We start from the raw sequence: 57,671 nt of genomic DNA, 5'->3' as shown, positions 1-57,671 counted from the left end.
AGCAACGTCGTCAACGGTCTTGGCGCGCTGGCGCTCGGCAACCGCAACCAGGTGAATGGCGATGGCTCGCTCGCCTTCGGGTCGGACATCGTGACCGGCGGCGTCAACACGCTGGTAGTGGGCAACGCCAGCACCGCCACGGGAGACTTCGCCGCCGCTTTCGGTAACAACTCGGCCGCGAGCGGCCTGAACGCGACGGCGCTCGGCACCGCCGCATCGGCGTCGGCGGACTATACGCTGGCCGTCGGCGAACGCTCAGTCGCCTCCGGCTTCGGTTCGTCCGCGCTTGGTACGCTTTCGTCGGCCACCGCCTTCGCCTCGACCGCGCTCGGCGCAGGGGCGATCGCCAATCTGGAAAACAGCGTCGCGCTGGGCAGCGCCTCGTCGACGTTGCGCGGTGGGGTCGCCAACTACACCGCGTTCGGCCTCACCGGCGCGCAATCCTCGATCGGCGAGATCGCGGTTGCCCGCACCGCCGACTATGTCGATCCGGCCACCGGGACGTTCGCGCCGCTCGGCACACGCCAGATCACCGGCGTGGGCGCTGGCAGCGAGGATACCGACGCGGTCAACGTCGCGCAGTTGCGCGGTGTCTCGAACACGCTGGGCAACGCGTTCGTCGCAAGCCTCGGCGGCGGTGCTGCGTACAACGTCACGACCGGCGCGATCACCGGCCCGAGCTACGTCATCAATGGCACGACCTACACCAATGTCGGCGATGCGCTTGCCGGCGTGGGCGGGCAGATCGGCCAGGTGGCGACGAACAGCGTGAGCTACGACAATGCCGCACAGACCTCGGTGACGCTCGGCGGAGTGGGAGGCACGACGATCAGCAATGTCGCGGCGGGCGCGATCAACGCTACATCGACCGACGCGGTGAACGGCGCGCAGCTTAACGCCATCAACCAGGCGGTCGCTTCGAACACCACGGCGATCACCAATCTCGGCAATACCGTGAGCGACCTGTCGACCACGGTCACCACTCTCGGGGGGACCGTCGCCAATCTCGGCGCCTCGGTGACCAATGTCAGCACTGCGGTCACCAATCTCGGCAACGATATCAACAACGGCGCGATCGGGACGGTGCAATATTCCAACCCCGGCAGCCCCACGACCCCCAATGGCGGCACGCCCACCAACGACCTGACGCTGGTCGGTGCGGCGGCTGGTCCGGTCGGGCTGCACAATGTCGCTGGTGGATCGATCGCCGCGGGATCGACCGATGCGGTCAATGGCGGGCAGGTGTACGCCCTGGCGCTGACCGCCGTGAACGCGGTGTCGTACGGCACTGATGCGAACGGCGTCCGCACCAACACGGTGACGTTGGCGGGAGGCAACGCGGCGGCACCGGTGACGGTCACCAATGTTGCCGCCGCAGTCGTAGCAGCGGGATCGACCGATGCGGTGAATGGTGGTCAGCTCTACACCACCAATCAGGCGGTCGCGACGGCGCAGGGTACCGCGGACAGCGCCTTGGCGCTCGGCAGCAACTCGGTCCAATACGGTGCCGGACGGACCAACGTGACGTTCAACGCAGGCGGCGCGGCAACCGTGCTCAGCAACGTCGCGGCGGGCGTGTCGACCACCGACGCGGTCAATGTCGGGCAGCTGAATTCGAGCATGAATTCGGCGGTGACGCAGGCCAATGCGTATACCGACGGACGGATCGCGGCGCTCGACTTCGACCTCCGCTCGGTGCGACGCGACGGCTATGCGGGCACGTCGGGCGCGCTCGCGGCAGCCGGACTTCCCCAGGCGTATGAAGCAGGCAAGGGCATGGTCGCGATCGGTGGCGGCACCTATGCCGGACAATCGGCAGTCGCGGTCGGCATGTCGAAGGCGTTCAACGACGGGCACACTGTGGTCAAGCTGAGCGGCACCTACGACTCGCAGGGTCGGGCCGGTGGCTCGGGCGGGATCGGGTATCAGTTCTGATCTGCCCAAGACGACGACGGGAACGGGCGGCCTTCGGGTCGCCCGTTTTCGTTTGGCGGCGTTGACAGACGGGTTCGGGTCTCCGAACGGACGCCGACACCATTGCAGGATGAGACCGTGGCGAGCACCCCGAGCGAGACCCAATATTTCGACAGCTTCGACGGCACGCGCCTCGCGTGGCACGAAGTCGGTGAGGGACGCGCGGTGGTGCTGATCCACGGCTATTTCTCCGACGCGAAGACCAACTGGATCCGCTACGGCCATGCCGCGAAGATCGCCGCCAAGGGCTTCCGCGTGATCATGCCGGACCTGCGCGCGCATGGCGCCAGCGACAAGCCGCATGGGCTGGAGGCGTATCCGGCGGATGCGCTGACGCAGGACGGCCATGCGCTGATCGCGCATCTCGCGCTGACCGAGTATGATCTGGGCGGCTATTCGCTCGGCGCGCGGACGACGTCGCGGATGCTGGCAACGGGCGCGGCGCCGCGGCGGGTGATCTTTTCGGGGATGGGGCTGGAGGGGCTGACGCAGACGTCGCGGCGTGCCGGGCATTTCCGCAATATCCTGACGAAGCTGGGCCAGCATGTGCAGGGTACGCCGGAGTGGCTGGCCGAGGCATTCCTGAAGACTACCGGTGGCGATCCGGTGGCGTTGCTGGGCATCCTCGAGACGTTCGTCGACACGCCGCTGGAGAGTGTGAAGGCGATCCAGCAGCCGACGCTCGTGGTGTGCGGCGGGGAGGACCAGGACAACGGCTCGGCGCCGGATCTGGCTGCGGCGCTGCCCCACGGAACGTATGTCGAGACTCCCGGCGGCCATATGAGCGCAGTGGTGAAGCCCGAACTTGGTCAGGCGATCGCCGACTTCCTGGCCGCCTGACTTGGCTCCTCATTGATCCTCCCCCGCCAGGGGGAGGTGGCTGGCCCTTGCCAGACGGAGGGGGAGGAAGGAGAAACCTCTGTTGCGTGCCCTCCCCCTCCGTCACCTTCGGCGCCACCTCCCCCTGGCGGGGGAGGATCACAGGGTTGGCCGGTAGGCGGTTGACCGGGCGGCGGCGGACCATCACTCTGGGCGCATAATCCAGGGGAAGATCATGATCCGTACCGTCTCTCTTATCGCGCTCGCGTGCGCGATTGCCGTGCCCGTGACGGCGCAGGCCCAGACTGCAGCTCCCGCCGCCACTGGCAAGCCGACCGTCGCGCAAGCCGACGCGTTCGTCGCCGAAGCCGAGCGCGTGATGGCCGCTGCGTCGATTGACGCAAACCGCGTCGCGTGGGTCAACGCGACCTACATCACCGACGACACCGATGCGCTGGCAGCGAAGTCGGGCGCGGAGATGACTGATCTCGGGGTGAAATACGCGCTCGGCGCTGCACGGTACGCGTCGCTGCCGGGGCTGTCGTTCGATATCAAGCGCAAGCTCGACCTGTTGCGCGGCGGGCTGACACTGCCGGCCCCGACGCGGCCGGGCGCGTCGGAGGAACTGTCGACGCTCACCACCAAGATGTCGTCGTCCTACGGCAAGGGCATGGGCACGCTCGACGGCAAGCCGATCAACGGCTCGGACATCGAGGCGGCGATGGGCTCGGTCCGCGATCCGGCCAAGCTCACCGAGATGTGGACGAGCTGGAACGACAAGGTCGGCGCACCGATGCGCGGCGACTATGCGAAGATGACGTCGATCTCGAACGAGGGCGCGCGCGAGCTCGGCTACAAGGACGTCGGCGCGCTTTGGCGGTCGGGCTACGACATGACGCCCGAGCAGTTCGCGGCGCTGACCGACACGATCTGGAAGCAGGTCGAGCCGCTCTATATGGCGCTGCATACGTACACGCGGTGGAAGCTCAACGAGAAATACGGCGATGCGGTACAGGCCAAGACCGGGCCGATCCGCAGCGACCTGCTCGGCAACATGTGGGCGCAGGAATGGGGCAACATCTACGACATCGTCGCCCCCAAGGGTGCGGGCGATCTGGGCTTCGACACCGGCGATCTGCTCAAGGCGAAGGGCTATGATCCGCTGAAGATGGTGAAGCAGGGCGAGGGGTTCTATTCGTCGCTCGGCTTCGCACCGCTGCCCGAGACATTCTGGAAGCGGTCGCAGATTACCAAGCCTGCGGATCGCGACGTGATCTGTCATGCGTCGGCGTGGGATCTCGACAACCAGGACGATATCCGGATCAAGATGTGCACGAAGGTGAATGCGGACGACTTCGTCACGATCCATCACGAGCTCGGCCACAATTACTATCAGCGAGCGTACAAGGCGCAGCCGTTCCTCTACAAAAACGGCGCGAACGACGGTTTCCACGAGGCGATCGGCGATACCGTCGCGCTGTCGATCGCGCCGGATTACCTCGTGAAGATCGGCCTGCTCGACCAGGCGAAGGTGCCGAGCGCGGACAAGGATATCGGGCTGCTGCTGCGGCAGGCGATGGACAAGGTCGCGTTTCTGCCGTTCGGGCTGCTGATCGACAAATGGCGCTGGGGCGTGTTCTCGGGGCAGATCCCGGCGACCGGGTATCAGGCGGCATGGGATCAGCTGCGGCTGCAATATCAGGGCATCAAGCCCCCGGTCGCGCGCGACGAGACGAAGTTCGATGCGGGTGCCAAATACCATATCCCGGCGGCGGTGCCGTATACGCGGTACTTCCTGGCGCGGGTGCTGCAGTTCCAGTTCTACAAGGCGGCGTGCGACCAGTCCGGCTGGAAGGGGCCGCTGCATCGCTGTTCGTTCTACGGCAACAAGTCGGTCGGCACGAAGCTGAACGCGATGCTGAGCATGGGGCAGTCGAAGCCGTGGCCGGATGCGTTGCAGGTGTTCACCGGCAGCCGCGAGATGTCGGGAGCCGCGCTGGTCGAGTATTTCGCGCCGTTGAAGGCTTGGCTGGACGTGCAAAACAAGGGCAAGCCGACCGGGTGGTGATGGGACGTTGCCTTATCGCCAGCTGATGTTGGCCCGCTAATTCCTAGTTCCCCCGCGGAGGCGGGGGCCCAGGGTTACGAAGGCTATCGCGGTTTTAGCTGGCCCTCGCTTCCGCGGGGGAACGGGAAAAGTGCTGGGATCGTGGAAGATAACACCACCCCGGCGAAGGCCGGGGCCCAACTGGAATGTCCTGAGTAACGAAGCGAACCGCTCCGTCAGCAGCGTCTCCCAATTGGGCCCCGGCCTTCGCCGGGGTGGCGGCACAATTTGTAGCTTACTCCGGAACCGTCCCCGGGTCGGCGATCCCAGCCTCAAACGACTTCGACGAATCAGCTCCGTCGGCCTGATGCGCGTGCTTGCCCTTAGGCTTGGGCGCCGCCGGAGCCTTGGGCGTGCTCCCGCGCAGCGTCAGGAGCGCGCCAACTGCGGCGCCAGCGACCGCGACACCGCTGAAGATCGCGGCGGCGCCCCATTTGCCACGCGTCTTTTCGGGTGGCTTGGCAATCACGACCGGCGTGGCAGCTTTCCGCACGGAGGCCGGGCGGGGGTGCTGCGCTTGGTCGAGCGCGGCTTTGGCGTTGGTTTCGCGACGGGTTTGGGCGGCGCGGCGGACACCGGCTTGTCCGCGGCCGGCTTGGTCACCGGTACGGGCTTGGGCGCGACCGGCTTTGCAGACGACGTCGCAGCCGGAGCCGCCTTCGGCGCACTGGCCTTGCGCGGCGCGCGCCGGCGGGCGGCGGGCTTCTTTGCTTCCGTATCGGGCGTGTCGGTGTCGGCCACGGCTATGGTCCCTCAACAATGATTGCAGATGCGTAACGCATTCCCGCGCGATCCGCTCCGATTTTTACCGGCCAGGCTTACCGGAACGGAGGCTCGTCGAACGCCCGGAGTTTGCGGCTGTGGAGCTTGGCGCCCTCCAGGCGGAGCTGTTCGCAGGTCTCGATGCCGATCCGTAGATGCTCGCTAATCGCGCGTTCGTAGAAGCGGTTGGCCTGGCCTGGCAGCTTCAGCTCGCCGTGAAGCGGCTTGTCCGAGACGCACAGCAACGTGCCGTAGGGGACGCGGAAGCGATAGCCCTGCGCGGCGATCGTCGCGGATTCCATGTCGATGCCAACCGCGCGGCTGAGCGAGAAGCGCAGCGCCGACTTCGAATAGCGGAGCTCCCAGTTGCGGTCGTCGGTGGTGACGATCGTGCCAGTGCGGAGGCGGCGCTTGAGTTCCTCGCCCGACTGGCCCGATACGATCTCGGCCGCCTTGGCCATCGCCAGCTGGACTTCGGCGATCGCGGGAATGGGGATCTCGGGCGGCAGGACGTCGTCGAGCACATGATCGTCGCGCAGATAGGCGTGCGCGAGAACATAATCCCCGATCCGCTGGCTCGGACGGAGGCCGCCGCAATGGCCGATCATGAGCCACGCCTCGGGGCGGAGCACGGCCAGATGGTCGCAGATCGTCTTCGCGTTGGACGGGCCGACGCCGATGTTGACGAGCGTGATGCCGGTGCGGTCGTCCGCCATCAGGTGATAGGCGGGCATCTGGTGGCGGCGCCACGCGCTGTCGGAGATGATCTTGTCGATGTCGTCGCCCGACGAGATCGTGATCCCGCCCGCGCCCGACAGGCTGGTGAAGCGCGAGCCTTCCCCCAACTGCGTGCCGGCCCAGCGGACGAACTCGTCGACGTAGCGGTGATAGTTGGTGAACAGCACGAAGCGCTGCGCGTGTTCGGCGGGCGTGCCCATGTAATGGCGCAGGCGGGCAAGGCTGAAATCGGTGCGCAGGCCGTCGAACAGCGCGAGCGGGCGCGTCTCGTCATGCGCGATCCAGAGGCCGTCGGCGATCTCGTCGCCGATGTGCGCGAGCTCGGTGGCGGGGAAGTGGCGTGACAATTCGGTCGCGGAGACCTCGTCGAGGCTCAGCGCGTGGCCGGGGTCGATCACGTACGGGAACGGGATTTCCTGGCGACCCTCGACCGCTTCGACGGAGACGTCGTAATCCTCGATCAGCAGCGTGAGCTGTTCGATCAGATATTCGGCGAAGATCGCGGGCTTGGTGACGCTGATCTTGTATTCGCCTGGCGTGACCATGCGACCGAACGAGCGCAGCGGGGTGGGGCGGTCGACGCCGCCCTTATAGATGAGCCGGATCTCGGGGTAGGCGAACGAGCCATCGGTGCGGCTGACCGGATCGGGCGTCGTGCCGTCGGCGATATAGGCGCTCATCGCGGCTTGGAGGCGCTCGACGGAGGCGCGGTAGAGGCGGTCGAGGTCGGCGACGAGGTCGGATGCGATTGTCATCGGGCAGTGTTAGGTGGCGGAGGTTACGGTGGCAAGACCACCTAAATCCTCCCCGTGTCGGGGAGGTGGCAGCCCGCTTCGGCTGATGGAGGGGGCGCTCCACGACCGTAACGCTCGCGGTGAGCCCCTCCACCCTTCGGCAAGGTGCCGAACGGTCCCCCTCCCCGTGCCGGGGAGGATTAGATCTCGCTGAGGAGATGCTCGGCCGAGCTCACCTTGAACTCGCCCGGCGCCTCGACGTTCAGCTGCTCCACCACGCCGTCGTTGACCAGCATCGAGTAACGCTGGCTGCGTGTACCCATGCCGAACCCCGAGCCGTCCATCGTCAGCCCGATCGCTTTGGCGAAATCGCCATTGCCGTCTGCGAGCATGGTAATGTCGCCGGCACCCGCCGACTTGCCCCACGCGCCCATCACAAACGCGTCGTTGACCGAGACGCAGGCGATCTCGTCGACGCCCTTGGCCTTCAGCTCGGCTTCCTTCTCGACGAAGCCGGGCAGGTGTTTGGCGGAGCAGGTCGGCGTGAATGCGCCGGGCACGGCGAAGAGGGCAACCTTGCGGCCCTTAAAGAAGCTGTCGGTATCGACCTGATCGGGGCCATCCGCTGTGGCCTTGACGAGAGTGGTGGTGGGAAGCCGGTCGCCGACGCTGATCGTCATGTGAAATCTCCTGTCGCCGCGAGTTGGTCTCGCGCGAGCCGTACCTTGGACGCGGGCGACGGTATTTCAAGCGTGGCGGGCGATCGTCTGCGCCGCTATGTTCCAACGCATGGACAAGACGGCCTTTCTTTCGGGACAATTCCTGCTCGCGATGCCGGGGATGAGCGACCCGCGCTTCGCCCGCGCGGTGATCGCGATGTGCAGCCATGACGAGAATGGCGCAATCGGGATCGGGATCGGTGCGACGATCGACGGGCTTGGCTTCCACGATTTGCTCGAACAGTTCGGAATCGAACCGGGCGACGCCCCCAACGCGCCCGTGCATTTCGGCGGTCCGGTCGAGCCGCGCCGCGGGTTCGTGGTGCATTCGTCGGATTGGGGCGGACAGGATTCGGTCGATGTCGCCGGGCGGTGGAAGCTGTCGAGCACGGTCGACGTGCTGCGCGCGATCGCTGAAGGGAAGGGGCCGTCGCAGTGGGTGGTGGCGCTTGGCTATGCGGGTTGGGATGGCGGTCAGCTCGAGGGCGAACTGTCGCGACCGGGGTGGTTCAATGTGCTCGGCGACACCGACTTGCTGTTCGACACGGCGGCGGAGGATCGCTGGACGTTCGCCTTCGCGCAGGCCGGTGTGGATCCGCGGTTGCTCGTCGCAGAGACGGGTAGGGCCTAGCCGTTCTCCTGCGAACGCAGGAGCCCAGGATTACACAGGACACCGTTCGTTACCCTGGGCTCCTGCGTTCGCAGGAGAACATGGGTATCAGGGAGTATCATAGTGACCTCCTCCAGGCATCATATAAAGATATCTTTATATTTGATTTGAGCCCCTCGATCCCCTAAGTGGCACGGCATCCGGCACGGGCATGAGGCTCGCCGATCACAGAATTTCCAGGAGACCCATAGTGGCCACCACCCTCGCCCCCGCGAAGACCGACTACGTCGTCGCCGACATCAGCCTTGCCGATTTCGGTCGCGCCGAGATCAACATTGCCGAGACCGAGATGCCCGGCCTGATGTCGCTGCGCACCGAATTCGGCGCAGCGCAGCCGCTCAAGGGCGCGCGGATCACCGGTTCGCTGCACATGACGATCCAGACCGCGGTGCTGATCGAGACGCTGACCGCGCTCGGCGCCGACGTCCGCTGGGCGACCTGCAACATCTTCTCGACTCAGGACCATGCCGCCGCCGCGATCGCCGCGACCGGCGTGCCGGTGTTCGCGATCAAGGGCGAGAGCCTCGCGGACTATTGGAATTATGTCGGCGACATCTTCTCGTGGGATCGCGACGTAGAAGGCCAGACCGCCAACATCATCCTCGACGACGGCGGCGACGCGACGATGTTCGCACTCTGGGGCGCCAAGCTCGAAGCCGGCCACACGATGCCCGAGCCCGAGAACGAGGAAGAGGTCGAGATGCAGCGTGCGCTCAAGGCGTATGTCGCGAAGAACCCCGGCTACCTGACCGAGACCGTCAAGAACCTGAAGGGCGTCTCGGAAGAGACTACGACGGGTGTTCATCGTCTTTACGAGATCGCCAAGAAGGGCGAACTGCCGTTCCCCGCGATCAACGTCAACGACTCGGTCACCAAGTCGAAGTTCGACAACCTCTACGGCTGCAAAGAATCGCTGGTCGACGCGATCCGTCGCGCGACCGACGTCATGCTCGCCGGCAAGGTCGCCTGCGTCGCCGGCTTCGGTGATGTCGGCAAGGGTTCGGCGCAGTCGCTCCGCAACGGCGGCGCGCGCGTGATGGTCACCGAAGTCGATCCGATCTGCGCACTGCAGGCGGCGATGGAGGGCTTCGAGGTCGTGACGATGGAAGAGGCCGTCACCCGCGCCGACATCTTCTGCACCGCGACCGGCAACGCCGACGTCATCACCGCCGATCACATGAAGGCGATGAAGCCGATGTCGATCGTCTGCAACATCGGCCACTTCGACTCGGAGATCCAGATCGCCGCGCTGTCGAACTACGACTGGACCGAAGTGAAGCCCGGCACCGACCTGGTGAAGTTCCCGGACGGCAAGCAGATCATCATCCTGGCGAAGGGTCGCCTGGTGAACCTCGGTTGCGCCACCGGCCACCCGTCGTTCGTGATGTCGGCCTCGTTCACCAACCAGACGCTCGCGCAGATCGAGCTCTGGACCAAGGGCGAGAACTACAAGAACGAAGTCTACGTCCTGCCGAAGCACCTCGACGAGAAGGTCGCGATGCTCCACCTCGAGAAGCTCGGCGTGAAGCTGTCGAAGCTCTCCGACAAGCAGGCCGGATACATCGGCGTGCCGGTCGAAGGCCCGTTCAAGCCGGACCACTACCGCTACTGATCTTTCTGACGATCGCTGCGTAAAAGGCCGCGTCCACCATTAGGTGGGCGCGGCCTTTTCGTTACGGCGCCATACCTATGAGACGACGCGAAAGCGGAAGCGGTACGAGTTGGACTCCGCGCCACCGCCGCTGCCATCGCGCACCTCGCCCAGCAGGACGCTCGCGGTTCCGCTTGATGGCGCGCGAAGTCTGATCAAGGCGACCTGCGGTAAGCCGGGCGCGCCGACAGAACGATCGGGATCGTCGATCGTAGTGATGGGTGCCGCGAGCGTCACCCGCTTCGCCGACAAGATTTGCCACCGATAGCTTGTGCCAATGATAGACGGCAGCGCGATCCTGATTTCGGATCCAGGCGTGACGGGGACCAATCGACCCACGTCCTCCACCCGCAGCACTTTACTAGTGCCAGTAGCCAGTTCAGCGGTCGCCAGGCCCGAAGCCGCCAACGCCATCGTTGCAATTCCCGTCATCCAGTTCATCCGCAGTACTCCATTGGCAGAGATCGCAGTCCATTGGACGCGACAGAGATACTTACCTTCGCCGCAATAAAAAGGGGAGCCGTTTCCGGCCCCCTCTGTAGTTCGCTAATGCAGGTGGCTTAGAACGACATGCGAACGCCCGCATAGTAACGACGGCCGAGCGGATCGTAGACCGACGTATCGGTATCCTGACCGGCCGATGCGCCGATGTCGGCAATAAACGGCGGCTTGTTGTTCAGTAGGTTCGATCCGCCGACATAGAACTCGAAGCCGTCGCTCGTCCGGAAACGAACCTGCGAGTCGAGGTAGAACTGCGGACGGACGCGGTACTGGAGATCGCTGCCCGGGCGGACGAGGGTCAATTGGTCGTCGAGGCTCGACTGGCTCAGCCACGTGCCGGTCATCGTGAAGCCGATGCCCGAGATGTCGTAGCCCGAAGTGATGCTGAACTTGTCGCGCGGCGCGCCGATTTCGCCAGCGAAATAATCCCGTGCGGAGTCAGGCAACGGTACGTTGTAGCCGCTGATCAGGTGCGTGTAGGCGCCGTGCAGCGTCAGATCGCCAGCCAGACCGAGCGACGACAGGTTCGATCGCCAGTCAACTGCAACGTCAATACCCGACGTCTTTGCGCCGCCGCTGTTGCTTGGCGACGTGTTGACCTCGTCAAGCGAACCGGCGCTGTTCGGGCCCGTAATGGCCGGACGGCGAACGATCAGGTCGCAATATTGCTGGATCGCCGAGTTGTAGCACTGGTTCAGGATGAACTGGAGCGGCGTCGTGACGATCGCGTCGTCGATCTTGATGTTGAAGTAATCGACGCTGACGACAAGGTTACGCAGGCCCGCGACCGAGCGCGGGTTGATGACCACGCCTGCGGTGAACGAATTGCCCTTCTCTTCCTGCAGTGCGGGGTTGCCGCCACCGAAGCTGGTGACGCCCTGGAGATCCGCCTGGTTGACCGCGAACGCACCGTTCGCTGCGATGTTGGCGGCAACGCCTGCCGCGCCGCGGCACTGCGTGCCGAGCGTGCCGGCGGTCGTCGCGGTCACACCGGCGCAGGGATCCTGAAGACCGGTCGGGAAATCCTGCTGGGCAGGCTGGAACAGTTCGTTGACGTTCGGTGCGCGTACCGAGCGTGCCTGCATGACCCGGAAGCGGACGTCCTGGATCGGCGCCCATTCACCGCCATAATTGTAGCTGACCGTGGTGCCGACGGTCGAATAGTTCGACACCCGGACCGCGCCGCGTACCGACAGCGAGTGGAAGAACGGACGGTCCTGAAGCAGCGGAACGATCGTCTCGGCAAAGCCTTCGATCAGGTCGAAATGACCGCTGGTCGACGGCAGCGCGTTGTTACCGTTCAAGCCCTGCTGGGTGAGCAGATCGAACGTGTTGCTGCTGCTCTCGCGGCGATATTCGGTACCGACGCTGAAGCCGACCGGATCGGCACCGAACAGCGAGAACAGCTTGCCCGAGACGTTCGCCCCAGCGACCGTCTGCGTGATCTTCGAACGCAACGAAGTCGGCACCGCAAGATAATCGGCGGCCGGCGCAAGTGCGTTGATGCCGTAGATGTTCGCAGGGACGCAGCCGGCTGCGCGTGCTGCGGGATCGGCGCAGACGATCTGGCCGGTTGCCGGATCGCGGTACGAATTCAGCGCTTGGGTGAACTTGGTGCTGTCATACTGCCCGTTGCCGGTCTGGTTCTCGATGGTCTGGCCATAAATGCCATAGGCTTCGTAGTTGAAGCGATCCTCGAGAAACTTGCCGTTCACGCCGCCGGCGATGCGGAACATGTCGCGCGTCGCGCTGCTCGTGCGGGGACCAAAATCGGTCAGGCGACGATCGAAGTAAATGTCCTTAAGGCCATCTCCGTCGGTGTCGGTCGCCGCGTTGAAGATCGCATCGGGCACATATGGATTGCGGAAAGTCGCCCCGCCGACGATTGTCTGGATCGGCACCTGGCCGCCGGACGCGATGTTGACGAGATCCGAACTGAGCGGGAACGCCTCGATATTGGTGCGCGCCTTGGTCTTGGCGTAGTTGCCCTCGACGAAGAAGTTGGCGGCCGGCGAGACCTCATAGTTCGCGCGACCGGCAGCGAGATAGCGCTCGACCGGCACGGCGAGATAGCGCGAGTCGGAGCGGTTGAAGCCGCCGCAGCTGACCGTGGTGCAGTCCCGCAACGTGTTGTCGGTGCCGTAGCTGAACGTCTGATCGCCGGCGTAGAAGCGGCCGCCCGGGATGAACCCCGACAGCAGGACTTCAGGATCGTTCGGGGTCAGCGACGCACTGGTGCGGTCGATCGCGCTCGAACCGGCCTCGGTCGAGCGGTCCTTCTTCAGGACGGTGCCCTGCTTCGAATAACCGCCGAACAGCATGATGTTGCCGCGACCGTCGGCGAAGTTCTTGCCGGCTAGCAGGTTGATCTGGCGATCTGCGCCGTCGCCATATTGCGAGATGCCCTGCTGTGCGTCGATGTTCAGGCCGTCGAACTTGGTCTTGTAGACGAAGTTGACCACGCCTGCGACCGCGTCCGAACCGTACACGGCCGAAGCGCCGCCGGTCAGGATGTCGGTGCGCTCGAGGAACTGTGCGGGGATGACGTTAAGATCGACCGCGCTGCTGCCGGGAACGCCCGAAACGAATCGACGACCGTTGACGAGAACGAGCGTGCGGTCTTCACCCAGGTTGCGCAGGTTGACGGTGGCGACGCCCGCCGACTGGGTTGCGAAGCTCGAGTTGGTACGGCTGATGCCGGGCGCGCCGAACGTCGGGTTCTGGAGCAACACGTCCTGTACGTTGACCGCGCCGGACTGTCGAGATCAGGTCGGCGCTGATCGACTGCAACGGCGAGGCGGCAGTGGCGGATGGCGACGAGATGCGCGACCCGGTTACGACGATATCGCCAGCGGGTTCGTCACCCTGCGCGGCCCGACCGGTCGCCTGAGCGGCGGGATCGGCGGCGGATTGCGCGGTGGGCTGATCGGGAGCCGGCTGCGACGCGGCGGGATCGGTGACGGGCGCTTCCGTCGGCGCGGTCTGGGCGACGGCGGGGGCGGCAATGGTGACAGCGCCGACGAACAGCGTCGTGGCGAGCAGGCGGCGGCGATATGTCTGCATTCTTGAACGTCCTGACTAACGGTTCGGGCGAAACGACAACGTGCCTGTCCTTCGCCAATGAGGCGCGCCTAGGCCCGCGAAAGCAGCACTGCCATTGTCTTGCGATGAGCCGCGACCGATTATTGCGCAGTGTTTCTTCCTTGCAACACCGCGACCTAGCTGGGACACGGCCACTGGCCTATCTAATCCGGCGACGCCTCGGTCACAGCGGCGTGCTGCCAGATAACCGGTCGATCGATCGGGCAAGTCGACCGACTTGCGCGCGTGAATTTGGCGGCTGCCGGCTTCCCCATCGGCACCGTCGCGCTTAGACGTCTGGCGATGGCTAATCCCCGCACCTTGCCGCTTTCGCGATGATCACGCTTGGCTATGGCGCTGCACTGCTGACGGGGGCGCTGCTGCTGGTGTTCGTCGTCGCTGGCGGCGCGGCGCTGTTCTATGGGCTGCGCGCGAAAAACGGTGCCGCGGACATCGTCGCGGCGAACGCGCAGTTGCGGACGATCCTCGACGGATCGCCGGCGATCGTCACGGTGATACGCTCGGGTGGGCGGATCGAGATGACGCAGCGGATGGCGGACTGGCTTGGGCTGGACGTACCGCCGCGGTCGCTGGCGGAGCTGGCCACCGGCGGCACGAGCCTGTCCCCGGACGATGCCGCGCGGTTGATCGCGGATGTCACTGCGGCGCAGCGGTCGGGGCGGGCCTTCGTTCGCTCGGTCCGGCTGCAGGGTTCGACGCGCGCGATCACGTTTCGCGGGGCCGAGCCCCCGGCAAGATGGGCGCCACGGGTGCGGTGCTGCTCTGGGCATTCGATGCGACCGACAGCGAGGCGGAGATCGCCCGGCTTGGGGCGGAAACCGCGCGGCTGGGTGAAGCATATGAGTCGTTGACCGGGCTGATCGAGGCCGCGCCGATGCCGATGTGGTACCGCGCGACAGATCTGCGGCTGGCGATGGTCAACTCGGCCTATGTCGATGCGGTCGAGGGGCGTGACGCTGCCGATGTCGTCGCGCGCGGGCTGGAACTGGTCGAGGGATCGGGGCGCGGCGGGCCACTCGCCGGCGCGGCGGTTGCGCGCGAGCAGGGGCGGCCGCATCAGCAGGTTCTGCCCGCGACGATCGACGGCGCGCGCCGGTCGTTGCAGATCTACGACGTGCCGCTGCCGAGCGGCGGCGTGGCCGGGTTCGCGATCGATATCGAGGAACTGGAGCAGGCGCGGTCGGGGGCGAAGCGGTTCGCCGAAGCCCAGCGCGCGATGCTCGACCGGTTGTCGGCGGGTGTGGCGCAGTTCGGCGGCGATCGATCGCTCGTGTTCTGCAACCAGCCGTTCCGGCGGATGTTCGCGATGCGCAGCGAATGGCTTGCCGATCGCCCCGAATTCGACCGCGTGCTCGAGCGCATGCGCGAAGCCAACCGGCTGCCCGAGGTCCGCGACTTCCCGAGCTGGAAGGCGGAACGGCGCGACTGGTTCATGCAGACGGGCGCGGCGCAGGGTGGCTCGGTCGGCGGGGGGCGATGGAGGAGAATTGGCACCTCCGGGGCGGCACGCATCTTCGCGTCGTCGCGCAGCCTCTGCCGGACGGCGGCCTGCTGCTGATCTTCGAGGATCGCACCGAGCAGGTCCAACTCGCCAGCGCGCGCGATACCTTGCTGCGCGTGCGGACCGCGACGTTCGACAATCTGTTCGAGGCACTCGGTGTGTTCGCGGCGGATGGCCGGTTGCAGCTGTGGAACAACCGGTTCCGCGCATTGTGGGGGCTGGAGGAGGAGTTCCTCGCCTCGCATCCGCGTGTCGATGCGTTTGCCGAGGCGGCTGGCGCCAAGCTCGCGACGCCGGGGCGGTCCGCGTTGATCCCCGATCTCGTCCGCTCGGCGACAGTCGGACGCCAGCAGCGCGGCGGACGCGTGGCGTTCGCGGATGGGCGGCATTTCGAGTTCGCCGGCGTGCCGCTGCCCGACGGGAATGCGCTGTTCACAATGCTCGACATCACCGACAGCCGGCGCGCGGAGCAGGCTTTGCGGGATCGGGCGGACGCGCTTGAAGCGACTGACAAGGTGAAGACTGCGTTCGTCGCGAACATGAGCTACGAACTGCGCACGCCGCTGACGTCGATCAGTGGGTTCGCGGAGATGCTGCACGGCGGCTATGCCGGCGCGATGACGCCGCAGGCCGAGGGCTATGTCGGGGCTATCCTCGAGTCCGTCGAGCGGCTTGGGTTGCTGGTCGACGACGTGCTCGATCTGACGCGGGCGGAAAGCGATCGAGCGGAGACCGACCGGACAGATGTCGACCTCGCGACCACTGTTCGCGCGGCGGCGGAGACGATCCTGCCGTCTGCCAAGCGGCGGAAGCTCGACTTCGCGGTCGAGGTGGCGCGTTCTACCGGGCGCGTGAACGGCAATCCGAAGCGGTTGAAGGAGGTCGTCGAGCATCTCCTGCGCCACGCGGTCGCGGCAACGCCCGATGGCGGGCGGATGTTGCTGCACACCGACGGCAATGCGACGTCGGCGCGGATTGTTGTTTCAGACGACGGGATCGGGATGGATGCCGAGGCGGTCGCGCATGCGTTCGACCGATTTGCGGAGTCGAAACCGATGGGGGATCGCGCGCTTGGTCTGGGGTTGCCCTTGGCCAAGCAGTTCGTGGAGGCGCATGGCGGGACGATCGAGCTGGTCTCCGAACCCGGAGCCGGCACGTTGATCACCGTAGAATTGCCGCGGCGATGATTACTGCCACGCCGTCATGCCGGGCTTGTTCCGGCATCCACCGTTCCGCGTGTTCGCCGACCGTAGAGAGTGCTGACGGGTGGACCCCGGAACAGGTCCGGGGTGACGGAGGGTGGTGAGGCTCCTCGATCCGCAAGCGACCGAGGCATTCGGAGCGATGCTCGCAGGACGTGTCCGCCCCGGCGATGTGATCACCCTCGAAGGCACACTCGGCGCCGGCAAGACCAGCGTCGCGCGAGGACTGCTCGCAGCACTCGGCCTCGCTGGCGAGGCGCCATCGCCCAGCTTCGCGATCGTCCAGCCCTACGAGCCGCCCGAAGTCCGCTTCCCCGTCCTCCATGTCGACCTCTACCGGATCGACGACCCCGCCGAGATCGAGGAACTGGCTCTCGACGACGCGCGCTATGATTCGCTGTTGCTGGTCGAATGGCCCGAGCGTGCCGGTCCTGATTATTGGCCGGATGCGCTTCGCTTGAGCCTGACGATCGAGCCGGACGGCACGCGCGGCTTGACAGTAGGAGTCCCGGAAGCTTGGAGGTCGCGATGGCCGACATGACCCCGCCGCCCGGCGCCGCCGCTTTTCTCGACGCTCATGGCTGGGGTGAGGCGCAGATCCTCCCAGTCGCCGGCGACGCGTCGTTCCGGCGCTATTTCCGCGCGGTCGAGGTTGGGCGTCAGGCGATTTTAATGGACGCGCCGCCCCTCACGAAGACCCGCGGCCGTTCATTGCCATCGCGGAATGGCTGGCCGAGCGCGACTTCGCGGCGCCAGCGATCTTGGCGTGCGATCTCGACCAAGGGCTCGTGTTGATCGAGGATTTTGGCGATATCCGTTTGCGCGAGACCGTCGATGCCGCGCCGGACGAGGAACTGTCGCTCTATGCGCCGGCAATCGATCTGCTGGTGCGGTTGCGCGCCGAGCCGGCGGGACCGGTACCTCCCTATGATCGCGCGGTGCTGAAGCGTGAGGCAGGGCTGTTCGTCGAATGGTATTGCCCGGCGGTCGGGATCGAGCCCGATCTGGCGGGCTGGGACGCGGCCTGGGAGTCGGTGTTCGATCATGCAATCGCCGAGACGCCGGTCACGGTACTCCGCGACTATCACGCCGAGAATTTGATGCTGGTTGGGCCCGAGCGTTCGCTCGGCCTGCTTGATTTTCAGGACGCGCTGGCGGGGCATCCGGCCTATGACCTGGTATCGCTGTTGCAGGATGCGCGGCGGACGGTCGATCCGGCAATCGAGGCGGCAATGCTAGAGCGATATCGCGCGGCGGCGGACGCGGGGGAAGACTTCATGAACGCGTATCATGTGCTCGGCGCGCAGCGGAACGCCAAGATCCTCGGCATCTTCACCCGGTTGTGGAAGCGCGACGGCAAGCCGCATTATGCGACGATGTGCCCGCGCGTCTGGGCGTATCTGGAGCGCGACCTGGCGCAACCGGTGATGGCGCCGGTCGCGGCATGGTTCGAGGCCAATGTACCGGCGGCGTTGCGTGGCGATCCGCTGGTCCTGAGCGCGTGAGCCGCCAGCAGACGATCCGCCCTGTCCCGCGCGGGATCGTGCCTGAGACGGCGATGGTGATGGCCGCGGGCTTGGGCAAGCGGATGCGCCCGCTGACCGCGACGCGCCCCAAGCCGCTGGTGCAGGTCGCCGGCAAGCCGTTGATCGACCACGTCTTCGAGCGGTTGCAGGCCGCCGGGATCAAGCGCGCGGTCGTCAACGTACATTACCTGGCCGATACGCTGGAGGCGCACGTCACCGACCGGTTCGCGGGGATCGACGTCGTCATCTCCGATGAACGGAAAATGCTGATGGAGACGGGTGGTGGCCTCGTCCAGGCGCGGCACCTGCTCGGCGATGCGCCGGTGCTGGTGGTGAACAGCGACAATCTGTGGATCGACGGACCGGTCGATGCGATCAAGCTGCTCGCCTCGCGCTGGGACGATACCAAGATGGACGCGCTGCTGTTGATGGTGCCGCTCGCGCGTGCGCATAATCACCGCGGGTCGGGCGATTTCTACCTCGCCGCGGATGGCCGGATCAGCGGGCGGCGCAAGTCCGGCCGGCTCGCGCCGTTCGCCTATACCGGTATCCAGATTCTCCACCCGCGGCTGATCGCGGACTGGCCGGAGGGGCCGTTCTCGACCAACATCTTCTGGGATCGCGCGATCGAGGCGGGCCGCGCTTACGGTCAGGTCCACCAGGGGCTGTGGTTCGACGTCGGGACCCCCGCCGCGATACCCAGGACCGAGGCGATCCTCGCGGATGGCTGATGTCGCCACGGCGGGTCGTCCGACACTGTACACGATCCCCGCGCACCGGGCGTTTGCGGATGCGCTGGTCGCCGGGCTGATGCGGCAGGCGGGACGCGATTCGCTGGCGCTAGCGCGCGCGCGGGTCGTGTTGCCGAACAACCGAGCGGTGAAGGCGGTGACCGAAGCTTTCGTGCGCGCGAGCGGCGGCGGGCTCGTGTTGCCGCGGCTGGTGGCGCTGGGCGATCCGGAGATGGGCGAGGCGGTCGGCGCCGCGCTCGATCCGGCGGACGATGTCGATCTACCGCTGCCTGCGGTGCCGCCATATCAGCGGCGCATGATCTTGGCGCGACTGGTGTCGGAAGAGCGGGCGCGGGAAGGCCATCCCGTCGACGCGGCCGAGGCGGTACGGCTTGCCGGCGAACTTGCGCGGACGCTCGATCAGCTGTTGGTCGAGGAGGTGCCGCCAACCAAGTTGCGCGATATCGAGCTCGGCCCCGAACTCACCGAGCATTGGCGGCGTGCGCTGGCGACGTTCGAGATCGTGCTGCAACGCTGGCCCGGCGAACTCGCGCGGCTCGAGCGGATCGATGCAGCGACGCGGCGCTCGGCGTTGCTCGACCGGCTCGCTCAGCGCTGGCGGAATGCACCAGCCGCCGGGATCGTCTGCGCGGCGGGCGTGACCGATTCCGCGCCAGCGGTCGCGCGTCTGCTTCGCTGCATCGCCGACATGCCGCAGGGCATGGTGGTGTTCGCAGGGCTCGACCTCGCGCTGCCGGACGAGGAATGGGACGCGCTCGGCCCGCACGATCCGAACCCGGTCACCGGCCTCACGCGTCGTTCGATCGAAACGCATCCGCAGTTCGATGCGAAGCTGATGCTCCTGCGCATGGGCGTCGCCCGAGGCGAGGTGCAGACATGGCGCGAGGGCGGCGGGCACGATGCCGATCCCGCACGCGGCCGGGCGATCGCCAACGCGCTGGCACCCGCGGACTTCACCGGCAAATGGACGCAGATCGCGGCCGAGGACCGCCGCCTGAAGGGCGTGACCGCCGCCGAACTCGCAACCCCGGCCGAGGAAGCGCAGGCGATCGCGCTTGTCCTGCGCGAGGCGTTGGAGGTGCCGGAGCGGACCGCCGCGCTGGTCACGCCGGATCGTGCCTTGGCGCGGCGGGTAGCTGCGCATCTCGGCCGCTGGAACATCGGCATCGACGACAGCGCAGGTCGACCCTTGTCGATTCTGCCGCCCGGCACGTTGCTGCTCGCACTTGCCGAGGCGGCGGCGCAGCGCTTCTCCCCCTCGCGCTGCTGGCATTGCTGAAGCACCCGCTGGTCCGTGCAGGCGAGGATCGCTTGCTCTGGCTCGACGGCGCACGCGCGCTCGACCGACGGTTGCGCGGGCCAAGGCCGGCAGCGGGGCTCGACGGGATCGCCGGGCATCTTGAGGAGCGCAAGGGGACGGCAGCGACATGGTGGGCAGACGTTCAGCCACTCCTAACACCGCTGGCGAACGCGTTCGACCAGGGGCCGCAACCCTTGGCATCGGTGCTCGCCTGCCTGCGCGAGACGTCGCAGACCCTGTGCGGCGACAATCTTTGGTCCGGCCTCGCAGGGCGTGCGGCCGCGGAGTTCCTCGCCGATTTGGAAGCCGAAGCCCCAGCCGGACCGCCGCGGATCGATCCGCGCGAGCTGCCGCAATTGTTGCGGACGCTGCTCGACGAAGTCGCGGTGCGGCCGGCACCGGGTGGGCATCCGCGGCTGGCGATCTACGGCCTGATCGAAGCGCGGTTGCAGACCGCCGACGTCATGGTGCTCGGCGGACTGAACGAAGGCGTGTGGCCAGGGCGACCTGCGCCGGACCCTTGGCTGGCGCCGCGTATCCGGATGGAGCTTGGCCTGCCGGGCCTCGAGCGACGCGTCGGTACGGCCGCACACGACTTCGCGCAGGCGCTCGGCGCACCTCGTGCGGTTGTCACGCGAGCGCGCCGGGATGCGAAGTCACCCGCGCTGGCGTCGCGGCTCTGGTTGCGGTTGCAGGCGCTCGTGGGCGATCGGTTCGAACGCGCGTCGGCACTGGAAGGCTGGACGCGTGCGCTAGACGATCCGGGCGAACATCTCCCGGGCGACCGGCCTGCGCCTTCGCCGCCCGCTTCGTTACGTCCGAAAGCGATCTCCGTCACCGAGGTCGATCGCCTCAAGGCCGATCCCTACGCCTTTTACGCGCGCCGCGTGCTCGGGCTGATGCCGCTCGATCCGGTCGATGCCGATCCCAGTGCGGCTTGGCGCGGGACGGCGGTGCACGATATCCTCGAGCAATGGTGGAAGCAGGACAACTGCACCGTCGACATGCTCCGGCAGCGCGCGAAGGCGATGCTCGACGACGAGCGCACGCATCCGATGATGCGCGCGCTGTGGCAGCCGCGCCTGCTGGAGGCGATCGACTGGATCGCCGGCGCGATCGTCGCGCAAGGCGAGGATGGGCGGACCGTCGCCAGCGCCGAGGGCAAGGGCAAGATCGAGATCGCCGGCGTGACCCTGTCTGGCCGCTATGACCGGATCGACAAGCTCCCCGACGGACGCCTCGCGGTGATCGACTACAAGACCGGCAAGCCCCTTCGCCGACCGCGGTCCGCGCCGGCTACAGTCTCCAACTCGGCCTGCTGGGCCTGATCGCCGAACGCGGCGGGTTCCCAGACGTCTCCGGCACCGCGGGCGCGTTCGAATATTGGTCGCTCGGCAAGAAGCGCGACGCGTTCGGCTATATCGAGAGCCCGGTCGACCCCGAGGGCAAGCGCGACAAGATCCCGACCGCCGAATTCACGGCAATCGCCGCGCACAACTTCACCGAAGTCGTCGGCGAATGGCTCACAGGCAGCGCCGCGTTCACCGCGAAGCTCGTCCCCGAATACGCCCCCTATGCCGAGTATGACCAGTTGATGCGACGCGACGAATGGTATGGCCGTGAGCGGTGATGCGCTCGCCACGCTGCCCCGGCTGAGGGGCGCGCAGGCCGATGCGAGCAACCCCGCCTCGCACGTCTGGCTTTCGGCGTCGGCCGGTACCGGCAAGACGCAAGTGCTGGCGGCCCGCGTGTTCCGCCTCCTCCTGCGCGGCGTCGATCCCGGCGCGATCCTGTGCCTCACCTTCACCAAGGCGGGCGCGGCCGAGATGGCGCAGCGGATCAGCGGCCGCCTCGCCGCATGGGTGCGGATGCCCGCGCCGGCACTGGCAGCGGACCTGATCGCGCTCGGCGAAAGCCCGGTCCAGGCATTGCAGGATCGCGCGCGCACGCTGTTCGCCAAAGTGCTCGACGCGCCGGGCGGGGGGCTGCGCATCCAGACGATCCACGGCTTCTGCCAGGGGTTGCTGGCCGCGTTTCCGGTCGAGGCCGGGCTGACACCGGGCTTCCGACCGTTGGAAGCGCGTGAAGAAGCCGGGCTTGCACGCGAGGCGCTGGCGTCGATGCTGTCCGACGCCGAGCGCGAAGGCCGCGAACGCCCGGTCGAGATCGTCGGCCGGCTGTCACTGCGGATGGGCGAGGGCGGGGCGGAGGCGTTCCTGCTCGCCTGCGCGCGCGCACTGCCCGCGTTGGAGGCCCTCCCAGTCGGGATCCAGCCTTGGCTCCGACGCGAACTCGGGTTGCCGTCCGGAGACATAGACGAGGCGATCGCCGAATGGTGCGACGCGCTCGACCTCGACGCCATCGCGCGGATCGCTGCCGCCAATCGCGCGTGGGGCACCGCCACCGGGCAGGCCGCGGCGGCGACCGTCCAGCGCTGGCTCGACACCGAGGATCGCGCGGCGACGTTGGACGAGCTCGCCAGCGTCGTGCTGACCGGCACGGGCACGCAGCGCAAAGCCTCGAAGAAACTGATCGATGCCGAGCCGGATTACGAAATCCTCGCGCGGGACCTGGGCGAGGCGTGCACCGACGTGCTGTCGATGGTCCAGCGCGCGACCTATTGCGACCTGCTCGCCGACGGGCTGGAGGTCGGGCGCGACTATGCGCGCGGCTATGCGCTGGCCAAGCGACGCGCAGGCGCGGTCGATTTCGACGACCTGATCGCGACGACCGTGGCGCTGCTCGACCAGCCGGGGATCGGCGAATGGGTCCGCTACAAGCTCGACCAGGCGACCGAACACCTGCTGATCGACGAGGCGCAGGATACCAACGGCCACCAGTGGCGGATCGTCCGCGCGCTGGCGGACGAGTTCTTCGTCGGCCGCGGCATCTATGCGCCATCGACGCGGACGCTGTTCACGGTCGGTGATTACAAGCAGGCGATCTTCGGCTTCCAGGGCACTGACCCGCAACAGTTCGAAGCCGCGCAGATATCTTTCTCCCGGCGCGCCGAAGAGGCGTTTGGTGACGACGACTGGCCGGAGAACGAGCGTGGTTTGCCTTTATCGGCACTGTCGCTGACGCATTCGTTTCGGTCGACGCTGCCCGTTCTAGAGTTTGTTGACGCAGCTATTGAAGCAATCGGCGAACCGGGGCTTGGTATCGAGACCACGGAACCACACGCAAGCGAGGTCGCCGGGCCGGGCACCGTGACCTTGTGGCCGCCGGTGTCGGCGGGCGGCAGCGAGGACGATGAAGAAGGCTGGATCGACGACGCGGTGCGCAAACTCGCGAGCGATATCGCGCGCGCGGTGAAGGGCTGGCTCGCGCCCGATACCGGCCTGATGCTGGAGAGCAAGGGCCGGCGGTTGCGGCCCGAGGACGTCATGATCCTGGTCAAGCGTCGCGGCGATCTCGCCTCGCTGATCGTCGCGCGGCTCTATGCCGAGGGCGTGCCGGTGGCGGGCGTCGATCGCCTGCGACTGAACGCCCCGCTCGCGGTGCAGGATCTGCTCGCGACAATCCGCTTCGTGTTGCAGCCCGAGGACGATCTAAGCGTCGCCGCGCTGCTCGTGTCGCCGCTGATCGGCTGGACGCAGGACGAACTGATGGCCGCCGCACCGCGCGAGGCCGGGCCGCTCTGGCGTCACCTGCAACGCACGCAACCCGCGACGCGGCTCGCGCCTCTGCTGGCGATGCTGGCGCGCGCCGATATCGCTACGCCCTACCAGTTCCTGGAGGAACTGCTGTCGGGCCCGCTCGATGGACGCCGGAAACTGATCCGCCGGCTGGGGACCGAGGCGCGCGATCCGATCGAGGAACTGCTCAACGCCGCGCTGACGTTCGAGAGCACGACGACGCCGTCGTTGCAGCGCTTCCTTGACTGGTTCGATCGCGGCGATGTGGAGATCGTCCGCGATCCGTCAGCGCCGCTCGACGCGGTGCGGGTGATGACCGCTCACGGCGCAAAGGGGCTGCAGGCGCCGCTGGTGATTCTGGCGGATGCGACCGCGGACCCGTCGGCGGCACCGCGCTCCATCCTGAAATGGGCACCCGAGCCTGGCGCGGCGCCGATACCGGTGTTCCGGCCGCGGTCGAGCGAGCGTGGCGGGCCGCTGGATGCCGTCGTGTCGGCCGCCGAGCAACGCGAACTGGAAGAGCATTGGCGGCTGTTCTACGTCGCCGCCACGCGCGCCGAAGAGCGGCTGGTGATCGCCGGTGCGCTCGGGCCGCGCGCGAAGGGCGTGCCGCCGGAGAACAGCTGGTACGCGGCATCTGATCGCGCACTGACGGCGCTCGAAGCGCCGATGGGTGAGGGCGTGCGGACGTTCGCCGGGGTCGAGCCCCAGCCTGCGGTGATCGCCAAGGCTTCGGCTTCGGTAGAGATCGCGGCTAACGCCCAGCTGCCGGGCTGGGCGCATGAACCCGCACCGCAAGAAGCGCGTCCGCCTCGTCCGCTGTCACCGTCTGCACTGGGTGACGACGCGGTGTCCGATCCACCGCCGACGCCGGCGATGCGCGTCGCGGCGGAGCGGGGGCGGCTCATCCATGCGCTGTTCGAGCGTCTGCCGGCGGTTGCTGCCACCGACCGCGCGACGGCAGCGGACCGCTGGCTGGCAAAAGCAGGCGGCGTCGACGATGCCGCAGCACGCTCCGAAATCGTGCAGAGCGTGGTTGCAGTGCTCGACGACCCTCGGTTCACCGAACTGTTCGGCGCGGATACGTTGGCCGAAGCGCCGATCGCCGCCACCCTGGCGAACGGCATGGTCGTGTCGGGAACGGTCGATCGCCTGTTGATTGAGCCCGACCGCATCCGCGTCGTCGACTTCAAGACCGGTCGGCGCGCACCGCGCGGCCTCGACGACGTGCCGGAATACCATCTGAAGCAGATGGCGGCCTATGCCGAAGCCTTGAGCGTGATCTTTCCGGGGCGGTCGGTCGAGGCGGCCTTGCTGTACACGGCCGGACCGCGGTTGATCGTACTGAACGACGAGACGCTGGCCGCGAACAAGCCGCACTATCGGCCCACGGAGCAAAGCTAGCGCCCCGGTGGTTGAGCGCACACGCGAGCGACCTTAGATACGACTCAACCAAGGAGAATTCACGATGGCGACCAAGCAGATCACCGATGCCAGCTTCGATGCGGACGTACTGAACGCCGACGGCCCCGTGCTCGTCGATTTCTGGGCGGAATGGTGCGGCCCGTGCAAGATGATCGGGCCGTCGCTCGAGGAGATTTCGGAAGAGCTAGGCGAGAAGGTGACGATCGCCAAGCTCAACATCGACGAGAACCCCGACGCGCCGGGCAAGTACGGCGTCCGCGGTATCCCCACGATGATCCTGTTCAAGGGCGGCGCACCGGCAGCGACCAAGGTCGGCGCCGAGCCCAAGGGCCGGCTGAAGGCCTGGCTCGAAGGCGAATTGGCCTAAGGACCACCTACCTCTCCGTCATCCCAGCGAAAGCTGGGATCTCCCGGTTCGAGCCACCCCGCTTACCAACCGGGATACCCCAGCTTTCGCTGGGGTGACGGCAATAGGGGTTAGCTCCGATAGTCGGCGTTGATCGAGATGTAGCCATGCGTGAGGTCACAGGTCCATACAGTGGCCCGCCCTTCGCCTAGTGCGAGGTCGACGCCGATTTCTATTTCCTGGCCCTTGAGATGCGCCGCCACCGGCGCCTCGTCGTAACCGCTCAGCGCCAAGCCGCCCTCGGCAACCTGTGTATTCCCGAACCGAATCGACAACGTGTCGCGATCGGCAGGCTCACCGGCCTTGCCGACCGCCATCACGACGCGGCCCCAGTTGGCGTCCTCCCCGGCGATCGCTGTCTTTACCAGGGGCGAGTTGGCAATACTCATTGCGATGCGGTGCGCGCTGCGATCGCTCTCCGCGCCGGTCACCTGGATCTCGATCAGCTTCTGCGCCCCCTCGCCGTCGCGAACCACGAGCATGGCGAGTTGATGACACAGGTCTGCCAGTGCAGCGCGGAAGGCGTCCGCCCCCACGCTGTCATCGTCTGCCAACACTGCATTACCAGCTTTGCCGGTCGCGAACGCCAGCACCGTGTCGCTAGTCGATGTATCGCTGTCGACGGTGATGCACGAGAAGCTCGGTGCGTTCGCCTTTGACAGCGCGGCTTGGAGGAACTCGGGCTCGACCGCGGCGTCGGTGAAGATGAAGCCGAGCATCGTCGCCATGTCCGGTGCGATCATCCCCGAACCCTTGATGATCCCCACCAGCGAGACAGTGCGATCCCCGATCACCGCGGTCGTCACCGCGCCCTTGGTGAAGGTGTCGGTCGTCATGATCGTCGCGGCGGCGTCTTCCCAGCCGCACGGCGCGGCGGCGAACGCGGCGTCGAGCCCGGCCTCGGCCTTGTCGATCGGCAACGGCACGCCGATCACGCCGGTCGAGGACACGAACACGTCCGAAGGCTGGCAGCCTAGATGCGCCGCGGTCCGCGCCGCGATCGCCTCGACTGCCGCACGCCCGCGCGACCCGGTGAAGGCGTTCGAATTGCCGGCATTCACGACCAGCGCCCGAGCCTGCCCGAGTGTCAGCGCCGCACGGCACCACTCCACCTCGGGCGAGGGACACTTGCTCTGCGTCAGCACACCGGCGACCACGGTCCCCGGTTCCAGCGTCACGAACGTCAGGTCGCACCGATCCCAGCTTTTATACTGCGCACGCGCGACATGCAGCGCGATTCCGTCGATCGAAGGGGCGGCGGGGAAGGGCAAGGCGAGCGGCGAGGTCTGCATCCCGCCTTCATAGTCGCTGCAATCCGGGCGGCAAGATCGCCGATCGCGCTTGACCGTCCATGGTCCGCCAGTGTCCAAGATGGCGCGAGGGGCTCGACGATGACGGACGCGAACGCAAGCGAACCATATTCCAGCCGCTTGGATGCTCGGTTCGACGGCAGCAGCAGGGTCGTGATGGTCACCGTCCTCGCGCTGATCGCCGCGTGCAGCCTCGCCTTCGCCGCCTGCATCATGTTCATCGCGCAGGACAGTTATCGATCGTGGCGGTCTCCGTACCCGACGATTCTCCCCGTGATCTTCCCGTTGCCGTAACCCCCGCGCGCCCGGTCGGCAGCTATGCGGAATGGTTCGGTCCCGATGACTATCCCCTGGCTGCAATCCGGGCCGAGCAGGAGGGTGCGGTCCGGGTCGCGCTACTCGTCGGCATCGATGGCCGCGTCGAGGCCTGCGAGATTCTTACCGGAAGCGGTATCAGGAGGCTTGATCGCGGTACGTGCCGCGCGGCGGTCCGTCACGGTCGCTTCAGGCCGGCGCGCGATGCACGTGGCGCAGCGATCGTCTCGCGCTTCGAGCTTCCCCGCGTTCGATGGGCGCTGCCACGAGACGAACGGTAGATTTATCGCGCCGGCTCGCATACAGCCGGTGCTGCATGAACCTGCTGCTGCTCCTTTCCGCCCTCCTGTCCGCGCTGACCGGCGCGGTGCCGGGCGTGCGTGGTCAGTCGGCACAGGCTGTCGCGCAGGGTAGCGTTTGCTCGCAGTCGGTGGCGGCAGCGCCGGTCAAGGTTGCGATACGGCCGGCCGCGGTTCTGGCGTCGCTGGAAGACGTTTGCGTCTCCGCGGCGTTGCGAGTCATCGCCTTGAGCAAGGCTTCGATCTGGGCGGACCGCAGGCGCGAATAGCGTCGGGCGTCTGACCTCTCGGCTTACAGGCCGCCCTATCTCTCCCCGCGTGCGAGCCCTTAGCGTGCCGCCGCGTCTCAAATTCAGGAAATCAGCCCATGTTCGGTGGCCTCGCCAAATCCTTGTTCGGTTCGTCCAACGACCGGTACGTCAAGTCGCTCAATCCGATCCTCGCCAAGATCGCCTCGTTCGAGCCGTCGCTCCAGGCGATGTCCGACGAGGAGCTCTCCGCGCAGACCGTCAAGTTCCGCGCGCGGCTCGCCGAGGGCGAGAAGCTCGACGACTTGCTCCCGGAGGCGTTCGCGACGGTCCGTGAAGCGGCGCACCGCGTGCTCGGCCAGCGTCACTACGACGTGCAGATGGTCGGCGGCATCGTCCTCCACCGTGGCGAGATCGCCGAGATGCGGACCGGCGAGGGCAAGACGCTCGTCGCCACGCTCGCGACCTATCTCAACGCACTCCCCGGCGACGGCGTCCACGTCGTCACCGTCAACGATTACCTCGCGGCGCGCGACGCGGAGTGGATGGGGCAGGTCTATACCTTCCTCGGCATGACGATCGGCGTCATCATCCCCAACCTGTCCGACGAGGAACGCCGCGCCGCGTACGCAGCCGACATCACCTACGGCACGAACAACGAGTTCGGGTTCGACTATCTGCGCGACAACATGAAGTACGAGCGCAGCGCGATGACGCAGCGCGCGTTCAACTTCGCGGTGGTCGACGAGGTCGATTCGGTGCTGATCGACGAAGCGCGGACGCCGCTGATCATCTCCGGCCCGACCGACGACAAGTCCGAGCTGTACATGCAGGTCGACGCGGTCGTGAAGCAGCTCGATCCCGCCGACTACGACAAGGACGAGAAGCAGAAGACGATCATCCTGACCGAGGACGGCACCGAGAAGGTCGAGCGGATGCTCGAGGCGGCGGGGCTGCTCGAAGGGCAGAACCTGTACGACTTCGAGAACACGCAGGTCGTGCACCACCTCAACCAGGCGCTGCGTGCGATCGTGATGTTCAAGTCCGACATCGACTACATCGTCAAGGACGGCAAGGTCATCATCATCGACGAGTTCACCGGTCGCATGATGGACGGCCGGCGCTGGTCGGACGGCCTGCACCAGGCGGTCGAGGCGAAGGAGGGCGTCCAGATCGAGCCCGAGAACCAGACGATGGCCTCGATCACGTTCCAGAACTATTTCCGCATGTACCCCAAGATCGGCGGCATGACCGGCACCGCGGCGACCGAGGCGGCCGAGTTTTACGACATCTACAAGATCAACGTCGTCAGCATCCCGACCAACGTCGAGGTCAAGCGCGTCGACGAGGAAGACGAGTTCTACAAGGACACCAAGGACAAGTTCGCGGCGATCGCCAAGAAGATCAAGCATCACGCCGAGCTCGGCCAGCCGGTGCTGGTCGGCACCGTGTCGATCGAGAAGTCCGAGATGCTGAGCGAGTTCCTGGTCGGCGAGAACGTCGATCACAAGGTGCTCAACGCGCGCTTCCACGAGATGGAGGCGCACATCGTCGCGCAAGCCGGGCGCAAGTCCGCGGTGACGATCGCGACCAACATGGCGGGCCGCGGCACCGACATCAAACTCGGCGGCAACCTCGAATTCCGCATGCTCGACGAGCATCCGGAGCTGGTCGAGGGCACGCCCGAGTATGACGAGGCGGCGGCGCGGATCACGATCGAGATCGAGGCGGAGAAGCAGGCGGTGCTCGCGGCGGGCGGTCTGTTCGTGCTTGGCACCGAGCGGCACGAGAGCCGGCGTATCGACAACCAGCTGCGCGGGCGCTCGGGTCGTCAGGGTGATCCGGGGCTGTCGCGCTTCTATCTCAGCCTCGACGACGACCTGCTACGCATCTTCGGGCCGGACACGCTGTTCGCCAAGATGATGCGCAACAACATCGAGGACGGCGAGGCGATCGGCAGCAAGTGGCTGTCGAAGGCGATCGAGACCGCGCAGAAGAAGGTCGAGGCGCGCAACTACGACATCCGCAAGCAGGTCGTCGAATATGATGACGTGATGAACGAGCAGCGCAAGGTCATCTACGAGCAGCGCGCGGACATCATGGATGCGGACACTGTCGGCGACGTGGTGACCGACATGCGCGCGGAGACGGTCAACGTGATCGTCGGCGATGCGTGCCCGCCGAACTCGTATCCCGAGCAGTGGGATGTCGCGGGGATGAAGACGCGGCTTGCCGAGGTGATGAACCTCGAGCCGCCGATCGACGCATGGTTGCTGGAAGAGTCGGTCGACCCCGAGGTGATCGAGGAGCGCGTCCGCGCGATGGCGGACGAGGCGATCGCGCAGAAGTCGGCCGATCTCGATACGGAGACGTGGACGTCGGTCGAGAAGTCGATCCTGTTGCAGAATCTCGACCATCACTGGAAGGAGCATCTCGCGACGCTCGACGCATTGCGCCAGGTCGTCCACCTGCGCGCGTACGCCCAGAAGACGCCGATCAACGAGTATAAGCAGGAGGCGTTCTCGCTGTTCCAGCGGATGCTCGAAACGATCCGGGAGGACGTGACCAAGACGATCGCGCATGCCCAGTTCCAGATGCAGGCGCCGGTCGGGCTGCCGGAGCTGCCGGACTTCATCACGACGCATTTCGACCCGTTCACGGGCGAGGACAACTCGAACGATTTCGATGCGGGGACGCGCGGCCACATCACCTCGACGATGCCGCCGTTGCAGATCCCTCAGCCGCAGGAAGCGGATATCGGCGAGGATCCGGCGAACTGGGAAGGCGTCGTCAGCCGCAACGCACCATGCCCCTGCGGGTCGGGACGCAAGTACAAGCAGTGTCACGGCGCCGTTTGATCGATTGACCACGGCTTGCGCGGAAGTTTGGCTGCTCCGCGCAAGCTGTGATCGCTCGTCGCAAGGTTAGCGAAGATGGTCGGCCGCCGACCGCAATCGGCGTTTGGCGACGATGGGAACATGAACGAAATCTCACGGAACATCGGCGTATTGCCGCGAGTATTTCCGGTCCTAACCCTGTTCTTCAAGGACCTGAGGCATGCGTTACATTTCCCTGATCGCACTTCCGTTGCTGGCCATGACGGCATCGCCAGTCTTGGCCAAAGGTTGTATTCGCGGTGCGGCAGCCGGTGGCGTCGGTGGCCATTTCGTTGGCAAGGGCCACGCGGTGATGGGCGCCGCGGTCGGTTGTGCCGTAGCGCATCATCACTATGCGAAGCAGGCAAGGGCCGAAAAGGCTCGCGCCCGGGCCCATGGCTGAGGTCTGCCAAAGACTGGAATGTCCAAGCCGATAGCTAGCCCGGCCTAGTCGTTTCGGTTAGGGCACCAGATAACGACGCACTGTCCGGTGACAGGTACGGTGCGTCGTTTGACTTTATGCCTGCCCGTCGTGGCATGCCGGTCTCAGCCCGCTGCACGATTGATGCTCTGGGTTGGATCCGTGTGCTTGCCGATGCACACAGCGCGATGACGGCAACGTTAAGCGATCCGAGCCTTTAACAGCGCGACGAAACGGTCGAGCCGACACGGCGCCGCACAGCCCGGAACCGCGAGCGGTGTCGCGATGACCTCTGGGCGCAGCGCACGGATCGCCGCGAGCGACTGTACGCGGTAGTACAGGCGGACGAACCGTTCGCCTGATCGTGGATCGCGCAACCGTTCGATCACCATCGCACCGCCCGGAGCGACGTCGTTGCGTGCAAAGCCGGGGGCATCGAGCGCGACGTGCAGCGCGGCGGCGAGCGCAGTGACGTTGGTATCGTGACCGATCATCACATCGAGACGCGGCGCGCGGGCGGCGGTCAGCGTATCGATGATCCGATGGCCGAGCGGCGAAGCCTGGTGCGCCGCCATATAGGGTGAGCGTGTGAACACGTCGAACAGCGCGGCATGCAGGGCGCCGAGCCGCGCGATCGTCACGGGATCGGCGCGTCCCCATCCAACCGCACGACGCGGCATGCCCTCGGCGTCTTCCAGCAGGAGGACCTGCGCGATGCCCGACGCCGCCCGGATCGGCCCGGATAGTTCGATCCCACGGCGATCGGTCGACGCGACCAGCGACGGCGGGTCGACCGGGCTGCATGCGCCATGACCGCATCCCAGCACGGTGTCGAGCAACACAAGGGCTGGGCGGTGACGCGCGACGAGCGCGGCCATCCCACCGGTGAAGCGGTCGATCGAAGCAATTGCCTGGCTGGGGTTAAAGGCGGTCGCGCCGGCGGCCAGCGGTTCGAAGATCGGATCAGTCCGATCTTCGGCAAGGTGGCCCACGGTCAATCGACAATCGGGCGCGAACCCCTGCGCATACGCCTCTCCACTGGCGATCGTCCGGCTGGCCGTGTTGGTCCAGATCCGAACCGTAGCTGCGGCCGGACACCGCGTGAGCGCGAGCGACGCGAGCCAGCGACGATCATGGCGCGCGAGCAACTCGATTGCGGAAGCGCCGTGCGGTGTCAGCTGGCCTTCGGGAACGGGCCAGTTCGGCCAGGGCTGGGCGGTGCGCGTCGTCACCGGCACTTCGCCCGAGAGCGGCGCGCGGACGCCGTGCCGCATCACCATCACGACTCGTTCGAGGCGCAAGCCGCTGGGAACCGGGTGTGCCTGGGTCATGGTCGGTATGGCCGACAGCAGGGCGAGCGCCGTACAAAAACTGGACAACGAGGGACGAATAGCGCGCATCGAGGAGTCCTGGTTTGACATGAGACGGCAGCCGCCGATCGCGCTGTACGCGCACCCCTTTTCACTGGCGTGACACCATCCTCGTCTCTTTCAGGGCCGATCCCGATACGGCGAGCCGCACCCGATGACGATCGGATGGGAACATACCCCGGCCGCTGGGCGCATACCGCGATAGCGCTTTCCAACACGCGCCCAACCACCTAAGCGACAGACATCCCCGGGGGCCGCTGATGCGCGGCTGAGAGGTGGGCTGCAGCCCATGACCCGCTGAACCTGATCCGGCTTATACCGGCGTAGGGAGGGTCTGCGGCTGGCCCGTCGTCCCTCCGATTGGAGTGGACGTGACGTTTTTCAGTGCTGGTTTTGTTGTGACTTCCGCCGGGCGAGAGTGCCGCCTTTTGGGGCGGGTCGCGTTGACCCTGTCGGTAACCCTCGCGGCATCGTCGGCCGGGGCGCAAGTCGCACCCGATCCAGTCGAACCCGCCGAGATTCGCGTCGTCGGCAAACAGGATCCTGCCGGTCTGCTCCCTGACCAGAGCGTGCCGCGCGCGCAGAGCGCGATCTCCGCCGACTTCATCGTCAAGCAGGCGCCGACGCTCAACGCGTTCCAGCTTGTGACGCTGCTGCCCGGCGCGAACGTCGCGTCGAGCGATCCGTATGGCCTGTCGACGAGCTCCAGCCTGACGCTGCGTGGTCTCGGCCAGGACGAGATCGGCGTGCTGATGGAAGGCGCGCCGCAGAACGACATCGGCTATTATTATGCCTATCCGTCGCAGTTTGCGGACCCCGAGAATTTGAGGCGCATCTCGCTCGCGCAAGGGTCGGTCGATATCGATTCCCCGACGCTTGGCGGGGCCGGCGGGCTATTGTCGCTCGCGCTCGACGATCCGAAAGCGCGTCCCGGTGCGCTCGTCGACCTGTCGCTCGGCAGCTACGCGGCGCGGCGGGGGTTCTTCCGTGTCGATAGCGGTACGATCGGCAATACCGGGCTGAAGGCGTTCCTGTCCTATTCGAACACGCGCGCGGACAATTGGCGGGGTGCGGGCTACGACACGCGCCAGCACATCGACGCGAAGATCCTGAACGAATGGGGTGCCGGCAACCGTGCCAGCCTCGCGCTGTCGTATAATGACGCGAACTCGTCGAGCTATCCGAGCCCGACGCTGGCCGAGTGGAACGCGCAGGGCCGCAGCTTCAACTACGACAAGCGCTACACGGCGGGGAACACCAACTATTGGCGCCTGTACCGCGCGCCGTTCCGCAACCTCTACGCCTCCGCGCCGGTGCATCTGGCGCTGACCGATCGGCTTGCGCTCGATACCACTACCTATCTCCAGTTCGGCTATGGCAACTCGCCCTACGGGACGCAGCTGACCACCGAAGGCAATTTCCTCGGCACCGAAGAACTGGCCCAGCCGATCGTGTTGCCTAGCGCGGTCGACGGCGTGGCGACCGTGCTCGGCAATTACACCGGCGACCAGATGCGGGTCGGCAACGTCAGCAAGCTGACCTTCAAGACCGGCGCGCACACGCTCACCGCTGGGCTCTGGTTCGATTACGGGACCGACCGCGTCACGCAGTCGTACACGTCGATCGACGCGGACGGGCAGCCGTTCGACCGCTGGGGATACCGTGCAAAGGCGATCCGTACCGCCGATGGCCGCCTGCTCGCCTATGAGAACCAGCGGACCGTGACGGTAACGAAGGGCTTCTTCCTCGCCGACAGCATCGCGCTGGCGCCGCGGCTGACGATCGACGCCGGGTTCAAGGGCGTGAACGTGCTGCGCAACGGCCGCAATTACCTCCCCGGACCGCAGGACAAGATCCGCAACGACAGTTTCGCCGCATTGCCCCGCGCCGCGATCCACTACCGGATCGACGATCGCCAGCAGCTGTTCGCCAACATCACCACCAACTTCCGCACGCCCAACGAGTTCACGCTCTACAACAGCTATTACGGTGGCGAAGTCGTCGTGCAGGGCACCAACGCGCTGAAGAACGAATATTCGGTCTCGGAGGAGATCGGCTATCGCTTCATCGGCGAACAGCTCTCCGCCTCGGTGACGGGCTTCCACTACAAGTTCCGCAACCGTCAACTCGCCACCGTAATCGACCAGGGCGGTGCACAGGTGAATGCGACGCTCAACGCCGGCGGCCAGACCTCGTACGGGGTGGATGCAGAGATCGACTACCGCCCGGTCGCAGGCGTTAGCCTCTACCTTTCGGGCGAATATTTGCGCGCGCGGATCGACGACGATCTGCCGGTCGGGGCGGACTTCCTGCCGACCAGGGGCAAGCATGCGGTCTCCAGTCCGACCGTCCAGTTCGGCGCAGGCGGGATCTATGACGATGGCCGGTTCTTCGGCAGCGTCGCGTCGAAATATATCGGCCGGCAATATGCGAGCTTCATGAACGACGAGGCGATCAAGGGCTATGCGACGCTCGACCTGTCGGTCGGCATGCACCTTGCCGACTGGCTCGACGGCAAGCGCACCGACCTGCGCGTCAACGCGATCAACGTCACCGATCCGCACGTCCTCGCCGGCGTCCAGTCGGTCAGCACCAACGCGCAGGACACGATCGGCCGCAACGGCACCGTCATCGCCGGCTCGCCGCCCGCTTATTATGTCGGGAGCGGTGCGGCGGTCATGGCGACGATCTCGCGGGCGTTCTGAGGTGGCGACGCAGTCTGCGCATCTGGTCCACGGCATGGGGACCGCGATGGAGCCGCCGACCTGGCCCGCCATCACCGCCGACGAGGCCGAGGCGGTGATCGCACGCTTTCCGGCAGCGAGGCAGATGACCGGGCTGCACTGGCATTCGCCACGGCCGTTCTCCGCCGCGACGCTGGTGCACACCATCACCGGCGCGTTCCTGTTGAAGCGCCACCATCACCGCGTTCGCACGGTCGATGGGCTCGCAGAGGAACACGCGTTCATCGCGCACCTCGCAGGTGCTGGCGTATCGGTGCCTGAGGTGATGGCGACCGCGGACGGTGCGACGGCGGTGGCGAGCGGCGCCTGGTCGTACGAACTGCACCGCGCGGCGCCGGGTGTGGACCTGTACCGCGACAGCCTGTCCTGGACGCCGTTCGCCTCGCGCGCGCATGCCCATGCGGCGGGGGTGGCGCTCGCGACGCTGCACGAGGCGGCGCGCGGTTTCGCTGCCCCGGCGCGTCGCCGTCAGCCGTTGGTTGCAAGCTTTACGATCCTGCCCGCCGCCGATCCGATCGCCGCGGCCGAAGCCTATGTTGCGGCTCGCCCCGCTCTGGCCGCGTTCTTGAACGCCAAGCCGTGGCGACGCGAACTCGGGCGGCTCTTCGAAAGCTTGGGGCAAGGACTCGCGCCGTTACTTGCCGACCAAATGCCGCTGTGGACGCACAACGACTGGCACCCGTCCAACCTGCTATGGGCGAGCGACGGTAGTGTCGAAACCGTGTTCGACTTCGGACTCGCCGATCGCACCTGCGCGGTCCACGACATCGCCACCGCGATCGAGCGCACCGCGGTTCGCTGGCTCGAGCTGGGGCAGGGGACGGACGACATCGGCGATCCGGCGGCAGCACTCGCGCTGCTCGCCGGCTATGCCACGATCGCGCCGCTGGGCGGTACCGACGTCGCGGCGATCGTCCGCCTGTTGCCGCTTGTGCATCTTGAGTTCGCGCTGTCGGAAATCGAGTATTTCGCCGCGGTCGTCGAAGACCCCGCGTCCGCGGCACTGGCCTGGGACGAGTATCTCATCGGTCACGCCGCGTGGTTCCAGTCCGCTCCGGGCCGGGACTTGCTCCGCGCGATCGAAGCCGGAGCGCTTCCTCAATGACCGCGTTCGAGATCGTCGCGGTCGTGGTCAGTGCCGCGGGAATCTGGCTGACCGCCACGCGTCGCATGCTGTGCTGGCCAGTCAACCTCATCGCCTGCGCGCTGTATTTCAAGCTGTTCCTCGACGTCCGGCTGTATGCGGACATGGTGCTGCAAGCGCTGTTCGGACTCGCGATCCTGTACGGCTGGGTCGCCTGGAGCCGCGGCAAGGACATTGCTGGCGATGTGGTCGTGGTGCCGCTACGCCCTGCGCAGGCGCTCGCCGGTCTCGTTGCGGGCGCGGTCGGCGCTGTCGCGATCGGCTGGTTCACGAGCCGCTATACCAACGCCGCGCTGCCGTGGATGGACGCCGCGCTCAGCAGCTTCAGCCTGGTCGCGCAATATTGGACCGCGCGCCGCCACGCCGCGAGCTGGCTGCTCTGGATCGGCGTGGACGGTTTGTACGTCGGAATGTTTCTCGTCAAAGGGCTGGTGCCGACTGCAGGGCTCTATGCAGCGATGATCGTGCTTGCCGTCATCGGGTACAGGCAATGGCAACGGGCCGAAACCATAGGGCCGGCTGCCGCTTGATGGCCCCCACTTGATAGCGGTTGCCGCCGAGGTTGCCTGACGACCTCGTGCATGCTCTACCTACTCCTACAAATAGGATAGTCTGGAGAGGATGTCGCGATGATCGACCCATGTCACGCCGGGTATGCGCGTCGCCAAGTCCTGACCGGCGTCGGCAAGGCGGCGTTAGTAGCGGGATTGTCGGCAGGCCACGTGTCGGTTCTGAACGCTGCCAAGCCGTCCTCGTTGGCCACGACGCTCCCGTTGCCGATGGCGCATCTCGTGCCGTTCGACATGGCCGACGTGACGCTCGGCGACGGACCGTTCCTACATGCACAGCAGAAGACGTTGGCCTATCTGCTGACGCTCCAGCCCGACCGCATGCTCCACAATTTCCGCGTGAATGCCGGGCTGCCGCCCAAGGCCCCGGTCTATGGCGGGTGGGAGTCGGATCCAATTTGGGCGGATATCAACTGTCATGGCCATACGCTCGGCCATTATCTGTCGGCGTGTGCGCTGGCCTATCGATCGACCGGGGACTCGCGGTTCAAGACGAGGATCGACCATATCGCGCGCGAACTTGGCGCGTGTCAGGTGGCATCGGGCACCGGGCTGGTCTGTGCCTTTCCCGACGGTCCCGCCGTCGTGGCAGCGCATTTGCGCGGCGAGGCGATTACCGGTGTGCCCTGGTACGCTCTGCATAAGGTCTATGCGGGGCTGCGCGACGCAGCGTGTCTGGCCGACAGCGACACCGCACGTACCGTCCTGGTGCGGCTCGCGGACTGGGCCGTGGTCGCGAGCCGGCCATTGAGCCCGGCGCAGTTCGAGACGATGCTCGACACCGAGCATGGCGGCATGAACGAAGTGTTCGCCGACCTTTACGCGATGACCGGCACGCCCGACTATCTCCTGATGGCGGAGCGGTTTTCGCATAAGGCGATCCTCACGCCACTAAGCCAGCACCGCGATCATCTCGACGGACTGCACGCCAACACGCAGGTCCCCAAGATCATCGGCTTTCACCGTGTCTGGGAGATCACGGGCAAGCCCGAATATCGCGACGCCGCGGCGTTTTTCTGGAAGACGGTAGCGCTGACCCGGTCGTTTGCTACCGGTGGGCACGGCGACAACGAGCATTTCTTTCCGGTGGCGGATTTCGCCAAACACGTGTTTTCCGCAAAGGGATCGGAGACGTGCTGCCAGCATAATATGCTGAAACTGACACGTGCGCTGTTCCTGCAAGATCCGCAGGCGGGCTACGCCGATTACTATGAGCGCACGCTCTATAACGGCATCCTTGCGTCGCAGGATCCGGATAGCGGCATGGCGACGTATTTCCAGGGTGCGCGGCCCGGTTACATGAAGCTGTATCACGCGCCCGAAACCGCATTCTGGTGCTGCACCGGCACGGGAATGGAGAACCACGTCAAATATCGCGACTCGATCTATTTCCACGACGATCACGCGCTGTACGTGAATTTGTTCGTGCCGTCGGCGGTCCGGTGGAGGGATCGGGACGCGGTGCTGACGCAGACGACCGCGTTCCCGGAGTCTTCGACGACGATCCTCCGCTGGACGGTAAAACGCCCGACCGAGGTCGCGCTCAAACTACGTCATCCAGGCTGGAGCCGCGCGGCGGTCGTTCTGGTCAACGGCGTCGAGGCACTGCGCTCCACCATCCCCGGTCGCTACCTCGAGATCGTCCGCGTCTGGCGGAACGACGATACGGTGGAATTGCGTCTGGACATGCATCCGGTCGCCGAGCGCTCGCCGGCCGCCCCGGATATCGTCGCATTCACCGTCGGTCCGCTGGTACTGGCCGGTGCGTTCGGGCGAGACGGGCTTGCGCCGGGCGCGGACATCATCGTCAACGAGCGTAAATATGGCGATTACAATGCAGCGCCGTTCACGCCACCGACGCTCGCCGGCGATCCCGCGACGCTGGCGAACGCGATCCGCGCTAGCCATCGTCCACTCGAGTTCACGATCCCCTCCGCCGACGGTCAACCGGTTCGCCTGATCCCGTATCACCGCATCGCCCACGAGCGCTACGCAACCTATTGGCAAGTCCAGCCGGCGCCGGCCTGACCCGAGGCCAGTTTCACAGTTTTCGACAGCGGTTGAAGCGATGCCGGCACGGCGCGTAACAAGATTACCGTACGTAACGTTACTGTCGCGAAACGTTCGCTCAAATGACGCAGACGATACCTAGTGGCGCCGGGGGTGGCAGCGTCGCCACGGGGAAAAATCAACGATGCATATGGTCAAAGGTCTGTTGCTGGCCTCGGTTCCGCTTATCCTGACGTCCGGTGTTGCCACCGCGCAGGCACAAGAGCGCGCGGACGCCGCCTCACAAACATCTCCCTCAACGGATGCAACGACCGGCGACAATGGCGAGATCGTCGTCACCGGCAGCTACGCGCGCAGCCTGCGCGCCGCGACCGAGACGAAGCGTCGCGCGGATTACGGCGTCGACTCGATCAATTCGACCGACATCGGCAAGTTCCCGGCGCAGAACGTCGCCGAGGCGCTGCAAGTGATCCCCGGCGTGACGATCACCCGTCCGCGCGGCGAGGGGCTATACGTCAGCGTCCGCGGGCTCGGGCCACAGTTCCAGAGCACATTGCTCAACGGCAGCACGGTCGCGCTGAACGACCTGATCGAGAATGGTGGCGCGAACGGCCGCCAGTTCCGGTTCGAGATGCTGCCCGCCGAATTCACCTCCAGCATCGACGTCGTCAAGACGCCCACCGCCAACATGACCGAAGGCGCGCTGGGCGGGAACATCGACGTCAAGACGTTCCACCCGCTCGACGTCGGCAACAAGACCACGGTCAATCTGCGCGGCACCTATACGAGCCAGACCGACAAGGTGAAGCCGAATGCGACGGTCATCACCAGCGCGACCAACGCCAGCGGCACGTTCGGCATCCTGGCCGGCGCGCAATATTGGCAAAAGGCCGTGCGCAACGATCGCTTCCTGAACTTCGGCTGGAATCTGGACAAGTTCACCGCGCCTGCCTCGGGGGGCTCGCGACCGGACTCTACACGCCGACCCGCACGCGGCCGACAATCGAGACTGAGGATCGTAAGCGGATCTCGGGCATGGTCTCCGCGCAGTGGAAGCCGAATGCCGAGTTCGAGACGACGCTCGATATCCTCGCGACCCGGCTCGACGTCGCCTATGACGAATTCGGCCTCGACATCTATCCCGACGACGCGAGCGTTGCGGGGCATCGCCCGGTAATCGTCCCCGGCAGCGTCAAGCTCGACGGCGATACCGTTATCTCCGCGACGATCAACGACGTGCGCTTCATGGCGTCGCGCGAATATAGCCTTAATCGCCACGACCTGCTCAATATCGGCCTGCGCCAGACCTGGGATTCGGATGCCTGGCACGCGTCGGGTGCGGTGAACTGGTCGAGTGCGCACAGCTATCATCCGAACTATAACGAAGGCACGGTACGCAGCCGCGCGATCTTCTTCGCGCCACTGACCTATGACGCGTCGGCCGGCTACAAGACGATCCCGACCTTCACGACCACGACCGATGCGATCAACCCGGCCAATTACCAGCTGTACCAGTTCAACATCGCGCCCAAGGACAGCAAGGACTGGGATTTCTACACCCGCGCCGATCTGTCGCATGATTTCGACGGGTTCATCACGAAGCTCGCGGCGGGTGGCGAGTATCACTGGCGCAAGCGCGATTATTTCCGCCGCGACTTCAACGTCAATCCGGCCGCCAACACGCCGCTGTCGAGCCTCGGGTCGGGCGCCTACGAGCAATTGCCGTACGACGATTTCCTGAAGGGCGTCTCGGGCAACACGCTGCGCCAGTTCCTGGTGCCCGTCACGCAGGCCTATCTCGACGCGTTCTTCACCCCCACGGTGCAAGCGTCGGCGTTGACCGCAGGCGATCTGCGCTCGTCGTTCGTCGTGAAAGAGAAGATCTGGGGTGCGTATGCGCGAGCCGATTACGGCTTCGACGTCGGTGCGGTGCCGGTCACCGGCAATGTCGGCGTGCGCTATGTCCACACCGATCAGGTCGCGAGCGGTACGCTGACGACGGGTAGCGTCGCGACGCCGGCGAGCTTCCCCAAGACGTTCAACAACTGGCTGCCGAGCTTCAACCTGCGCGCCGAACTGACGCATGACCTGATCGGGCGCCTTGCCGCGAGCCGCGTGCTGACCCGCCCGAACGTGACGGACAGCGCACCGCGGATCACCGTGTCGACCGACGCGCCGACCGCGAGCGGCGGCAACCCGCAACTCGTGCCGTTCCTCGCGACGCAGTTCGACGGCTCGCTCGAATGGTATTTCAACCGCGCAGGGTCGCTGACGGGCGCGGTGTTCTACAAGGCGATGGACGACTATATCACGCAGCAGAACGTCAACATCGACATCCCCGGTCGCGGCACGGTGCTGCTGTCGACGCAGGTCAACGGCGGCGACGCGAAGGTGTATGGCGTCGAGGCGGCCTACAACCAGGTCTTCACCTTCCTGCCGGCGCCGTTCGACGGTCTCGGCGTGCAGGCGTCCTATACGCACACCTCGGTCAAGGCGAGCTACACCGCCGGCGCGCGGCCGATCCGCGACGAACTGATCGGGCTGTCGAAGAACAGCGCCAACATCACAGGTTTCTACGAGAAGGGGCCGATCTCGACACGACTGTCGTACGTCTGGCGCGACCGGTATCTGTCGGGCACCGGCAGCACCACGCAGGCGCCGGTCTATACCGCGCCGTTCGGATCGCTCGACGGTAACATCTCGGTCAAGGCGAGCGACCGGGTGACGTTCAGCCTGGAAGGCATCAACCTGTCGGGCGCGCATCTCTACACGTATAACGACGACGAGAACCGCTTCGGTGAGATCAACTATTGGGGCCGGACCGTGTTGTTCGGCGTGCGGGCTGAATTCTGATGCGGACCTTCGTACTCGCAACGCTGTTGGTTGGTCTGTCGATCGGTGGCTCGACCCAGGCTGCCGCGCCCGTCCGTGCATCGGGCCAGGGGCCGGCGCGGATGAACGATATCCAGGTCGTCGGCTCGCACAACAGCTTCAAGGCGACGATTCCGGATGCGGTGATGGCCGAGCTGCGGCGGCGGGATCCGAAGACTGCGGCGGCGCTCGATTATTATCATCTGCCGCTGGCCGCACAGCTCGATCGCGGCGTGCGGCAGCTGGAGATCGACATCTTCGCGGATCCGCAAGGCGGTCGCTATGCCGATCCGAAGGGCGAGCGGCTCGCACGGGCGGCGGGGGAAAAGACCGCGTTCGATCGCGCGGCCATGCTGCGCCCGGGGTACAAGGTGTTCCACGTTCCCGACATCGACTATATCTCGACCTGCGTGACGTTGCAGCGTTGCCTCGGCGAAGTGAATGCCTGGTCGCGCGCGCACCCGCGCCATCTGCCGATTATGATCACGATCAACGCCGCCGATACGCAAGCGTCGCCGCAGGTCGCGGCACCGCTGCCGCTAGACGATGCCGCGCTGCTCGACTCGCTCGACCGTGAAATCCGCCAGGCGATACCGGGACGGCGGCTGATCGTGCCGGACGAGGTACGGGGCAATGCTGCGACGCTGGCGGCGGCCGTGCATAACATGGGCTGGCCCACGCTGGATGCTGCGCGCGGTCGGATCTACGTCCTGCTCGACGTCCGTCCGGCGGTCTCGAACGCGTATCGCGCGGGGCATCCGTCGCTGCAGGGGCGGGCGATGTTCGGCTGGTATCCCGACGGTGAACCCGAAAGCGCGATCCAGATCGTCCAGGATCCGTTGGTCGACGGCGCCCGCATCCGCGACTGGGTGAAGGCCGGCGTGATCGTCCGGACGCGGACCGACGCCAACACCGTCGAAGCGCGCACGCACGACATGACCAAGGCAAAGGCGGCGGCGGACAGCGGTGCGCAGGCGGTCAGTACCGACTATTATCCAGGCGCTCCCGACCCGCAGGGGTTCGGTTTCGCGGTGACACTGCCCGGTGGAGCGATGGCACGGTGCAATCCGGTGCTCGTCGCGGCGCCGTGCACGGTTGCGCCTTGAGGACCGCCGCTGCCGCGCTCTCGCCACCCTTTCGATGACCGTCTAAACGTCGGCTATCATGGAGGATAGACGCGTGACGGTCGAACTATACGGAATTCCGAACTGCGACACGATGAAGAAGGCGCGGACCTGGCTCGACGCGCGCGGTGTCGCGTACGCCTTTCACGACTACAAGAAAGAGGGCGTCGCGGAGGACCGGCTAAGGCGTTGGATTGGTATCGCGGGCTGGGAGGTGGTGCTCAACCGCAGCGGCACGACGTTCCGCAAGCTGCCCGAATCCGAGCGCACAGATCTGGACGCAGATCGTGCGGTCGCGCTGATGCTCGCGCAGCCTGCGATGATCAAGCGCCCCGTGCTCGAAGCGGGGGAGACGCTGCTGGTAGGGTTCACGCCCGAGCGGTATGACGCGGCGGGGCTGGGTCACGCTTGAAGGAGTTTATAATGCCTGTTGCAACCTGGAATGGCCACGAGATTGCCCGGTCGGACGATACGGTCGTGGTCGAGGGCAATCATTATTTTCCCGCGGACAGCATCGACGCGGCGCTGCTGGAGGATAGCGCAACGCACTCGAACTGCCCGTGGAAGGGCGTCGCGAGCTACAAGACGCTGGTCGTCGACGGAAAACGCAACGTCGATGCGGTCTGGTATTATCCGACCCCGAAATCGGCCGCGGCGGAGATCGAGGGCCGCTACGCGTTCTGGAAGGGCGTGACGGTCGCCTGAGGCGCAATAGGACCGACGATCCTCCCCTTGCGAGGGGATGATCGTCGGGTCCAATCATATCGCGCCGGAGAACGTATCGCACTGCGCTGGGTCGCCGCTGTCCAGCCCGCGCTTCAACCACGTCTGGCGCTGTGCCGACGTTCCATGCGTGAAGCTGTCGGGCACCACGCGGCCTTGCGATTGCTTCTGCAGCGTATCGTCGCCGATCGCCTGCGCCGCGGTCATGCCTTCCTCGATATCGCCTGCCTCGAGCCGCGACCGGTTCGCCGCCGCCCAGACGCCCGCATAGCAATCCGCCTGGAGTTCGAGCTTCACCGACAGCGCATTGCCTTCGGTTTCGCTGGCCTGACGCTGCGCCTGCTGGACCTGCGCATTGGTGCCGAGGAGCTTCTGGATGTGATGGCCGAACTCGTGCGCGATCACATAGTCCTGCGCGAAGTCGCCATTCGCCTTGAAGCGAGTCGAGAGCTCGTTGAAGAAGCTCGTGTCGAGATAGATGCCCTGGTCGGTCGGGCAATAAAACGGCCCCATCGCCGATTGTGCCGCACCGCAGCCCGAGCGGCCGTTGCCGTCGAAGAAGACGAGCTTGGGGGCTTCAAAACGCTGGCCGTTCTTCTGGAAGATCGCTTCCCAGGTGTTGTCCGCCGAACTGAACGCGTTGCACGCGGCCTTGCTCTCGGGCGTCAGGTTGCAACTCGATGTCGTGTCCGTGCCCGCACGGGGCGGTCCGCTCTGGGTGGTCGGGGCGGAGGACTGGCCGCCACCAAGCAGGCCGCCGAGACCGCCCATGCCACCGAACACGGCCATCAGGATCAGCACGACGACGATCCCGCCACAGCCGAAGCGGCTGCCGATCATCGGCAGCAGGCCCATCAGCAGCCCGCCACCGCCGCCGCCAAAGCCGCCGCCTCCGCCGCCCGACCCACGTTGGTCCTCGACGTTGATGTTCGGATCGTAATCGTCGAGCCGCATGAATATGCCCCTTTTCGTTTCTGCTTGGGAACGAAATGCGCAAGGTGGCGCTAGAGTTGCACGGCGGTCGAATCCGCTGCGCAAAGCGATTGGGGAGTGTGCATGTTCCTAAAGGGCAAGACCGCGGTCATCACCGGATCCACCTCGGGGATCGGGCTCGCTTATGCCAAGGCGTTTGCCGCCGAGGGCGCAGCAGTGGTGCTCAACGGCTTCGGCGATGCGGACGCGATCGAGCGGGAGCGCGCGGCGTTGGCGGAGATCAGCGGTGCGCTCGCGCTGTACGATCCGGCTGACATGACCAAGCCCGACGAGATCGCGGCGATGGTCGAGCGGTCAGCGACCGAGACCGGCAGCGTCGACATTGTCGTCAACAACGCGGGCATCCAGCATGTCGCCGGGATCGCCGACTTTCCGATCGACAAGTTCGACGCGATCATCGCGATCAACCTGTCCTCGGCATGGCACATGATGCGCGCCGCGGTGCCGCACATGCGCGCGAAGGGCTGGGGCCGGATCATCTCGACCGCGTCGGCGCACTCGCTCGTCGCGAGCCCCAACAAGTCCGCCTATGTCATGGCCAAGCACGCAATCGCAGGGCTGACCAAGACGATCGCGCTGGAGACGGCGACCGACGGCATCACCGTCAACTGCATCTCGCCGGGCTATGTCTGGACCCCGCTGGTCGAGAACCAGATCCCCGATACGATGGCGGCGCGGGGACTGACGCGCGATCAGGTGATGAACGACGTCCTGCTCGCCGCGCAGCCGACCAAGGAATTCGTCACGCCCGAACAGGTGGCGGCGTTCGCGCTGTTCCTCTGCCGCGACGAAGCCAAGGCGATCACCGGCGCAAACCTGTCGATGGATGGTGGCTGGACCGCGGCCTGAGCGATCTGGCGGCACGGGATAAATGCCGTTGCGGTCGGGTATGCCAAAAGCATAGCATCTGTGTTGTGTAGAGGAACGATGACGATGCGGACTTGGCTAAAGACGACCGCATGCAAGACGATCGTGACCTGCGGGTCGATCGTCGTCAGCGTCGCGCAGGTCGGCGCTGTGCCGCTGCCCGATCGTCAGGATCGTGACATGGACTGGCGCCGGGTCGCGACCGAGGCCGATCGCGGGCGGTTGAGGGGTGGCGCGGTGCGTGGATCGACGCGCTGGCGCAAGTCGACCCCAAAGAGGTCGCGGGCGATCCGATATTGTTCAACCCGGATCGCTCGCTCGTCGATCCGTTGCCGCCCGAAGGCGCGTATCGGTGCCGCACCTACAAGCTGGGCGCGCGTGCCGGGATCGGTCCGACCTTCACCATGTCGGGATGGTTCGCCTGCCGGATCGGTACGGGCGACGACGACGGCGAGAAAGTGGTCAGCCTCGTCAAGCTCGACGGATCGCAGCGCCCGGTCGGTACGATCTTCGCCGACACCAACGCGCGGGCCGTCTTTCTCGGGACGATGGAGCTGGGCGACGAGAAGCGGCCGATGCGCTATGGCCGTGATGCCAACCGCGACATGGCGGGGCTGATCGAACGGATCGGCGCCAAGCGCTGGCGCGTCGTGCTGCCCTATCCCAGGTTCGAATCGGTGCTGGACGTGGTCGAACTGGTGCCCGCAAACTAGCGTGGCGAGGCGGACGTCGGTTGAGTGAGCGCTGCCGTCGCGGACTGATACGCGGCCACGGCCGACGCCGACGTTGCGGGTACGGCGCCGACCGGCACGATTGGCGCAAGGCTCGCGAGATACGCCTTGCCGTGCATCCCGACCGGGATGACCCGACCGATGTTCGCCGCGCCGACCGCCTTCAGATACGAGCGCGGCTTCTTCATCAGCTTGGGCTGGTCGAGCCCCGACAGTCCGACGATCCGCGCCGCTTCCTTGACGAAGTGGACGCAATTGTGATCGCCGAGACGGTACACGCTGTCCGGCTTGCCCTCGCTCCACGCGTCGACCAGCTTCAGCACCTGCGTATATTGGACGTCGGTCATCACCACCGAGAACTGCGCGTCGCTGCCTGCGACATAGGTAGGCTTTGCGATGTCGAGCTTGCCCGAGACCGGGCCCATCAGCAGCGCCGGGGATACCGATTTCGCGGTAAAGCCGAAGTTCGCGTCGACCGGCGCGCTACCAGCGTCGGGTACGCCGCGCAACGTGAAGAACGCATGCGGGAAGCTGTTGCCGAGCTCGTGGCTCCAGAAGGTGATGGTAACGGCAGCCTGTGCGGGGAGCGCATATCCCAAGCACAGGCAGAGCAGGGCGATCAGCCGAAATAGCGGTCTCATTCCCCAATATTATTTGAGAATGTCGAGCCTTGCCAGTAGGATGAGTCTGATTTTCATCAGTGTGGCGTGGTAGCCACATCAGCGGTGTCCGGCGTTACAGGGGTATGGGCGAGCGTCGCGTTCTCACGCTTCTCGGGTCGGATGTAGATCGACGACAGCGTCGGGACGGCGGCGCGAAGTTCAGTCTCCATCGCCTCGATCATCGTCTCGCCATCGCCCATCGTCACTGAATCGTCGAAGTCGGCACTGATCGCCGCGAAGATGCTCTCGGGCGCCGTGTGGATCGTGCGAACGTGATTGACCGAGACGACCGCGGGATGCGCCGCGACGATTTTGCGGATCGTGGCGATCACCGCGGGGTCGGCGCGCTCGCCGATCAGCAAGCCCTTTGATTCGCGGGCGAGCAGGACCGCGACCATCGCGAGGATCACGCCGATCGCGATCGACGCGGCCCCGTCGATCCAAGGCTGGTTGAACGCATGGCTCGCCCAGATGCCGATCCCGGCGATCACGAGGCCGGCCAGTGCCGCCGAATCCTCGAACAGCACGATGAACCCGGCGGGATCCTTCGACCGGTGAATCGCGTCCCACCATCCCAGATCGCCCTTGGCCTTGGCGAACTCGCGCATCGCGATCGTCCAGCTGCTGCCCTCGAGCGCGAACGAGATCGCCAGCACGACATAGGCGACCGTAGGGCTGGTTAGCGGCTCGGGCTCGCGGATGTGGCGCCAGCCCTCGAAGATCGAAACGCCCGCACCGATCGCGAAGATCAGGATCGCGACGACGAACGCCCAGAAATACAGCTCGCGACCATAGCCGAACGGATGCGCCTCGTCGGCGGGGCGCTTGGCCTTGCGCTGGCCGTAGAGCAGCAGCACCTGGTTGCCGCTGTCGACCACCGAATGGACGCCTTCGGTGAGCATCGACGACGATCCGGTCATCCCGGCCGCGACGAATTTCGCCACGCCGATCCCAAGATTAGCGGCGAGGGCGCCATAAAGGACGATGTCGTCCTTGATGCGAGCAGTCAGTGTCTTGGCCATGCTGCCGTCCTACACGAGGGAGGAGCGTTGGAAAGGGCCCGCTTCGCAACGGGTTGCAAAGCCGCTGCGATCCTCACCCGCAAGGGGAGGTGGCTGGCGCTTGCCAGACGGAGGGGAGGAAAGCGCGACGGATGTTGCGTAGCCTCCCCTCCGTCGCCTACGGCGCCACGTCCCCCTGGCGGGGGAGGATCAAAATAAACGGGAATACCCGCCGATGGACGAGCCATCGGCGGGTACCTTTCCTCCCCAGGAAACTGTGTGAAGCGCGTCAGCCAAGCCGGCCGAGGCGGTGGTACAGCGCACTCATCCGCGTCAGGCGTTCGTCGTCGATCGAGGTCTTGCTGATCATTTCGCCGAGCACTTCTTTCATCAGCGCGAAGTCATTGGTCGAGAAGACGGCGCGGGCACGGGGTTGTTCGGTGGTCGTCTGCATGGCTTGCCTCCTTCGATGGATCGTTTTGTCTCTCTCTTTACAGGCTGCGCGTTCGGAGAGAGGCGATGCACATGCAATACCGCGCAATGCCGGTCGGTTGGAACGTAGTACCGGACCGTCTCAGCGTCGTGGTGTCCGTTCCACTTGTGTTGCTCCTGTCGATCTGTAAATATCGTGACAGGAGGGTTTGCGATGGCGGAACGGAAATTGCTGGCGGGGCATGCGATCCGTCGCTTGCGGCGCGGGGCGGGGCTTACGCAGGCGGCGATGGCCGACATGCTCGCGATCAGTCCGAGCTATCTCAACCTCGTCGAGCGTAACCAGCGGCCGGTATCGGCGACGCTGCTGATCAAACTGGCGGAGAGTTTCGACTTCGATCCCCGGTCGCTTACCGCAGCCGAGCCCGGCGGCGGCGCGGACGCGATCCGGCGCCGGCTGGCGGACCCGATGTTCGCCGACCTTGAGATCGACCGCAACGAAGTCGAGGAATGGCTCGCCAGCGCGCCCGGCGGCGCGGCGGCGTTCGCGCGCGTGTTCGACCGGATCGGCGATGGCGCGGTAACCGAAGCCGGCGACGATCCGGTGACTTTGGTGCGCCGCGAGATCGAACGCTGGCGCAACCACTTCGCCGATCTCGACGCGGCGGCGGAGGCATTGGCGGATGAACTGCGGCTTGGTGCGGGCGATCTGTATGGCGCGATCGCCGAACGATTGCGCGCGAAGCACGGCCTGACGATTAGGGTGCTGCCCGCCGACGTGTTGCCGGACATGCTCCGCCGGCTCGACCTGCATGCGCGCCAGTTGCAGCTGAGCGAGATGCTCGACCCTGCCTCACGTACGTTCGCGGTCGCTTTCCAGCTCGGCCAGATCGAGGCAAAGGCGGAGATCGATGCTCTGGCCAAGGGGGCGGGTTTCACCGATCGCGCTGCCGAGAGGCTTTATCGTCGCCATTTGCTCGGGTATTTCGCCGCCGCGCTGATGATGCCGTATGCGCGGTTCCTGCGTGGCTGTGAGGCCACCGGGTATGACATCGAGCTTTTGCAACGGCGTTTCGGCGCGGGTTTCGAACAGGTCGCGCACCGGCTGACGACGTTGCAGCGCGTCGGTGCACGCGGCTTGCCCTTTTTCATGATCCGGATCGACCGCGCGGGGCAGGCATCGAAGCGCTACCCCGGCGCAAGCGGTGCTGCATTGGTCGAGGCGGATGGGCGTTGTCCGTTGTGGCGCCTGCACCACGCGTTCGACCGGCCCGGCAGCCTGATGGTGCAATTGGTCGAGCTGGAAGACGGTGCACGCTGGCTGACGATGGCGCGGACGGTGACGCCGCAAGGCAGTCGCTTCGGTGCGGTGCATGCCGAGTTCGCGATCGGTCTCGGCGTTGCCGCGTCGCAGGCCGGCGTGCTGGCGGCGGCAAGCGGCTTCGACTTGGCGGGGAGGGCGATGCCGATCGGTCTCGGTTGCCGCGCCTGCTTTCGTAATGATTGTCCGCAACGCTCAATCGCGCCGGCAGGGCGGGCGCTGCTGATCAACGAACGCGAGCGGCGTACGTCGGCACTGACGTTTGCGGGCGACTGACGCGGTGGCAACGCAACCGGATCATTGCACGCTGTGCAAAGCTTCTAGCTGGCGATTTGGTGTCATTCCGCTATATCTTCCGTTCGCGCCACAGGAAATGGTAAGCAAAAAACATGCGGTTGATTAACATAGACTGGACATCGGACGCGGTTATATTCCTCGTCACGGTATTCGCCTTGGTCGTTGTTACAGTCGTCATGCTGGAAAGACTTTTTCCAAAAGGACGAGACAAGCGGCGGCGATCGGCGGAAAAATCGAATGAAATCATAGACTAGATATTTTGAGATGACGTGATCATCTCTGGGTGAAGAAAAATCATCAAACTCCCGTTTTTCCACCAGTCCGCAGAGTATTCCCCCGAACCTATAGACCAAGCAGCGACGTGCCAACGCTGAGGACATTCACACGGGTACCCAAGGGACAGCCCGTGCGCTAACCGTGATTTGCGTCCTCTGGTGATTTGGGGCGCATGGGGGAAGTGTAATGGCGCGTGTTCTGATATTCGGTTTCAGCGTCACGGAAGAAACCGCCGGCTTCGTTCCCTTGGTCAGACGCGCCTTGTCGGGCGAGATCGCGGTCGAAAGAAAGGCGCTCGGCGGCGCGGCCATTCCTGTCGTGCCCTATCTCGGGCGGCTGCTGCGCTACGATCGGTACGACTACGTGCTGTTCGAGATTGCCACTTGTCTGCGCTATGCCGAGGCTGATCCGGATCGCTATGACCGTGAACTGGCGGAGATCGTCGCGCAGGTGCGGCGGGCCGGTGCGATGCCGTGTTTCGTCAACCTGTTCCGCGGCCCGGTCGATTATCGGACCGATCGGCTGATCCGAGCGATCCGCACCCTGGCGGAAAAGGACGACCTGCCACTGCTCGACCTCACCGATACTATGGTCGAAGCGAAGGCGGAGGGGCGCCTCGCGGACCTGTTGCGCGACGGTACGCATACTACACCGCTGGGGGCCGCGTATTATGCCGATGCGATCACCGCGTTCCTGCGTCGCATCGTCCGGGATCGACCCTGGGCCAATCATACCGATACGGTTTGCGAAAGCCGTTTCCGGTATATTCCTGCAACCAGCTTCGGTCCGGTGGCCGGTGTGATGGAACGCAAGGGTATCAAACTGCCGTATGTCGAGCTTGCGGCGGGCGCCGTGCTCCGCGGCACTCTGCCCGAGGGATTGACGTTCCGCGGGTTGCTGTTCGCCATGGGGCCGACGACGGGAATTTTCGAAGTCGCGTCCGGGGGGATGGCGCACAAGGCGACCGCCTATGATGAATTCAGCTATTATCGACGCTTTTCCTATTGGCTTCGTAGCCTGCCGCAATCGCGCAACTTCATCGTCCGGCAACTCGATCTCGAACCGAAGGCCGTGCTGCGCAAGGGCGAGCGCCATGACGGTCCCCGCGTTGGACAGATTGCCGGCATTCTCGCCGAAGAGATCGGCGAGCCGGGCGTGACCGACCAGACCGACTGACGCGCAGCAGGTCGGCGGACACAGCCATCGTCCGGGTCCCGGCGCGCGCAACGCTGCTGTAATGGGGGCGGGTGCTCCCGATGCGTTGACGTCCGCGAGGCTTGCCAATAGCCAGCCTGCATGTCTTCCGTCGCTCCCCCGCCCGCGGATGCGCGACCCCGCGCGCCACGCCACCTGATATTTCTGCGAGGATCGATCATGCCGTTTCCTGATCGCTACGACGTCCTGATCGTCGGTGCAGGCCATGCCGGGTCGCAGGCGGCGATCGCGCTGCGCCAACGCGGGTTCGACGGAACGATCGCGCTGCTCGGCGATGAGCCCTCGCTGCCCTATGAGCGACCACCTTTGTCGAAGGAGTATCTCGCGGGCGACAAGCCGTTCGAGCGCATCCTGCTTCGGCCGGCAAGTTTCTGGGACGATCGCAGGATTACGCTCCTGCCCGGGCAGACGGTCGTCGAGGTCGATCCCGACGCACACACCGTGACCACCGCCGAGGGCGTCGCGGTCGGATACGGAACGTTGATCTGGGCGACCGGCGGGGTGCCACGGCGTCTGCCGTGCGCGACGCATGATCTGGTCGGCGTTCACAGCGTACGGACGCGCGCGGATGTCGATCGAATGATCGCGGAGCTGCCGGCCGTCGATCGCGTCGTCGTGATCGGTGGCGGGTATATCGGGCTCGAGGCGGCCGCGGTGCTTACCAAGCTCGGCAAGCGGGTAACCGTCCTGGAGGCCCAGGACCGCGTGCTCGCGCGCGTCACGGGTGCGGCCGTGTCGCAATTCTACGAAACTGAACACCGCGCGCACGGTGTCGACGTTCGCACGAGTGTCGGCGTCTCGGGTATCGAAGGTGCCGCGGGGGTGGTCAGCGGCGTTCGCCTCGTCGACGGCGATGTCGTGCCCTGCCAGATGGTCATCGTCGGGATCGGCATTATACCCGCAGTCGGTCCGCTGTTGGACGCCGGCGCCGATGGCGGCGCGAATGGCAGCGATGGCGTGCGCGTCGACGATCATTGTCGCACCACGGTGCCGGATATCTTCGCGATCGGCGATTGTGCCGCGCATGCCAATGCGTTCGCGGAGGGACAGGTGATCCGTCTGGAATCGGTACAGAATGCCAATGACCAGGCGACCATTGTCGCAAAGACGCTGACGGGCACGCCAGAGCCGTATCACGCGGTGCCGTGGTTCTGGTCGAATCAATACGACCTGAAGCTCCAGACGGTCGGTCTCTCGTCGGGGTACGACCAGACGGTGCTGCGCGGCGATCCGGCTACTCGGAGCTTCTCGCTAATTTATCTGAGGGGTGGACGGGTAATCGCACTGGACTGCATCAACCGCGTCCGAGACTACGTGCAGGGCCGCGCACTGGTCACCGGCTCGGTCGAGGTGGATGCAGCCGTGCTGGCGGATACGTCGATCGAGCTCAAGACACTGGGTGTTGCCGCTATCGAGCGCTGAACGATCCGCGAGCCTAGGTTGCACGTGGTGCGGGACACCGTACAGGCGGCAGCGATCAGGCCAGCCACCCGCCGGTGAAGCCGGCGCGCTGCAGCCCGCGGCGGATGTGTGGGTTGCGCTGCATCGTCAACCACACCAGCCCGGTCCGCCAATTCTCCATCATCACGACGATCGCACCCTGGTCGATCCCGAGATAATCGCCATCGACCCAGCCCATCTTCGGATCGATGCTGCCATGCTTGAGCGGTGCCGACGCAGCGGTCAGCGTCGGGTTGAACGAGTCGAGAAACCCGTATTTGCCGTAGATCTGCGTGCCGTAGCGACCATGCATCGTCTCGATCGCGCGGCGTGCCAGTTCGGGCTCGAACGCGATCGACGCCGCCGCCGCGGTGGGTGCGAGCGTGCCGTCGTCGCGATCGTCCGGCCCGCGCGCGGAATAGCTGAAGAACTCACGCTTGCGCCCGCCGAGGTCGATCGTGAAGTCGCCTGGCCCGTCGCACGCGGTCAGTCCCCAGACGTCGGGGCCGTAACCGCTCCACCCACCCGGATTGGCGATTGCATACGCCCGCTGCGCGCGCACCGCTCTGCGGCTGTTCTCGAAATAATCGATGCCCTTTTTCGCCATGTAGCGGTCGCGGATGCCGCGGAAGTCGATCCAGCAATGGCTGTATTGATGCACGAACAGCGGTGCGAAATGGATATGCGGTTCGCCGCCCCATTTGTCGGTCCACTGCGCGTCGAAGCGATCGGTCCACGCGTCCCAGGTTTCCGCCGGCAAAGCGTGCGTCGGCGAGCCGAGTGCCAATACGTACAGCAGCATCGCCTCGTTAAAGATGTTCCAGTCGTGCGGAATAAAGCCGCTTTCGGGGTGCCAGCCCATCGACATAAACGGCGGCCGCGGCACGATCCAGCTCCAGTCAATCGCCGCATATAGCTGATCCGCAAGCGCCCGGATCCGGATCTCGCCGGGATGATCCGAGTCGAACCAGCTCTGCGCGAACAGCACGCCGCCGATCAGGAGCGCGGTGTCGATCGTCGACAGTTCCGCACGCGCGAACCGGTGCCCCTTGGTGGTACCGAGGAAGTGGTAGAACAGCCCCTTGTAGCCGCTATCGTCGCTCTTGCTGTCGCCCTGCGGCGCGGCGGCAAAGAATTCCAGCGTAGCGAGCGTGCGAGTCCGCGCCTCGTCGCGCGTGATCCAGCCGTTGACGACCCCGATCGGGTACGCGGTCAGCGCGAACCCGACCGCCGCGATCGACGCGAACGACGGTGTCGGCCAGCGATCCGGTGCAAGCCCGGTCGCCGGATCCGTCGTCTCCCAGAAGAACCGAAAGCTGCGCTGATGCAGATCGGCGAGCAGCGCGGTCGGCATCGCCGTGCCGCTAGCCGTACCGGTCGTGGCGCCGGTCCCGCTGCCGAGCCGAGTAGCGGACGGCATCGCGCAGCCGGCCATAAGTCCCGCCAGGCCCAACGTCGTGTGGCCCAGCAACTGCCTGCGATCGATCATGGCGTCCTTCGGTTACTGATAAGCGAGTAGAAACGGGACGCGGTGTAACCGCGTCCCGCTGGTGTGTCTTAGAACGAGAAGCCCGCCGACAGCTTGACGGTACGCGGTGCGTTGCCACCGATGCTGTAGGACGACCGCTGACCAAAGGCCGGATCGCTCGCATTGGCGTTGAAGTCGACATAGTTGCGATCGTTCATCACGTTCAGGATATCGAGCCGCATCCGGACCCGCGCCTGATCGTTCACGAAGCCGATCGGAACATATTTGGTGAAGGCGAAATCGAGCTGACGGCGACCCCAGGCATCGCCGAGGCCGGCCGTCTGCCGTCCGACCAGGACACGCCCGAACGGATCCGCATTGTCGATGAAGCCCTTCACAAAGCTCGGCGATTCGATCTGGAACTTGCTCGAGAACGTGACGCCGATCGGGGTGTCGACGCTGCCCGCGATCACGAACCGGTGACGCGGCACGCCGGACGAGCGCAGCGTCGGATAGTCCGAGATCTGCGCATAATCGAGCGAATAGGTCTCGCCGAACTGCCGGTTCTCTTCCGCTCGGGTATAGGTGTAGGTGGCGTCGATGCTCCACGGCGAAGATGCCGAATACACCTTGGTCAGCTTGAAATAGGCGGCGTCCGAATTGGTCTTCAACCCATTGCTGCCGAGGATGATCGAGCCGTAGCCGCTCGGCGTGAAGGTGAAGGGCGATTGCGGGATATCGGTCGCCGAGGTCGGATCGTTGAAGAAGAACGAGCCGTCCGGACGGCGGTTGCCGAGCAGGAAGACGAACCCGTCGTTGCTTTCGATATGCGTGACGCCGACCTCCAGCTCGACCGGTGAGAAGCGACCGCGCACGCCAAGGCTGAACTGGTCCGAATAGGGCACCTTCAGGTCGTTCTTCATGAAGCGGAACTCGCTGCCGCCGCCGGTCGCGGCGCCGAGCAGTTGCTGGCGCCCGGCATCAGTCAGGTAGATCGGATTCCAGGCTATGCAGGTCTGGCTCGGCGTGCAGGGATTGACCGAGTCGTTGCCGATGAAGTTAAAGCTGCGGACCTGGAACCGGCCCTGGCTGACTTCCTGCTGGAGGAAGTCGAACTGGTTGCGGTCGTAGGACCGGCCATAGCCGCCGAACATCGAGAAGCGGCCCGCCTCGTCGAAGCGATAAGTGAAGCCGAGACGCGGCTGCCACGCACCCTTGAACGCCTTCCGCTTGCTGCCGTCCGTGATGAAGTCGTTGATGTTATAATCGGCGCCGATGAGGTTCGGATAGTTTTCGGGCGACACCGCAGCCACATTGACCGCGGGCGTGACGTAATCGAGATAGGCGGGGGTCCGCTCATAGTCCCAGCGCAGGCCGAGATTCAGCGTGAGGTGGCTGGTGACGTCCCAATCGTCCTGCGCGTAGAAGCCGATCTGGAAGTTCTTGGACCGGACCGTCGCGTTACCCGAGGCATCCGTCGTCGCACCGAACTGGAGCCGATAGGGCAGCGTGTCGTTGAAGGCGACGCCGGGGATCGCGTTGACGTCATAGGTGTATAGCGGGTTGGTCAGGTTCTGCTCGAGCGAATTGAGCTTTACCCATTTGGCCTTGCCGCCCACCTTGATCGTATGGCCCTGGAAGCCAGTGAAGGTGAAATCGTCCTGGAACGTCCAGCCTTTCTGGCCCTTCGACTGGAAGTTGCTGCCCGCGCCGAACCGCAAGAGGTCAGTCCGCGAGACGGCCGTTCCGAACCGCTGGGTCGCCTGGAAGAATTGCGTGATGCCGTCGCTGGCGGGCGTCGGCGAAAAGACCGCATCCTCATAGGACAGGCGCACATCGTTGATCCACTGGTTGCCGGTATGCTGCCAGCGCAGCAGCCCGCGCTTTTCGTCGACCTTGTTGAGCGTGGACGTGCTCGCCGCGTCGATCCCGGTCGTGTTCTGGAGGCCCGATTCCTTGCGGTACTTGCCGGACAGTTCGATCAGGTCGTTGTCGGTCGGCACGATGTCGATCTTGCCGAAATACAGGTCTTCCTTGAATGTCTGCGCGAAGGTGCCGAAATTGTCGCGATACTGCTCGGGGACGGACGAAATCGGGAAGTCGTTGTTCGGGCGGACGTCATACGGGCTGGAGATGCGCTTGCCTTCGTAGGTGCCGAAGAAGTGCATCTTGTCCTTGATGATCGGGCCACCCAGCGCGGCGCCGAACTGTTTGTTGCTGGTGTCCGCCTTGGGGATGTTGGTCGGGAAGATTTCGCTCGGGCGGCGGTCGCGCAGATCCTGATTGGTGAAGTCGAAAAACGCCTCGCCGTGAAACTCGTTGGTGCCCGACTTGGTGCCCGCGGTGATCGCGACCGAACTCACCTGGTCGAACTCGGCCTTGTAGTTGGACGACAGCACCTGATATTCGCCGATCGCGAGCTGCGGAAAGGGGTTGCCCGAGCTGGTGTCCTGGCCAGTGATGCCGTTCTTGAGAACATAATCCTTCTGGCTGACGCCATCGATGAAGACGTTGACCGTGCGGCTGTCCTGCGCGCCACCCTGGATGCGCGACGTGCCGCTCGAATCCTCGAGGAAGCGGACGCCCGGTGCGAGATCGGCGAAGGCGAGGAAGTTGCGGTTGTTCTGCGGCAACTGCTCGATCAGGCGCGACGAGATGACGCTGCCGACCTGGCCACCCGACAGCGAACGGATGCGGTTGCCGGTGACGACGATCTCGTCACCGCCGGTGGCTGCACCAGCGGCGGGCGCATCGGCGCCGGGGGTGCCGGCGGGTTCGGCGCCAGCGGTCGCAGCGGGCGCGGTAGGGGCTGACAAGTCAAGATCGAGCCCGGCGACCTGGCCGACACGCAGCGTGAGGGCGTCCGAATTGCGCGTGCCGTTGCGCTGCTTGATCTCGAGCCGATAGGTGCCCGCACGCAATGAGGCGAAGTTGTACGCGCCGCGAGCATCCGCTGGCACGGTGCGCCGCAAGCCCGTGGAAATCTCGATCGCGGTGACCTCGACGACCGGATTGTCGGCGGGTGCGGTGATCGTGCCGCGCAGCGAAGCCTGGCCGACCTGCGCAGCCGCCGGGGCAGGCGCATACAGCAGCCCGCCGGACAGCGCAGTCAGCGAGACGACCGCCGCACGCAACATCATCTTGTTCATGGTAGTTCCCCTATTCCCGATTATTCGGGTTTCTCGTTGTGGACGTTGGAAAGATTCTGATTGGGCTGGGCACTCAGCCTCGGCCCGGTGGACTCGCGCACGATCACGATCGGTACGCGCTGCTCGACACCGCCATCGTCGTCGCCCGCGATCGCCTTCACGAGCCGGGCGACCGCGCTGGCGCCGAAGCTGGCGATGTCGATGCTCGCCGAGGTGAGCGACGGCGAGATGAGACGGGTGAGGGGGATGTCGTCGAAGCCGCAGATCG

The 57,671-nt window shown here is 65.6% G+C and carries 43 protein-coding genes, 4 pseudogenes and 1 riboswitch (2 of these 48 only partly in view); of the genes and pseudogenes, 31 read left to right on the top strand and 16 right to left on the bottom strand.

Translation table 11 applies throughout. The annotated features are described in order from the left end of the window. The 3 genes from QP164_RS07520 to QP164_RS07510 all read left to right on the top strand — a co-directional run. Positions 1-1,935, top strand: the end of a protein-coding gene (locus QP164_RS07520; protein ID WP_333922746.1) for a YadA-like family protein. Its footprint begins 3,021 nt before the window's first position; the window shows 1,935 of its 4,956 coding nt (coding positions 3,022-4,956); the start codon falls outside the window, past its left edge; its stop codon occupies positions 1,933-1,935. A 117-nt stretch (positions 1,936-2,052) separates the two neighbouring features. Then, positions 2,053-2,814 (top strand): alpha/beta fold hydrolase, encoded by a 762-nt coding sequence (locus tag QP164_RS07515; RefSeq protein ID WP_333922745.1) that lies wholly within the window; start codon positions 2,053-2,055, stop codon positions 2,812-2,814. Between the two features lie 214 nt (positions 2,815-3,028). After that, the gene (locus tag QP164_RS07510) at positions 3,029-4,861 is read left to right on the top strand and encodes a M2 family metallopeptidase (RefSeq protein ID WP_333922744.1); all 1,833 of its coding nucleotides are present in this window, start codon (positions 3,029-3,031) and stop codon (positions 4,859-4,861) included. A 274-nt stretch (positions 4,862-5,135) separates the two neighbouring features. Here QP164_RS07510 and QP164_RS07505 read toward each other — a convergent pair whose 3' ends face one another. The 4 genes from QP164_RS07505 to QP164_RS07490 form a co-directional block, all read right to left on the bottom strand. Further along, positions 5,136-5,369, bottom strand: a complete 234-nt coding sequence (locus tag QP164_RS07505) for a hypothetical protein (protein ID WP_333922743.1) — start codon at positions 5,367-5,369, stop codon at positions 5,136-5,138. Continuing rightward, positions 5,366-5,641 carry a hypothetical protein gene (locus tag QP164_RS07500; protein WP_333922742.1) on the bottom strand — a complete coding sequence of 92 codons (276 nt, stop codon included), beginning with the start codon at positions 5,639-5,641 and terminating at the stop codon, positions 5,366-5,368. Before QP164_RS07500 ends, QP164_RS07505 begins: the two co-directional genes overlap by 4 nt. A 77-nt stretch (positions 5,642-5,718) precedes the next feature. Beyond that, positions 5,719-7,155, bottom strand: a complete 1,437-nt coding sequence (locus QP164_RS07495) for an AMP nucleosidase (protein WP_333922741.1) — start codon at positions 7,153-7,155, stop codon at positions 5,719-5,721. 179 nt (positions 7,156-7,334) lie between these two features. Further along, positions 7,335-7,814, bottom strand: a complete 480-nt coding sequence (locus QP164_RS07490) for a peroxiredoxin (protein ID WP_332754166.1) — start codon at positions 7,812-7,814, stop codon at positions 7,335-7,337. 109 nt (positions 7,815-7,923) lie between these two features. Here QP164_RS07490 and QP164_RS07485 point away from each other — a divergent pair, with 109 nt between their 5' ends. After that, positions 7,924-8,484 (top strand): YqgE/AlgH family protein, encoded by a 561-nt coding sequence (locus QP164_RS07485; protein WP_333922740.1) that lies wholly within the window; start codon positions 7,924-7,926, stop codon positions 8,482-8,484. Positions 8,485-8,674: 190 nt separating this feature from the next. After that, complete coding sequence (gene ahcY, locus QP164_RS07480) at positions 8,675-10,135, top strand: adenosylhomocysteinase (RefSeq protein WP_431358258.1); 1,461 nt, start codon at positions 8,675-8,677, stop codon at positions 10,133-10,135. A 75-nt stretch (positions 10,136-10,210) separates the two neighbouring features. On the opposite strand, the gene QP164_RS07475 is transcribed toward ahcY, so the two are convergent. From QP164_RS07475 to QP164_RS07465, 3 genes are all read right to left on the bottom strand, one after another. Beyond that, complete coding sequence (locus tag QP164_RS07475; RefSeq protein WP_333922739.1) at positions 10,211-10,615, bottom strand: protease inhibitor I42 family protein; 405 nt, start codon at positions 10,613-10,615, stop codon at positions 10,211-10,213. Between the two features lie 119 nt (positions 10,616-10,734). After that, positions 10,735-13,407 (bottom strand): TonB-dependent receptor domain-containing protein, encoded by a 2,673-nt coding sequence (locus tag QP164_RS07470; protein WP_333922738.1) that lies wholly within the window; start codon positions 13,405-13,407, stop codon positions 10,735-10,737. Then, complete coding sequence (locus tag QP164_RS07465) at positions 13,298-13,738, bottom strand: hypothetical protein (protein ID WP_333922737.1); 441 nt, start codon at positions 13,736-13,738, stop codon at positions 13,298-13,300. The genes QP164_RS07470 and QP164_RS07465 overlap by 110 nt, the downstream gene beginning before the upstream one ends. Positions 13,739-14,091: 353 nt before the next feature. Here QP164_RS07465 and QP164_RS07460 point away from each other — a divergent pair. From QP164_RS07460 to trxA, 7 genes and pseudogenes are all read left to right on the top strand, one after another. Then, a pseudogene (locus QP164_RS07460) lies at positions 14,092-16,465 on the top strand (PAS-domain containing protein). A 115-nt stretch (positions 16,466-16,580) separates the two neighbouring features. Beyond that, on the top strand, positions 16,581-17,021 hold the full coding sequence (gene tsaE / locus QP164_RS07455; RefSeq protein ID WP_132739821.1) for a tRNA (adenosine(37)-N6)-threonylcarbamoyltransferase complex ATPase subunit type 1 TsaE: 441 nt from the start codon (positions 16,581-16,583) through the stop codon (positions 17,019-17,021). Beyond that, positions 17,018-17,985, top strand: a pseudogene (locus QP164_RS07450) (aminoglycoside phosphotransferase family protein). The gene tsaE and the pseudogene QP164_RS07450 overlap by 4 nt, the downstream one beginning before the upstream one ends. Positions 17,986-18,038: 53 nt before the next feature. Continuing rightward, the gene (locus QP164_RS07445; protein WP_443027481.1) at positions 18,039-18,737 is read left to right on the top strand and encodes a nucleotidyltransferase family protein; all 699 of its coding nucleotides are present in this window, start codon (positions 18,039-18,041) and stop codon (positions 18,735-18,737) included. Next, positions 18,730-21,688, top strand: a pseudogene (gene addB / locus QP164_RS07440) (double-strand break repair protein AddB). The gene QP164_RS07445 and the pseudogene addB overlap by 8 nt, the downstream one beginning before the upstream one ends. Then, complete coding sequence (gene addA, locus QP164_RS07435) at positions 21,672-25,100, top strand: double-strand break repair helicase AddA (protein ID WP_443027429.1); 3,429 nt, start codon at positions 21,672-21,674, stop codon at positions 25,098-25,100. Before addB ends, addA begins: the two are co-directional and overlap by 17 nt. 64 nt (positions 25,101-25,164) lie before the next feature. Continuing rightward, positions 25,165-25,488, top strand: coding sequence for a thioredoxin TrxA (gene trxA / locus QP164_RS07430; protein ID WP_055877560.1), 324 nt, complete (start codon positions 25,165-25,167; stop codon positions 25,486-25,488). A 110-nt stretch (positions 25,489-25,598) separates the two neighbouring features. On the opposite strand, the gene argJ is transcribed toward trxA, so the two are convergent. Then, on the bottom strand, positions 25,599-26,819 hold the full coding sequence (gene argJ, locus QP164_RS07425) for a bifunctional glutamate N-acetyltransferase/amino-acid acetyltransferase ArgJ (RefSeq protein ID WP_333922734.1): 1,221 nt from the start codon (positions 26,817-26,819) through the stop codon (positions 25,599-25,601). A gap of 99 nt (positions 26,820-26,918) precedes the next feature. On the opposite strand from argJ, the gene QP164_RS07420 reads away from it, so the two are divergent. The 5 genes from QP164_RS07420 to QP164_RS07405 all read left to right on the top strand — a co-directional run bounded on the left by QP164_RS07420 (position 26,919) and on the right by QP164_RS07405 (position 30,978). Continuing rightward, positions 26,919-27,131 (top strand): hypothetical protein, encoded by a 213-nt coding sequence (locus QP164_RS07420; RefSeq protein ID WP_333922733.1) that lies wholly within the window; start codon positions 26,919-26,921, stop codon positions 27,129-27,131. Continuing rightward, positions 27,080-27,433, top strand: coding sequence for an energy transducer TonB (locus QP164_RS19830; RefSeq protein ID WP_443027428.1), 354 nt, complete (start codon positions 27,080-27,082; stop codon positions 27,431-27,433). The genes QP164_RS07420 and QP164_RS19830 overlap by 52 nt, the downstream gene beginning before the upstream one ends. A 35-nt stretch (positions 27,434-27,468) precedes the next feature. Further along, a complete protein-coding gene (locus QP164_RS07415) occupies positions 27,469-27,720 on the top strand; it encodes a hypothetical protein (protein ID WP_333922732.1) in 252 nt (83 codons plus the stop codon). A 98-nt stretch (positions 27,721-27,818) separates the two neighbouring features. Next, entirely contained in the window at positions 27,819-30,557 is a 2,739-nt protein-coding gene (secA, locus tag QP164_RS07410; protein ID WP_277982758.1) for a preprotein translocase subunit SecA, read from the top strand. 199 nt (positions 30,558-30,756) lie between these two features. Beyond that, positions 30,757-30,978: a hypothetical protein gene (locus tag QP164_RS07405; RefSeq protein ID WP_333922731.1), complete on the top strand. Its 222-nt coding sequence runs from the start codon at positions 30,757-30,759 to the stop codon at positions 30,976-30,978. Between the two features lie 218 nt (positions 30,979-31,196). Here QP164_RS07405 and QP164_RS07400 read toward each other — a convergent pair whose 3' ends face one another. Continuing rightward, positions 31,197-32,327 carry a histidine-type phosphatase gene (locus QP164_RS07400; protein ID WP_333922730.1) on the bottom strand — a complete coding sequence of 377 codons (1,131 nt, stop codon included), beginning with the start codon at positions 32,325-32,327 and terminating at the stop codon, positions 31,197-31,199. 276 nt (positions 32,328-32,603) lie between these two features. Further along, a riboswitch (TPP riboswitch) is annotated at positions 32,604-32,713 on the top strand. A 96-nt stretch (positions 32,714-32,809) separates the two neighbouring features. On the opposite strand from QP164_RS07400, the gene QP164_RS07395 reads away from it, so the two are divergent. The 9 genes and pseudogenes from QP164_RS07395 to QP164_RS07355 all read left to right on the top strand — a co-directional run bounded on the left by QP164_RS07395 (position 32,810) and on the right by QP164_RS07355 (position 43,533). Further along, on the top strand, positions 32,810-35,071 hold the full coding sequence (locus QP164_RS07395; protein WP_435368350.1) for a TonB-dependent receptor: 2,262 nt from the start codon (positions 32,810-32,812) through the stop codon (positions 35,069-35,071). A gap of 1 nt (position 35,072) precedes the next feature. Next, complete coding sequence (locus tag QP164_RS07390; RefSeq protein WP_333922729.1) at positions 35,073-36,215, top strand: phosphotransferase enzyme family protein; 1,143 nt, start codon at positions 35,073-35,075, stop codon at positions 36,213-36,215. Beyond that, positions 36,212-36,784 carry a nicotinamide riboside transporter PnuC gene (gene pnuC, locus QP164_RS07385; RefSeq protein WP_333922728.1) on the top strand — a complete coding sequence of 191 codons (573 nt, stop codon included), beginning with the start codon at positions 36,212-36,214 and terminating at the stop codon, positions 36,782-36,784. Before QP164_RS07390 ends, pnuC begins: the two co-directional genes overlap by 4 nt. A 99-nt stretch (positions 36,785-36,883) precedes the next feature. Beyond that, the gene (locus QP164_RS07380; protein WP_333922727.1) at positions 36,884-38,851 is read left to right on the top strand and encodes a glycoside hydrolase family 127 protein; all 1,968 of its coding nucleotides are present in this window, start codon (positions 36,884-36,886) and stop codon (positions 38,849-38,851) included. Between the two features lie 166 nt (positions 38,852-39,017). Then, positions 39,018-39,485: pseudogene (locus QP164_RS07375) on the top strand (TonB-dependent receptor plug domain-containing protein); the annotation flags it as partial. Between the two features lie 227 nt (positions 39,486-39,712). Further along, positions 39,713-41,686, top strand: a complete 1,974-nt coding sequence (locus QP164_RS07370) for a TonB-dependent receptor (protein ID WP_333922726.1) — start codon at positions 39,713-39,715, stop codon at positions 41,684-41,686. Further along, entirely contained in the window at positions 41,686-42,810 is a 1,125-nt protein-coding gene (locus QP164_RS07365) for a Ca2+-dependent phosphoinositide-specific phospholipase C (RefSeq protein ID WP_333922725.1), read from the top strand. Before QP164_RS07370 ends, QP164_RS07365 begins: the two co-directional genes overlap by 1 nt. Positions 42,811-42,883: 73 nt before the next feature. Next, positions 42,884-43,240 carry an ArsC family reductase gene (locus tag QP164_RS07360; protein WP_333922724.1) on the top strand — a complete coding sequence of 119 codons (357 nt, stop codon included), beginning with the start codon at positions 42,884-42,886 and terminating at the stop codon, positions 43,238-43,240. 11 nt (positions 43,241-43,251) lie between these two features. After that, positions 43,252-43,533, top strand: coding sequence for a DUF427 domain-containing protein (locus QP164_RS07355; protein ID WP_056418405.1), 282 nt, complete (start codon positions 43,252-43,254; stop codon positions 43,531-43,533). Between the two features lie 54 nt (positions 43,534-43,587). Here QP164_RS07355 and ypfJ read toward each other — a convergent pair whose 3' ends face one another. After that, a complete protein-coding gene (gene ypfJ / locus QP164_RS07350; protein WP_132739772.1) occupies positions 43,588-44,505 on the bottom strand; it encodes a KPN_02809 family neutral zinc metallopeptidase in 918 nt (305 codons plus the stop codon). A 102-nt stretch (positions 44,506-44,607) separates the two neighbouring features. Here ypfJ and QP164_RS07345 point away from each other — a divergent pair, with 102 nt between their 5' ends. Then, positions 44,608-45,393, top strand: coding sequence for a 3-hydroxybutyrate dehydrogenase (locus QP164_RS07345; RefSeq protein ID WP_332754149.1), 786 nt, complete (start codon positions 44,608-44,610; stop codon positions 45,391-45,393). Positions 45,394-45,596: 203 nt separating this feature from the next. Then, positions 45,597-46,124 (top strand): DUF4893 domain-containing protein, encoded by a 528-nt coding sequence (locus QP164_RS07340; protein WP_333924204.1) that lies wholly within the window; start codon positions 45,597-45,599, stop codon positions 46,122-46,124. Here QP164_RS07340 and QP164_RS07335 read toward each other — a convergent pair. From QP164_RS07335 to QP164_RS07325, 3 genes are all read right to left on the bottom strand, one after another. Beyond that, a complete protein-coding gene (locus QP164_RS07335) occupies positions 46,121-46,783 on the bottom strand; it encodes a hypothetical protein (RefSeq protein ID WP_333922723.1) in 663 nt (220 codons plus the stop codon). The two genes, QP164_RS07340 and QP164_RS07335, sit on opposite strands and share 4 nt — an antisense overlap. 56 nt (positions 46,784-46,839) lie before the next feature. Continuing rightward, positions 46,840-47,826: a cation diffusion facilitator family transporter gene (locus QP164_RS07330; protein WP_333922722.1), complete on the bottom strand. Its 987-nt coding sequence runs from the start codon at positions 47,824-47,826 to the stop codon at positions 46,840-46,842. A gap of 268 nt (positions 47,827-48,094) precedes the next feature. Beyond that, positions 48,095-48,259, bottom strand: a complete 165-nt coding sequence (locus tag QP164_RS07325; RefSeq protein ID WP_164913371.1) for a hypothetical protein — start codon at positions 48,257-48,259, stop codon at positions 48,095-48,097. 192 nt (positions 48,260-48,451) lie between these two features. Here QP164_RS07325 and QP164_RS07320 point away from each other — a divergent pair, with 192 nt between their 5' ends. From QP164_RS07320 to QP164_RS07310, 3 genes are all read left to right on the top strand, one after another. Further along, a complete protein-coding gene (locus tag QP164_RS07320) occupies positions 48,452-49,834 on the top strand; it encodes a helix-turn-helix domain-containing protein (protein WP_332754145.1) in 1,383 nt (460 codons plus the stop codon). Positions 49,835-50,317: 483 nt separating this feature from the next. Continuing rightward, entirely contained in the window at positions 50,318-51,307 is a 990-nt protein-coding gene (locus tag QP164_RS07315) for an SGNH/GDSL hydrolase family protein (RefSeq protein ID WP_333922721.1), read from the top strand. 198 nt (positions 51,308-51,505) lie between these two features. Further along, positions 51,506-52,768, top strand: coding sequence for an NAD(P)/FAD-dependent oxidoreductase (locus QP164_RS07310; protein WP_333922720.1), 1,263 nt, complete (start codon positions 51,506-51,508; stop codon positions 52,766-52,768). A 55-nt stretch (positions 52,769-52,823) separates the two neighbouring features. On the opposite strand, the gene QP164_RS07305 is transcribed toward QP164_RS07310, so the two are convergent. The 3 genes from QP164_RS07305 to QP164_RS07295 form a co-directional block, all read right to left on the bottom strand. Beyond that, complete coding sequence (locus tag QP164_RS07305; RefSeq protein ID WP_333922719.1) at positions 52,824-54,275, bottom strand: glucoamylase family protein; 1,452 nt, start codon at positions 54,273-54,275, stop codon at positions 52,824-52,826. 68 nt (positions 54,276-54,343) lie between these two features. After that, positions 54,344-57,403: a TonB-dependent receptor gene (locus QP164_RS07300; protein ID WP_333922718.1), complete on the bottom strand. Its 3,060-nt coding sequence runs from the start codon at positions 57,401-57,403 to the stop codon at positions 54,344-54,346. A 20-nt stretch (positions 57,404-57,423) separates the two neighbouring features. Continuing rightward, on the bottom strand, positions 57,424-57,671 hold the 3' end of the coding sequence (locus QP164_RS07295; RefSeq protein WP_333922717.1) for a LacI family DNA-binding transcriptional regulator. It continues 796 nt past the right edge of the window; 248 of the gene's 1,044 nt are visible here — the last part of the coding sequence; its start codon lies beyond the right edge, outside the window — the gene reads right to left on this strand; it ends in the stop codon at positions 57,424-57,426.

This window comes from Sphingomonas sp. LR59 (assembly GCF_036855945.1).
GTDB lineage: Bacteria > Pseudomonadota > Alphaproteobacteria > Sphingomonadales > Sphingomonadaceae > Sphingomonas.
Note: the sequence above shows the minus strand (reverse complement) of the source record. Positions and strands in the feature narration are given on the sequence as shown.

Excerpts from the sequence above, each read along its gene's own strand:
- QP164_RS07335 (WP_333922723.1), bottom strand. The coding sequence starts at position 46,783 with ATGAGACCGCTATTTCGGCTGATCGCCCTGCTCTGCCTGTGCTTGGGA.
- ahcY (WP_431358258.1), top strand. The coding sequence starts at position 8,675 with ATGAGGCTCGCCGATCACAGAATTTCCAGGAGACCCATAGTGGCCACC.
- addA (WP_443027429.1), top strand. The coding sequence starts at position 21,672 with ATGGCCGTGAGCGGTGATGCGCTCGCCACGCTGCCCCGGCTGAGGGGC.
- QP164_RS07405 (WP_333922731.1), top strand. The coding sequence starts at position 30,757 with ATGCGTTACATTTCCCTGATCGCACTTCCGTTGCTGGCCATGACGGCA.
- QP164_RS07485 (WP_333922740.1), top strand. The coding sequence starts at position 7,924 with ATGGACAAGACGGCCTTTCTTTCGGGACAATTCCTGCTCGCGATGCCG.
- QP164_RS07495 (WP_333922741.1), bottom strand. The coding sequence starts at position 7,155 with ATGACAATCGCATCCGACCTCGTCGCCGACCTCGACCGCCTCTACCGC.
- QP164_RS07490 (WP_332754166.1), bottom strand. The coding sequence starts at position 7,814 with ATGACGATCAGCGTCGGCGACCGGCTTCCCACCACCACTCTCGTCAAG.
- argJ (WP_333922734.1), bottom strand. The coding sequence starts at position 26,819 with ATGCAGACCTCGCCGCTCGCCTTGCCCTTCCCCGCCGCCCCTTCGATC.
- QP164_RS07365 (WP_333922725.1), top strand. The coding sequence starts at position 41,686 with ATGCGGACCTTCGTACTCGCAACGCTGTTGGTTGGTCTGTCGATCGGT.
- ypfJ (WP_132739772.1), bottom strand. The coding sequence starts at position 44,505 with ATGCGGCTCGACGATTACGATCCGAACATCAACGTCGAGGACCAACGT.
- pnuC (WP_333922728.1), top strand. The coding sequence starts at position 36,212 with ATGACCGCGTTCGAGATCGTCGCGGTCGTGGTCAGTGCCGCGGGAATC.
- QP164_RS07415 (WP_333922732.1), top strand. The coding sequence starts at position 27,469 with ATGAACCTGCTGCTGCTCCTTTCCGCCCTCCTGTCCGCGCTGACCGGC.
- QP164_RS07445 (WP_443027481.1), top strand. The coding sequence starts at position 18,039 with ATGGTGATGGCCGCGGGCTTGGGCAAGCGGATGCGCCCGCTGACCGCG.
- QP164_RS07315 (WP_333922721.1), top strand. The coding sequence starts at position 50,318 with ATGGCGCGTGTTCTGATATTCGGTTTCAGCGTCACGGAAGAAACCGCC.
- QP164_RS07400 (WP_333922730.1), bottom strand. The coding sequence starts at position 32,327 with ATGACCCAGGCACACCCGGTTCCCAGCGGCTTGCGCCTCGAACGAGTC.
- QP164_RS07355 (WP_056418405.1), top strand. The coding sequence starts at position 43,252 with ATGCCTGTTGCAACCTGGAATGGCCACGAGATTGCCCGGTCGGACGAT.
- trxA (WP_055877560.1), top strand. The coding sequence starts at position 25,165 with ATGGCGACCAAGCAGATCACCGATGCCAGCTTCGATGCGGACGTACTG.
- QP164_RS07330 (WP_333922722.1), bottom strand. The coding sequence starts at position 47,826 with ATGGCCAAGACACTGACTGCTCGCATCAAGGACGACATCGTCCTTTAT.
- QP164_RS07465 (WP_333922737.1), bottom strand. The coding sequence starts at position 13,738 with ATGCAGACATATCGCCGCCGCCTGCTCGCCACGACGCTGTTCGTCGGC.
- QP164_RS07310 (WP_333922720.1), top strand. The coding sequence starts at position 51,506 with ATGCCGTTTCCTGATCGCTACGACGTCCTGATCGTCGGTGCAGGCCAT.
- QP164_RS07320 (WP_332754145.1), top strand. The coding sequence starts at position 48,452 with ATGGCGGAACGGAAATTGCTGGCGGGGCATGCGATCCGTCGCTTGCGG.
- QP164_RS07510 (WP_333922744.1), top strand. The coding sequence starts at position 3,029 with ATGATCCGTACCGTCTCTCTTATCGCGCTCGCGTGCGCGATTGCCGTG.
- QP164_RS07300 (WP_333922718.1), bottom strand. The coding sequence starts at position 57,403 with ATGAACAAGATGATGTTGCGTGCGGCGGTCGTCTCGCTGACTGCGCTG.
- QP164_RS07380 (WP_333922727.1), top strand. The coding sequence starts at position 36,884 with ATGATCGACCCATGTCACGCCGGGTATGCGCGTCGCCAAGTCCTGACC.
- QP164_RS07475 (WP_333922739.1), bottom strand. The coding sequence starts at position 10,615 with ATGAACTGGATGACGGGAATTGCAACGATGGCGTTGGCGGCTTCGGGC.
- QP164_RS07325 (WP_164913371.1), bottom strand. The coding sequence starts at position 48,259 with ATGCAGACGACCACCGAACAACCCCGTGCCCGCGCCGTCTTCTCGACC.
- QP164_RS07305 (WP_333922719.1), bottom strand. The coding sequence starts at position 54,275 with ATGATCGATCGCAGGCAGTTGCTGGGCCACACGACGTTGGGCCTGGCG.
- QP164_RS07345 (WP_332754149.1), top strand. The coding sequence starts at position 44,608 with ATGTTCCTAAAGGGCAAGACCGCGGTCATCACCGGATCCACCTCGGGG.
- QP164_RS07420 (WP_333922733.1), top strand. The coding sequence starts at position 26,919 with ATGACGGACGCGAACGCAAGCGAACCATATTCCAGCCGCTTGGATGCT.
- secA (WP_277982758.1), top strand. The coding sequence starts at position 27,819 with ATGTTCGGTGGCCTCGCCAAATCCTTGTTCGGTTCGTCCAACGACCGG.